The organism is Bradyrhizobium centrolobii, assembly GCF_001641635.1.
Taxonomy (GTDB): Bacteria; Pseudomonadota; Alphaproteobacteria; order Rhizobiales; family Xanthobacteraceae; genus Bradyrhizobium; species Bradyrhizobium centrolobii.
This window is the reverse complement of sequence record NZ_LUUB01000038.1, coordinates 170,805-218,948: the sequence shown is the minus strand read 5'-3', so window position 1 is coordinate 218,948 and position 48,144 is coordinate 170,805. Positions and strand designations below refer to the sequence as shown.

Genomic DNA, 48,144 nt, shown 5'->3' with positions numbered 1-48,144 from the left:
GGCCCAGGCCGTGTGAAAATCACGCAACTTGGGGCGCGCCGGCGCATTCGCGGCCGCCGAGCTTCCAATTCGGTGGGATCGCCCCCGGTCATCTCAGTGGCAGCCAGGAGCTTCATGTAGGCGCCGATTTGGTCGCGCAGGGGCCAGCCTCACGCCCGCATCGCCTCCAGCAATCCGGCTACGCCCACGATCATCATCACGCGCTTCATGTTGTAGGCGAGCACGTTGAGCGCCATCTCGGTGGCCACCTTTGGCAGCTTTTTCGTGAGAAAGTGCGTAGCTCCCATCCAACACTTCAACGTGCCGAACGGGTGCTCCGCTGTCTGACGGCGGACACCCATTGCATTGGGGTTGTGGTCGAGCCGATCCTGAACTTTCTCCAGAACGGCCTCGTGCTCCCAGCGTGAGATGCGGCGCTCAGTGCCTGTCGTGCACTGAGCTTTTAGCGCGCAGGTTTTGCAGGTGCCTGTCCAATAGCGGCGCAGTATCTTTCCATCCTCTACGTTCGTATAGTGATCAGTTAGCCGCTCGCCGGCGGGACAGCGATAAACATCGTCGGCGGCGACATAGACGAAGTCCTGTTTGCCGAACCGGCCAGCAGCTTTGGCGCCCGAAGTCATCGGCTTCGGCAACGTCACTGTGATGTCGGCTTCCTCGCAGGCCCGGATCTCCTCTCCATCGTAATAGCCGCGGTCTGCCACGGCTTCGAGCGTCTCGACAGCCATCTCGTCGCGCGCCTGCCTGGCCATGTTGGCGAGTTGGTGGCGATCGGTACCCACGTTCGTCACCTCGTGAGCCACGATGAGATGATGCTGGGTATCAACTGCAATCTGCACGTTATAGCCAACGATCCCGGTGTCCTTGCCACTTGTCGCCATCGACCGCGCGTCAGGATCAGTCAGCGAGATCTGCTTGTCCTCGCTCTTCATCATCTCCGTATTGATCGCGGTGAGCCGGACGATCTCCTCCTTGAGCTTCTCGATCTTGCCCTTCAACCGCTCAACCTTCGCCGCAGGCACCGCATCGCCGTGCCGATCGGCGGTCTCGAGCTGCGACAGATACCGGGCGATGCTCTCGTCGATCCGCTCCAGGCGCCGCTTCATCTTCGCCTCGGTGAAGTTCTTGTCCCGCGCATTGACGGCCTTGAACTTCGATCCATCGATGGCGACGCTCGCTGCAGCAAGCAGATCAAGCTTGCGGCACAGTGCGACGAACTCGCGGCAGACCTCACGAATGGCCTTGCCATTGTCCTTGCGGAAATCCGCGATGGTCTTGAAGTCCGGCGCCAACTGCCCGGTCAGCCAGATCATCTCGATATTGCGTTGGCATTCCCGTTCCAGGCGTCGGCTCGACGGCACGCGATTGAGGTAGCCGTAGATATAGAGCTTGAGCATCATGCCGGGATGGTAGCCGGGTCGCCCCGTCTCGAATGGCTGGACGCCAACGAAGCCGAGCTTATCCAGATCGAGCCCGTCGACGAACACATCGACCGCACGCACCGGATTGTCCTCGGTCACGTAGTCGTCGAGCAGCGCGGGGAACAACGTGCTCTGACCGCGATCAACCCCTTCCACGAATCCCGCCATCGCTCGTCCCACCGATTCATTGGAGAACAATAGCAGAGGCGGAGTTTTCACACGACCTGGGCCACAACCCGACATGCGCTCGATTCAAGTCGCGATATGCTTCCAGCCGCAGCAGCCTCGATTCACTGGTGGAATTTATAGACGTCGCTTGTCCTGGTCAGAGTACGCAGATCATTTTCCGGCTTTCCTTACTCGTTCAGTGAGTAAGACGCGATCCGTTGGGTAGGAAGCGCCGAGATTGGCCCCGCAGCTTGCGATGGTCGCGATCCCGGGAGGGATTGATCTGATCATATGGAGGACCGTACGCGCAGCCGGTGTCTGGCTAGGTCAAGCCATCATAGAGACCCGAGTGGACGCGCTCCTCGGAACAGCCAGTACGCAAGAGGAGTAAGCGAACATCGCCGCAAGACCACGCGAACGGAGTGGTGACATCTTCCTTCAGTTATGGGACGACATTCCGGTCCGTAGGTAGGCGCCGCGACGCACAACCCACGACTTGCGGTCGCACTCGTCTCAGCTGACCGCCGGGCAGCCAGATCTATCGGGGCGCCTTTGACTGCTCCACCTTCAGCCTTCGAAAGGCTCGCTTCCCGCGATCTCGATCCCGAATCCCGAGAGGCCCTTATACTCGTGGACGGATGAGGAAAGGTTGCAGATCGAAGAGACACCGAGATCACGCAGAATTTGCGCGCCGACGCCGACCTCTCGCCATTGCCTGTTCCGGTCGGCGTCCACCGAACTCTGGTCTGCCAAGGGCTCAACCGGCACACCGGCAGCACCGTCTCGAAGATAAACCAGCACACCGGACTTACGCTTCTTGAAATGATCCAGAGCTTTCACGACCTTCAGCGGACCACCGAACAAATCCTTGACGATGTTGGGCTTGTGAAACCGGGTCAGCACGTTCTTGCCGTCGCCTATGTTCCCGTACACCAGGGCAAGATGATAGATGGAATCGAACGGCGAACGATAGGCATGGCCCTCGAGCGGGCCGATGGGGCTGTCCACCACAAAGGACGACACCCTCTCGATGAGCTTTTCTCGGGCCTGGCGATAGGCAATCAGCTCTGCAATGGTTAGCTGTTTGAGATTGTGCTTCTGCGCAAAGGCGGCGACCTGCGCGCCCTTCATCACGGTGCCGTCGTCATTCATCAGCTCGCTGAGAACGCCTACGAGCGGCAGGCCCGACAACCTGCAAAGATCGATCGCCGCCTCAGTATGACCAGAACGCAGGAGGACGCCACCATCGCGGGCAATGAGCGGGAAGATATGGCCCGGACGGGCGAGATCATTGGGTCCCACATTCGAATTGACCAGCGCGCGACATGTGGCGGTACGCTCCTCCGCCGAGATGCCCGTGGTCATGCCCGGCTTGTAGTCGATCGAGACCGTGAACGCCGTCGAGTAGTTCGAGTCGTTGTGCGCGACCATTGGATCGAGACGGAGCCGACGCGCATCCTCGCTTGTGACGGGCGCGCATACGATCCCCGAGGTGTGCCGGACGATGAAGGCCATCTTTTCGGGGGTACAAAGGGAAGCAGCGACGATCAAATCGCCTTCGCCCTCGCGATCGTCGTCATCGGTCACGACCACGATTTCGCCGGCGGCAAAGGCTTTCAACACGTCGGGAATAGAATGCGCCATCGTCCGTACTGCCATAAGAGTTCCATGTAAATAGCGGTATGAACCAGAACGCTGGAGGGCGCAATGCTGCCGTGATAGCGCTCAAATCGGCCTAATTTCTCGGTTTACCGTTACGATTTGCGCGTTCGAACCCGAACCGCCTGCCAGGGCTTGCCATGCAAGCGAACACCGAATGCCGCCTCGGGTCCGGCATTGTGCACGACACCGAGATGACCACGCAGCGGCGGCGAGACCGGAAGCGGTGCCTTCTCGAGAGGCGTGATCGTCATCTCCCAGGTGTCGATCAGGTCGATGTCGTAATCTCCATCTTCCATCGGCAGCCCGACCGCCCACTCACGCGGCTGATGCTCGCCGAAATAGAGATACCGCACGTCACCGTCGTGAGCGCCGGAGATGCGATTGAACTCGCCCCGAGAATTGGCCGGCGTATAAGGCGTGAGCCCTCGCTTCACATCCTGCTCGAGAAGGTCCCGCAGGAACGCGATCCGTTTCCAGCTTTCGCCGCGAAGCACGCCTCCCTTTGCCCACCACAGCAGATCCTGTGGATGCATGAACGTCTCGCCGTGACCGGCGTAGCCGCCGCGCATCACCGTGATCCAGAAGCGGTTGACCAGCTCCTGGGCGGAAATGTTTCCCCAAGGGCGCGGAATGTTGCCTTCGTATTCGGGCTCGTCGTTGATGACCGGCTTGCCCCAGGTGTCACGCCAGGTCGCGGTGCGCTTCACGTCCCAATTCTGGATGCAAACGTGATCGACCCACGGCTTCCGATGGTCGAAGTTCATATTGGGATTGCCGTTGTGGATCGACTTGATGTGCCGGTTGGGATCGCACTCCTCCACGACATGGAAAAGACGGTCCCAGTACTCGACCGGCTTGACGTCGATGAGGAAGTCGTACTCGTTCGCGAGCGACCACCAGACATTGGAATAGGCGGACAGACGCGCAACGATATAGCGAAGGTAGTGCGTGTCCCGGTCCTCACCCATCAGGCAATAACCCCAGCGATCGTAGGGATGAAACAGGATAATGTCCGCCTCTACGCCCATCTCGCGGAGTTTTGAAACCTGCGCATCGAGGTGACGGAAAGCTGCGGCATTGGGGCGGTCGAAATCCTCCTTGCCGTCGGCCCCGACCTCGAACATCGGCATCAGTGGCTCATTATTGTTGTAGATGTAGTGCTTCGGGAAGACGCACATGCGGATCTTGTTGAACCGCGCGGCGCGAAGGGTCTCGAGGGTTTGCTCCTGCATCGCTAGCGGCTGATGCGTCCAGGCGTAGCAGGTCGTCCCGAACGGGAAATACGGCGTGCCATCGGCATGGGCGAAGTGAAACTGGTTTCTGACGCGCACAGGTCCATGTAAGCCTGGTCGCGCGGGGCTGCAGATGAAGGAGCCTTCGCGACCGTTCAGTTCGGGCCGGTTCGACTCCGTGGTGAAGCGCCATTCGCCTTCGGTGTCGGGCATGAAGCGGATCCGCCACGTGCTGTCACCGTCGTAAAATCCTTTCGCAACCACCTGCCTGTTTCCAAACGAAAATACCGCGCTCAGCGAGGCGTCGGAAAACGGATTGGCGAGGTCCGCCCCCTTCAGCTCAACCTCGAAAACATCCCACAATGCGACTTGCTGCTTCACGGCTCACCCCTTGACTGCGCCTGCGGTCAACCCGCCGACGAAATAACGTTGGAAGATAAGATAAACGACGACGGCCGGAACGACCGTCGTGACGATGGCCGCGTTGAGCGGCCCGTAGTCGCTGCCGAACTCGCCCTGAAATCCCATGAGCGCGAGCGGCAACGTCCAGTTCCTGTTATTGAGCAGGATCACGAGAGCCATCGCAAACTCGTTCCAAGTCGCCACGAAATCCAGGATGAACAAGGCAGCAAGAACCGGCAGCGAAATGGGCAAAAACACCTGTCGAAAGATGGTGAAATGCGAGGCGCCGTCGACGATGGCCGCCTCGCTCAGCTCCTCCGGGACCTCCTTGAAGAAGCCGTGGAGGATGAACACCTGATACGGCACGCCGAAGGCGATATAGGGCAGCCAAAGACCAATGAAGGTGTTAATGGCCCCGATGCCGTTCACGACGGAGAACAGCGGCGCGAGCATGACCTGGAACGGCAGCATGGTGCCGAAAACGAACAGGGCGAGGAAGCCCTTCCCGTAAGGCAACTTGATCCGCGACAGCGCGTAGGCGGCCATCGCCGAGAACGCCAAGCCGATCGGCACCTTCACAAAGGTGACGATGACGCTGTTGAGGAACGTCGTGCTGAACCGGCCTCGCTCCCAGGCCGATGCATAGTTCTGCCAGTAGACCTTCGTGGGCGGGGCGAATGCACCTCCGCCCATCACGTCCTGCGTTGACTTCAGTGAGGTTGACACGATGAACACGGCCGGCGCGATCCAGATCAACGCCAGAACGATCAGCACGATCCATAGAACGACCAGAAGCGGGTCGATACGATCAGATCCCATCTGCCGGAACGGAGCCGTCGCCGCGCTCATGCGCTTCGCCCCTGCGCCTTGTCGTTTCTCGCTCGCCACAGGAGATAGGGAATGATGACAGCGATGGTCATCAGTAGCAGCACGACCGCCACGGCTGCCCCCCTGCCGAAATCATGGATCTGCATCGACTGCGTAAATGCCCATAGCGCCAGCATCTGGGTCGACTGCGCCGGGCCGCCGAGCGTCATGCCGTATACGATGTCGAATGCCCGCAAGGACTGGATCAGCGAGAGGACGACCACCACGGTCGTCGTCGTGCGCAGCGCCGGAAGAATCACATATCTGAGCACCTGGAACCGGCTCGCGCCGTCCATGCGAGCCGCCTCGACCAGGGAATCCGAGACACCCTGAAGGCCTGCCAGGAACAGCACCATCGAAAATCCCGCATGCTGCCAGACGTAGCCGGCGAAGATCGAGTAGAGCGCAATCCTTCTGTTGCCCAGCCAATCCGGGATGAATGACTGAAATCCGATATCGGTCAGCAGGGTACTGAACAATCCGAAGAATGGATCGTACATCCATTTCCACATCGTCGCGACCGCGATCGGCGCGATGACCACGGGCAGATAAAACACTGCGCGCAGGGCATTGCGGCCAGGCAGCGCCTGGTTCAACGCCAGCGCGAGAAGGAAGCCCAGGATCGGCGGGATGACGATGGCGAGTGCTGTCCAGATCACGGTATTGCCGAGCGCCATCCAGAAGACGGGATCGTCCCTGAAGATGAAGATGTAGTTGGCGAAGCCCACGAATTCGCGCGCTGGCGAAAGCCCGTTCCATTTTTGGAAGCTGAGCACGAAGACTTCGATCATCGGATACAGGGCGAACCCGGCATAGATAGCGAGCGCAGGCGCGAGCAGGATCCAACCCTGCGCCTGCGCAGACGTTAGGCCGTCCCGCCAGCTACGTCGGGGAAGAACGATCGTGTCCGACGGGACGACCACCATTGTCACCCTCGCTTGTCGATGAAGGCCTGCAAGGCCGCCGCCGCCTTGCCGGACTCCATCGTGTCCGTCGCAACTGCATTGATGATGCGCCAGTATTCCGTGGTGACATCGAGCGGGAAGCCCTGGTCGCCGTTGACAAAGCTCGCCTTGTATTGGTCGAACAGGCCGAACCACGCCTTGTCGAAGACATCCGGATTCTTCGGAGCGACGTTCTTGTTTACGCCGAGGGGACCGAATGCGCCCAAATTCTCCTGCTGGACCTTGTCGGACACGAAGTAGTCCAGGAACTTGGCGGCCAGATCCTTCTTGCCGTTTGGATTGATGTAGAAGTTCACGCCGAAGCCGTAGAGCCGATCGGTCCCCGTCGGAAACGCGAACACGCCGAACTCCTGAGGCGTCTTGGTCTCCGTACGCAGCTGGTTCGCCATCCAGTCGCCCTCGAGCATCATGGCCGCACGATTGGCTTCGAACAGCTTGCGGGACTGGGTCTGGTCGTAGCTCATGAATGGCTTGAGCGTGTATTCGCTCGTCCACTTGTGGAACTCATTGAACGCATCGGTCGCGCACGTCGTCTCGCTCCACTTGACCGTCATGGCGATCAGCGCATCATGAGCCTTCGCGCCGCACTTCGTCTCCAACAGGACGTCCATCAAGCGCATGACGTGCCAATTCACGCTGCCACCAAACGTGATGGCGGGGATGCCTGCCTGCTTGAGCTTGGCGGCGGCGGCCACCAGTTCGTCATAAGACTGCGGCGGCTGAGCAATGCCGGCCTTCTTGAACAGCTCTTTGTTGTAGTAGATCGCCTCACCGTTTAGCTGATACGGCACGCCATGCCGGTTCGGCGGATAGAGCGTGGTGTAAGCATCCGCCAGTGGACGCAGTCTCTCGTTCCACTTGTATTTCGCATAGTACTCGTCGACCGGCGCACTCATTCCAGCCTTTACGAATTCGCCGCCGAGCCCGAGGCCCGCCCACATGTAGTAGAGGTCCGGGCCGGCCTTCGACGCCGCAGCGATGCGAAGCGCGGACTTGTGTTCGTCGACCGACCGCGTCTCCATCTTGATGGTAACGCCTGGATTGGCGGCCTCGAACTCCGAAAAGATCTGCTTCAGGGCCTTGTCTTCGGCGGGGCCGTTGGTGCGGCTCCAGATGACTAGCTCGTCGGCGCGTACATTCGCAGTCGTCAGGGCCGCAAGCGCACCGGCAATTGCTATCGTGTATCTCAATATTTTCATACTTTCCTCCCGTTGATTCAAATTAACCCGAGGTCGGCAAGTCGACCTTCGATCGCACCTCTTCCAAAGACCGTCATCCCAGTTGCGCCTCGAGGGCGAAGCGCCGATACATCCGGCGCTGCATCTGATCGAGGACAACGGCGGCTATGATGACGATGCCCTTGATGACCATCTGCCAGAACGAGCTGACGCCGAGCATCACGAGACCGTCCGACAACACGCCGATCACAAAGGCGCCGATCAGCGTCCCTGCGATCGTGCCGCGGCCTCCCGAGAGGGATGTTCCCCCAAGGACGGCAGCAGCAATCGCATTGAGCTCGAAGGTCTCGCCCGACGCCGGATGGGCCGCGACCAGTTCGGAGGCGATGACCAGGCCCGCGAACGCTGCGCAAAAGCCTGAGATCATGTAGGCGCACACCTTGATTCGGTTGACGCGCACGCCCGAGAGGGCCGCCGCACGCTCGTTTCCGCCGACTGCATAGACCTGCCGCCCGAACGGCGTCCGCCCCGCGACATAGGCAGCGACCGCGGCGAAGATCACGAGCGCGACGATCGAAACCGGAACGCCCAGCAGTGTGCCGGAGCCCAGGAACGGAAAGCCTGTATTGCCGAGATTGGGATCACCGACCAGATTCGAAAAGGTCGCGCCGTCTGAAATCAGCAACGCCGCGCCGCGGGCGACATACAGTGTTCCGAGGGTCGCGATGAACGGCGCCACGTTGAGCCCGGTGATCAGCAATCCGTTGATCAAGCCGACGCCGGCGCCGACCCCGAGCGAGATCGCAATGGTCTCGATGACGTTCGGAAAGATCGTGACGTCTAACACATCCAGCGGAATTCCGCGCGTCAGGAGCGCCCCGGCGATCATTCCGGAGATACCGACGATGGAGCCCACCGACAGATCGATGCCGGCGGTCAGGATCACGAACGTCATGCCGATGGCGAGGATCGCATTAACGGCCACATGCTTGGCTACGATGATCAGCGTCGGAACGTCGAGGAAGTTCGGGGTCGTAACGCCAAAGAAGACGAATACCACGATCAGCGCGATGAAGGTCCGGAAGCTCATCAGCAGCAGGGCAAGCGGCCGTCTGCGCTTCGATGGATCGGACTTGACCGTCGGGAGCGCTTCGCTGCTCATGACACCAGCCTTTCCTGAGCCGGGAACGCCGCCGTCGAGGCTTCGACCAGGGCCGCTTCGGTCGCTTCGTCACGGGAGTATTCCGCCGCAATCTGGCCGCGGGACATCACGACGATCCGATCGGCATAGCCGAGGGCCTCCTTCAGATCGGAGGTCGAGAAGATGACCGCCAATCCCGCATCGGACAGCTGGCGCATCACCCTGAAGATCTCGGCCTTGGCGCCGACATCGACGCCGCGAGACGGCTCGTCCAGAAGAACGACGGAGGGGCCCGTCATCAGGCCTTTGCCGATGACTACCTTCTGCTGGTTGCCACCGCTCAGGGCCGTGACCTCGACCTCGGGCGATGAGACCTTGATCGTCATGCGCTTGATCATGTCGCGCGCTTCCGATTTCTCGCTCGCTGCATCGAGCGAGAAAAACCGAGTAAAACGGCGCAAACTTGCCAGCGAAAGATTGGCGCGAACCGACAGCGTCTGGACGAGACCGTCGCGCTGCCGATCCTCAGGCACCAAGACCAGACCGCGCTTGATCCGGTCCGAGATGGATAGGCCTGAGAGATCTCTGCCACCAATCTCGATCCGCCCGACGGCTTGCGGCTGCAGACCCATCAGGCATTCGAACAACTCGGACCGTCCAGCGCCGAGCAATCCATAGAAACAAACGATCTCGCCTGCCTGGACGGAAAAGTCGACGTGATCGACGAGGAAGCCACCGGCCGCGCGCGGCAGCGAGAGGCCCTGCACCGTCAGCGCGTTCCCGCCAAGCCGGCTGGCTTTCTCTTGCAGGGCCAATTTGGTCGAACCCACCATCCGCTCGATGATCCAGTCGACCGAGATATCCTCGACCAGCGCGTCCGCCTGACGGCGGCCGTCACGCAGCACGGTGATGTAGTCGCCGATGCGCATGATCTCTTCGAGACGATGCGAGATATAGATAATTGCGACGCCATGCGCCTTGAGGTCGCGAATGACCTTGAAGAGGATATCGACCTCGGCGGCGCTCAGCGCGGAGGTCGGCTCATCCATGATCAGCACGTCGACGTCGGCCGCGAGCGCCTTTGCAATCTCGACAATCTGTTGCTGACCGATTCGCAAGTCGTCGACCAGCCTGCTCGGGTCGATCGGATGCTCCAGTCTGGCGAGCAAGGCCTTCGCCTTTTCCACCTGCCGGGTACGGTCAATATCGAAACCAAAACGCGTCGGCGGATCGATCAGGCCGAGGTTCTCCGCCACGCTCAGATTGGGGCAGAGGTTGAGCTCCTGATAGATGATGCCGATGCCCTGCCGCGCCGCATCGCGCACGGACTGGAAGCTGACCTGTTGCCCACGGAGCAGGAGCCGTCCGGTGGTCGGCTCGGTTGCGCCGGCCAGGATCTTCATCAGGGTGGATTTGCCGGCGCCGTTCTCGCCGACCAGCACGTTGACGGCGCCACGGCGGACTTCGAAGTCCACCTCTTGCAGCGCAATGGTTCCCGGAAAGACCTTTCCGACGCCTTCGGCCTTCAAAATGATGTCGTTGTCAGGGCCGACGGAGGCACTCATGTCTTGCCTCCCTTCGCCGGCTCGACGATGACCGGTGTCGCGGTGATGGTGTCGCTGCCCAGGACCGCCGCCGCGTAGAAGACAACGGACTTGCCCATCGCATCGGCGGGATCGAACGACTCTCGGACGCTCTTGCTGGCCCGATCGTTCAGCGCACGCGAAACCTGCGCGTATTGGATCTGATTAACGAAGTCGCCGAACTTGATGAAAGGCAGTGCGTCGCGCAGCATGGTGCCAAACACGACCGGGCCGATCTGAAGATCGACCTTTCGTGGCCCCGATGCTGTCTGCGATTCGACCGAAACGATGGCGTGACGCGAGGCTGTGTCGACGGCCACCACCTTGCCCTCGCCTTTGACCTCATAAGTCCAGGGATTGCCATCGCCCTCGCGATGGCCATGAACCTGTCCGGCCTTGTCCGGATCCTTCGCCACATCGGTCAGGAGCGTATCGAGCTCCATCGCCCGTCCCTTGAAATCCGGCAGAACCTTCGACGCCCAGATCTTGTCGACATACCCGTTCGCATCGAACTCATCGGCCGACTTCGATTTTGCAGCCTTGAGATCCGCATTGGCCACGACCTTGCAGCCGCCAAGGGCAGCCGCAACCATGAGGACCAGAGTGTTTCGTCGCGTGAAAGCCATCGATCTATTTCGGCGCGAAGGACATCTCAATCAGATCTTCGGCGGCGTCGCGTACGGCGCCGCTGACAATTGCGTGGCAAAGAGCCTTCACCCGACGGCTACTTGGCCAGCGTGAAGTTGTTCAACTTACCCGCATTGTCCTTGGCGATCAGAACGCAATCGATCGACTGCTTCTCCGGCTTTCCGGTCGATCCCTTGGCCAGATAGGCGTCGGCCTGCTCGACAGCGAGCTGAGCGATTTGGAAAGCGGGCTGCAGAACGGTTGCGGCGATCTTGCCCGCCTTAACCTGGTCGCGCACGTCGTTCGATCCGTCGAAGCCGACCACGATCACATCGTCCCGGTGTGCAGCCTGCAGCGCTGCGGCGGCGCCCATCGCCATGGTATCGTTGCCGGAGATCACGCCTTTGATCTCGGGGTGCGCCTGCAGCATCGACTCCATCTTCGAATAGGCTTCCGTCTGGCTCCAGTTGGCACTCTGCTTGGCCACAAGCTTCAGGTCAGAGAACTGATCGAGCACGTCGTGGTAGCCCTTGGAACGGATGCCCGCGTTGGTATCCGACTCCTTGCCGACAAGCTCCGCATAGGGTCCTTTTTCGCCCATCTTCTTCGCGAACTCCTGACCACCGAGGCTGGCCCCCTGGTAGTTGTTCGACACGATCTGGGCGACCGCAATTCCGGTTTTGTTGATCTCGCGGTCGATGAGGAAGCTCGGGATGCCGGCGGTCTTCGCTTTCTGCACGGCCTCGATCGACGCATCGGCGCCGGCATTGTCGAGAATGATCGCCGCCGCCTTGCGGGCGATGGCCGTGTCGATCAACTGGTTCTGCTTGTTGGCGTCATCGTCATGCGACAGCACAAGCGTGTCGTAGCCGAGTTCCTTAGCCTTGGCTTCCGCACCATTCGCTTCGGTCGCAAAGAACGGATTGTTGTGCGGCGGCGTAATGATCACGATCAGCTTGCCGTTGCCGGCAGCGAGCGCATTCGCGCCGGTCAGCGCGGCAAGCACGAATGTCGCGCAGCCGATGGTCTTCAGCCATTTCATTTCGTTTCCTCCTCTTCTCTTACTCGAGCGCCTGTGGCGGCGCTTTCCCAACCCCTCCAGCGGAGGGGAAGCTCCTCACGCATCATCTCCTCGTCCCGGCGATGGCCTGGTCGATCGCAGATCGCCACCCCGCAACCAGCCGATCGCGCGAGCTTTCGCCCGCCGTCGGTGCAAAAACATCAGCCTCTGTGATCAAGCCCGAGAGCGCATGCTCCTCGCTCCATAGGCCCGCACGGATTCCAGCCATGATTCCGGCGCCGATCGCGCTGAGTTCCGCGACGCGGCTCCGGCGCACCGGCTTTTGCAGGACATCGGACTGGATCTGCATCAGGAGATCGTTCCGTGACGCACCGCCGTCGGCCGACAAAGCCGAAAGCTGCATTCCGCGATCGGCCTGCATCGCCACGAAGACGTCGTAGATCTGCAGCGCGATGGCCTCGAGCGTTGCCCGCGCGAAGTGCGCGGGCCGCGTCGAAAGCGACATGCCGGTGAAGAGGCCGCGGACGTCGGCTCGCCAATGCGGGGCTCCGAGCCCAGCCAAGGCCGGCACGAAGAACACACCGTCGCTGGACTCGACCGATTGCGCCAGCCGCGCAAGCGCGGCTTCGTCGGGCAGCCCGAGCAACGAGGTCGCGAAGGCCGCGGCTTGCCCTGAAACGGAGATGTTGCCCTCGAGCGCATAGGCGACATTGCCGCCGACACCCCACGCGATCGTCGACGAAAGTCCGTTGCGCGACAGGACGGGACGCTCGGTGAGCGTCATGAGCGAAGAGCCGGTGCCATAGGTCGCTTTCACGGCGCCCGGCGCGCGAATTCCGTGGCCATAGAGCGCGGCATGCGAGTCGCCCATCATCGCGCCGACAGTGAGCCCTTGGGGGATGGCCCCCTGGGCCACTGTCACGCCGAACACGCTGTCCGAGGGCAGCGCCTGCGGCAGCAACGCGATCTGCGCATCGAAGAGACGGGCGAGCTCGTCGTCCCAGCAAAGCCGGTGAATGTCGAAGAGCTGCGTGCGGGACGCATTGCTGAAATCGGTTGCGTGTACCTTGCCGCCGGTCAGCTTCGACAACAGCCAGGAATCGACGGTACCCGCACAGACGGTTCCGGCTTTCGCCGCAGCGCGCGCCCCGGCGACATTGTCGAGCAGCCAGCCTATTTTTGCGGCTGGAAACAGCGGGTCGAGGCCGAGCCCCGTCTTGCCGGCGACAAGCGTCTCAACCTCGGGACGGCGCAGCGGCGCAAGCCGTTCGGTGGACCGCCTGCATTGCCAGGTCACGCACGGACCAAGCGCATCTCCGGTCGCGCGATCCCAGAGCAGCACGGACTCACGCTGGTTCGAGATGCCGATCGAGGCGAGCTTGACGTCGGAACGAACCCGCAAGCACTCGTCGACCGCAGCCTGAACCGACTGCCAGATCGCCTCCCCCGATTGTTCGGCCCAGCCGGGCTGGGGATGGGTCACCGCCACCGGAACAGATGCGCGCGCGACGATGATGCCCGAGGCGTCGATCAAGAGCGCCTTGGTGTTCGTCGTGCCCTGGTCGATGGCGAGAACGCCGGAAGTCATGCCGCCTTTCTCGCTTCGATGGTTTGACGAACCGCATCAGCGATGCCGCTTGCGGTCAGGCCGTAGCGTTCGAGCAGGAATTCAGGTGAGCCGGTCGGCAGGAACCCGGGGAAGCCCAGGATGCGAAGACGGCACGGACACGAGGTCGCAACCACCTCGGCGACCGCGCCGCCCAATCCGCCTCTCACCGAATGCTCTTCCGCCGTGACGATCGCACCGGTCTCGGCCGCAGACCGGATCGCCTCGATGTCAAGCGGCGCAATCGACGCCATATTGACCACGCGAACGTTCATCCCCGAGGCAGCGAGCTGATCTGCTGCTTCAATGGCCCGCGAGACCATGACACCATTCGCGATGATCGTCGCGTCGCGCCCCTGCCTCAAGGTTTCAGCCTTGCCGATCTGGAACATCGCGTCGGAGGGACGCACGAGATCGGGCACCGCCATACGGCTGATGCGCAGGAAGAACGGACCTTCGGTGGCCGCGGCCGCCTTGACCGCCTGCTCGGTTTCCCAGCGATCAGACGGGGCGGTGATCGTCAGGTTCGGAAGCAACCTCAGCCAGGCAAAATCCTCGATCGAGTGGTGCGTCGGCCCGAGTTCGCCGTAGGCAACGCCACTCGACATGCCGCAGAGCTTGACGTTGGTATTGGTGTAGGCGACATCGGCCTTGATCTGCTCGAGCGCACGCGCGGTCAGGAAGCAGGACGCGCCGGAGACAAACGGCACCTTGCCGCCATTGGCGAGGCCGGCGCCAACGCCGACCATGGCCTGCTCGGCGATGCCGACATTGATCAGCCTGTTCGGAAACCGCTTCTGGAAACCAACCAGCTTGCTGGACCCGACGCTATCGTTGACGACCGCAACGATGCGCTCGTCCTTCTCGGCGAGGGCCTCGATCGTCTTGGCAAAGGCCTCCCGGCAATCATAGCGACCGGCGGCGTTAATCTCTGCGCTCATTGGCCGATCTCCTGCAATGCGAGCTCGTATTGCGCCTGATTGGGAACGCCGTGATGCCAGGACACCTGATCGCGCATGAAGGAAATTCCCTGCCCCTTGTGCGTTCGAGCGAGCACGCAAAGAGGTTTCGTTCGCCCCGCCGTGGGCGCGGTGAAGATCGACAGCAGCGCATCATGGTCGTGCCCGTCGACCTCGACGACGTCCCAGCCGAAGGCACGCCACTTGTCGGCAAGGGGCTCGAGCGCAGCGGTGTCCTCGGTGCGCGCCCCCTGTTGCAGACCATTGCGATCGATGATGAGCGTGAGGTTGGCGAGCTTGCGATGGCCGGCCGTCAGGGCCGCCTCCCAATTGCTCCCCTCCTGCAACTCACCATCGCCGACCACGACGAAGACGCGGTAGTCCGCCTGGTCGATCTGGCCCGCAATTGCCGCACCGACGGCGACGGGCATGCCGTGACCGAGCGGCCCGGTGTTGGTCTCGACGCCCGGCGTGTAGTTGCGATTGGGATGGCCGTTCAGCTTCGACAATGGCTGCATGTAGGTATCGAGCTGATCGAGCGGAAAGAAGCCCTTCTCGGCCAACGTTGCGTAGAACGCGCCGGTGCAATGTCCCTTGCTCAGGATGAAGCGGTCGCGCTTGGGGTCGTTGGGATTAGCGGGATCGACACGAAGGGCGCCGAAATAGAGCGTCGCCAGGATGTCGGTCACCGACATGTCACCGCCCGGGTGTCCCTGCTTGGCCCGATACACCATTCCGAGCGCGAGCCGTCGAATTTGACGCGCCTTTGCGACCGTCAACTCGGCGCGTGGATGAGAAGTAGACACGTGAAGTCTCCGAAGGATTGCAACGCGCTCAGCGCACCAGAACCGGTATCGCCGGCTCCGGCCGCTCATGGCGATAAAGCGGCCAATCGAGATAGTTGACGATCGCCTCCTCGACGATGGCGGCGTGCTTGCCACGGACCATCGCGACGTGATGCTCGAAGCCGTTGCGGGAAATGAAACTCAACAGGCCACGCAGGTTGGGCACGGTGGTGACGGCGATGCCGCCGTCCATCGGGAACGGATCGTCCGTGAAGGCCCCTTCCCCGACATAGGCCTTGATGATGCCATGGCGATCATCCGTGGAAAGCCGGAAGAACGTCATCGGCCCGGCCTTCACCTTGCCCTTGACCGCACCGAAGCATTTCTCGCGCCCGATCACCTCGCCGAGCACGTCGAGATTGGAAATCTCCGGCGTGTCGCCGATGAAGCTCTTGGGAAAGTTGCCGCAGTGTGTGCAAACACATTTGTCGCGCTCGCTGCCGTAATTGTTGTTCCAGTCGAGAATGGCTGGCGGCGCCTTGGATGCCAGAGCGAGGGCGTACATCGAGATCGCGCCCATCACGTCCACCTCGCAGGCGCTCGGCATCAGCTTCTCGCCCATCATGCTCATGGAGAGGCAGGATGCACAGCCGAAGTTGTCCTGGATACTGCGCCAGCACTGGATCGACGACGCATCGCAGTCGTTTTCCTCGATCCAACGGTCGACCGCGATCGAGAAGCAGGCCTGCTTGGCGATGTTCTCGCGCTTGATCGTCTTGGGGATCGAGCCGTAGGCGAAGATCTCGTCGAGCTTCGCCCTGACGTCGCGATCCGCCTCAGAAAGCGAGGATGCAGACGCAATGATTTCCGAAAGGTCGACGGTGACCACCGTGATGCCCGAGGCCTGCAGCAACTTCTCGCTGTAGCGCATCGTGTGGAACGGAGGCGTGCGCGCGCCGATCGCGCCGATCCGCGCATTCTTCAATCCCCGGACCGTACGGCAGACCGCGGCGAAGCGACTGAGATCATCACCAAACGTTTCACCATCGACATCGACCGTGTGAAGCGACGTATCGGTGAAGCGGATGCCGTACTGATAGAGATTGTTGGTGACCGAGATCTTGCCGCAGAAGGCATCGCGGCGGTGATGGACATCGACCTTGTCGACCTCGTCATTGCTCGCCTGCAACAGGATCGGGACATTGAGCGCGGCGCGGGAAACGCATTCGGCAACCGCCACCTCGTCTCCGAAATTCGGCAGCAGGATCGCAAGACCATCGATGTCGTCCCGCTGCGAACGAAAGAAATCCGCATAAAGGGCAGCATCCTTACGCGACTGAACAGCACCGTTCTCGGTCGCGTCTGCTGGCAAGGTTTTGACTTTTATGCCTAGTTTCTCGAATTGTGCCAGGGCCTGCTCGCGAGCCGCAAGCGCGGGGGCGCCATTGAAGAACAGCCTGCTACCGACCAGCAGGCCCAGAGTGACCGGCCTCCTAAAAGCTCGCATCGAGCTCCTCCCTCGCAGACGGCAATCATGCCGCTGACGGTTTCGTATTTTAACGAACGGAAGCACGATTTCTTACATTTGGTCAATATTAGGTTTCGATTTTTTTCGATTTCGTTCGTTTACCATTGGATTGTCCTTGGCCGCGCGTCGCAACCGGGCTATCTCTAAAGGGATCCTCGTCGCCTTCGAATCGGCTCTCCTGGCCCAACCCGGACAGGAACTTTCCGATGGCGTGCGCGGACATGGACGCCGGCAACAGCCGCTAAACCTTCCTTTCGTGGGAAAAACGAGCGATGGCGGGTAGGACCAAATTGTCTGCGAACAGGCGGCCGTCGCCGAAGTCGGTGCGGCGAACTGCTGTTAGCGATGCGGCTGAACCGCGCAGCGCTTTATTGGCAGAGCCCCGTCGAGCGAAGATTCTCGAATGGCTTCAGGAAGAAGGCAGCGCCAGGGTGCGAGACTTGAGTACGGCCTTCGGTGTTTCCGAGGTTACCGTGCGTCAGGACCTCGAACGGCTGGAGCAGGATGGGTTCATCACCCGCGATCACGGGGGAGCCTACCTGAAATCTGTGCCACTGCAGGTGCAAACCCTGTCGCTCCAGCACCTCGCCAACATGGATCGGAAGCGAAAGATCGGTAAGGTCGCGGCCGGCCTGGTCCAGGATCATGAGACAATCATCTTGGATGCCGGGTCGACGACGACAGAGGTCGCCAATCACCTCTTCGAGCGGCAAGGCCTGACGGTGATTACTAACGCGCTCAACATTGCTCTGACGCTTGGTGCAATTCCTTCCTTCGAAGTCCATATGCCGGGAGGGCATTTCAAAGCACCGACGCTCTCACTCAGTGGTGAAAAGTCGGGCCAGTACTTTGAGAACATATTCGCATCGAAGCTCTTCCTCGCGACGGCAGGCGTTTCCGTCGAAGCGGGCTTGACCTATCCCAGTTTCGCTGATCTCCCGATCAAGCAGGCGATGATCAAGGCAGCGCGAGAGGTCTATCTCGTCGCGGATTCCACCAAGGTGAACCGAAACTCCTTTACGCGACTTGGCGGACTTGACTTGATCCATGCCTTCATCACCGACGACGGCCTTGCAGACGCTGACGCAAGCGCGATCGAGCGAATGGGCATCAGAATTATCATCGCTTAGATTGCGCGCCTTTCCTGCTGAAGCCGATCTATTACTTCCAGCACAAGCTTGCGGATGCCGGGCGGGTAACTTTCTTGTCTCGCGATGAGTGGCGGCGTAGCCGCCAGGGGAAGAAAGTTGAACGCCGGCATTGCGGCTAGGGTGTCCGGCCAGGTCAAGCCATCATAGAGACCCGAATGGACGCGCTCGTCGGAACAGCCACACGCAAGGAGAAGTGAGCGAACACCATCACGAAGCGGCTCCGATGGAGCTCAGCGGCCTCGCTGCCACAAGTGATCCCGCCGGGCGTGTATATCCTGCGGGTGATCCAAGAATGCGGGCCTCAGGCTTGCTCCGGCCCGAGAACCCGCAGTGAACGGTACAGCGAACGATACGTGTCATCAGGTCGCGGCCTAACCTTTTGACGGCGTCGGTTCTCCGGCTCCTGCATGATCCGCTGGCGTAGTCGATCGCATTGATCCGACTGTGCCGCCGGCTGCTGGCCGATGCCAAACGTGTACGACGTTTGTACCAGTCCTTCGCGATCGCCTCGCAATCAGGTCCCCAGTCGCTCTTTTCTCAACGGCAGCTTTTCTCCTGCCTGCGCAACGCTCTCAACCACATCGACCCAGGCGGGATAGGCGGCGTACAGTCGATCGAGCACCGTCGGATCGCGCTCGATCTGACCGAGGGCCTGCGCGATCCATTGATCGTTGTAGCTGATGCTCATGAGCGCCAGGCGCTCCACTACGGAGCTGTCCGGCGGCTCCTTTTCCAGATAGGCCGTGACGATACCGCACCATTGCTGCAACAACAGCCACGGATCTGTAGCGGTGCGCTTCTCCAACCGATCGCCAAGCAAGCCGAAGAGATAGAGGAAGCGGGTCGGCCCCCCTCGCTCTGCATGGTCGCGACGATCCTATCAACTTTCCGCTGCAAGCTTGCCGATATTTGTACAGCGAATCCATTGGCCGGCCGAATTCGTTAGGCGGCTGCGCACAATCGACCCTGCGATGTTTTGATTGCAGCTGTGTTACCTGGACTCCATAACAAAGACCGACAAGGGCTCAAAGGTGCGCTCGCCTTGTCGTTTGGCGTTGTGATTTCAACGGGACCGGGTCGTTCGTCACGCTGTGGTAATGTTCAGCGGATGCCCTCTAGTCCTCTCGCGCGGAATCGCATCCTCGATCCGCGCGGCGCCGTTGCTGAAGCGGTTTCGTCCGGCCATTCTCAATGACAGGTTCATCTCGCATGCGAAACGATTTGCGATCTGCGCGCGCCTCCATCTCATGGCTTGCGCTCATAGTTGTACTGCTCTTTGCTGATGACGCGGGGGCCGCGACAAAAGTCGGTCCCTTTGGGGTCTGGCTTACGCGCGCCGGCGATGCAAGGGTGCATCTCAGCCAATGCGGATCTGGAATCTGCGGCAAGATTGTTTGGCTGAAGCAACCGATCGACAGTGCCACTGGCCAACCTCAAACCGATGACAAGAACTCAGATCCGTCGCTCAAGAAACGTCCCATTATTGGACTTCCGCTTTTCGTCGGTATGCAACCGTCGGCATCGAACGCTTGGTCCGGTCAGATTTACAACGCGGACGATGGACGGCACTATAGCAGCACGATAACGCAAATTGATCCAGCGCAGTTGGAAGTGCGTGGATGCGCAGGCGCTCTGTGCGGGAGCGAAATTTGGACCCGTGCCCCTCGATAAGATCGCTGCGGACCGCTCCAGCTGCCGGTTCGTTGGCCAACTTTTAATCGCCGATCCTGGTGCACCAATCCACGTCCTCTGTAGTGATCGATCCGTACCCTCGGCAGTGCGAGTGGTGCGATCAGTTTGAGGTCTTTGTCGCTGGGGCCACGATGCTGACGCTCAATCGAGGATCCGGGCTCTCGGATCTCCTCGCTTCCGAGTCAAAGGCCGGTCTCAGGAGGGTCTAAGGCACCAGTGGGGAAATGAAGCAGGTTCTGACGATCGGAAGCGTGAGTGTTTTCCTGAGCGGGTCTCCGCTTCTGGCCGCCGAGCAGGCTCTGAAAACGCCGCCGGCCAAGGCGCCGTCCGATTGGACGGGGTTGTATGTCGGCGGGCACTTTGGCTACGGTGAGGCGAACTTTGGGCCCGGTACCCATCCACTGCCTGAGCAGAGCGTCCTGCGGCCTCACAGCGCGACCGGACTGACCGGTGGCTACCAGGTTGGTTACAACCGTCAGTTCGCAAACCGTCTGGTGCTCGGTATCGAGGCGGATGCCACTTTCACAAGCCCACTGGATGCCCCCGCGCTGACGCGGGCGCGATCGGCCTTTAACACGACGATCGACTATTTCGGCGCTGTGCGCGGCCTTATCGGTTAAGCATTTGGGCGATTGATGCCCTACGCCACCGGCGGCTTCGCCTGGGGATATACCCATATCAACGTCAATAACGCGATCGGCGAGGCTCAGTTTCCGGTCGGCCACTACCAGACCGGCTGGGCCGCTGGACTCGGCCTCGAATTCGCAGTCAGTGGCAATTGGACCGCAAAGGCCGAGTACGAGTATGTCGATCTAGCACGTCAGACGTACGATCTAAGCGGTTTTGGCCTCGCCAATGTCAACGTCGATCCGCGTATCCACCTGTTCAAGCTCGGCCTGAACTACCAGTTCGGCGATAGGCCGTGGATGAAGCGAGGGAGCGGTAAGATGGCGCTGCCTGAATCCAACGATTGGAATGTCCACGCGCAAACGACGTTCCTGCCCCAGGTTATGGGCCGATCCACTCGCCCTATTCAAGCCCGGCCAGCCTTCCCGCAGCCGGCCAGTTGCAGGCCACCTGGACGACAACGACATTTCTGGGCGCACGGCTTTGGGAGGGCGGCGAGTTCTATTTCAGTCCGGAGCTTGCGCAAGGTTTCGGCCTGAACGGAACGCTCGGCCTTGCCGGCTTCTCCAACGGTGAAGCGCAGAAGGCAGGCGCCCCCTTCCTGAAGATTCGAGCGCAGCGTTACTATCTCAAGCAGACGTTCGGACTCGGCGGAGAATTGGAGGACGTCGCCGACACGCCAAACCAACTTGCTGGCACGCGACATCGATCGCCTTACCGTCATCGTCGGCCGCTTTGCGGTCGGCGACTTCTTCGACGGCAACGCTTATGCAAAAGACCCGCGCGCGGACTTCATGAACTGGGCGATATGGTCGTCAGCAGCCTACGACTTCCCCGCTGACCTGCCTGGCTATACGCGTGGCGCCGTTGTCGATCTCAACCGCAAGGATTGGGCGGTGCGCGTCGGACTGTTCCAAGCGCCATCGGCGCCCAACAGCGACGTGCTCACCTTCAAGACTGGTGGCACCGTGGTCGAATTCGAGGAACGGCACAACATCGCCGATCAGCCCGGTAAGCTGCGCCTTGGTGCGTTCTACAACTGCGGCAATACCGCAAGCTACCGTGAGGTGCTCGCGATCGCGGCCGCCAATCCCGCGTTCAGCATCAACGACATCACCGCAGCCAATCAGCGCGACCGCGGGAAGTACGGCTTCTACGCTAACCTCGAACAGCAGATCGTCAAGGACGTCGGGCTGTTTGCCCGCGCGAGTTGGAACGACGGCCAGAACCAGATCCTGTCGTTTACGGATATCGACCGCAGCCTATCCGGCGGCCTATCGATCAAAGGCAGCTATTGGGGACGCTCCGACGATACGATCGGCATCGGTGGCGCCTTCAACGGACTTTCCGCCGTGCACCGGGATTTCCTTATCGCCGGCGGCACAGGCCTGCTGATGGGTGACGGGCGGTTCAACTACAGCCCAGAGCGAATCCTCGAGGCCTACTACGCCTGGAAGCTCAACAACTGGACGACGTTGACATTCGATTACCAATTGCGCGCGAACCCCGCCTACAACGCCGATCGCGGACCGGTTTCGATCGTTTCGGGACGCTTGCACGGCGAATTCTGATCAGCGCACCGGAGCGGCCGCAAAAATTCGTAAAGCGGCAATCCGGGAGGCCTGCGCCTCCGATGGTGTGGCCGTGACCCTGGTGATCGGAGGCATCGTGCTGATTGGTCTACAGCGGAAAGTAGAGGATTGCGCAGTTCAAATCAGCAAGAGCGACGGATCAGGGGTCGACGCGCTCCGACTATTGAACGCAAGCGCATAGTGAACTGATCCAACCACGTTTCCGTTGCGGTCCGCATGTCGTCAACACTTTCTGCGATCATGTACGGATCGTCAGGCAGCGACCGATCGTGTCGTGCGACCACGCGAATCGACGTTGGTGCTAAAAGCATGGCCGCAGGCGTCACAGCGCCAGCAGAGGTTGATGCAAACCCCGTCGAAGAACTGTGCGCCCTCTGCAGCAAACAGGCACTCCTTGCAGTTTGGGCATTGCCGGAAGCCCATGAAGCGCATCATCTTCAGATGGCGGTTCAGATAAGATCGCGACATCCTGTGTCCCTCATTTTGGACAAACGCATCCGCTTTGGAGATGAAGACAGGATGACGTATCCGGAGTCGTTCTTGATTTCATTGCGGCGCGATTTTGATCAAATGGTGACGCCGCGTCAGCACCGTTGAACCATCGATATACACCGCACAGCGAGCGCGACGTCGCACTTATCGCGTCATATATCTGGGCGGGCGAACATCCTCGGCCTGCACAAGCTCCCGCTCGTGGAAAGCGCCGCAACCTGGCGCGGCTTCGCGCCACGTCGTTCGTAGAGAGCCGACCGGGACGCAAGCAGGGCTAGGAGACCCGTCGGCTTCGGCGGCAACAATCTCTTGAACGAGGGCATCCGCAACTCCGTTTCGTACACGAACGACGAAGTGTTGCTGCCGCGCATTAACGTGCGACCATTGCCAAGAAATTTTTGATGGATCTCGCACAGAAAACCAACGACTTTGCATTGAACGGGTTCATCAGGGTTGTGCCCGTAATCTGTCGGTAATGTGGACGAAGGGTCGCTACCGGCAAGAACTTTGCGTGAAGAAGTTGGCGTCCATTTGATTCAGCGCCAAGTTGCTCGGGCTGCGCCGCAAACCTGCTCACGGCGCTTGCCCGATGAGCAGGCCGTTCGGGGAACGCCACCAGCGCGGTTTACCTCGGACGGCCTGCAGCGATGTATTTGTGTGACGTGCGCTGGCGCCTAGAATGTGTCGGTTACCTGTGCGGCCGACGCGCATAGCGGCGCTCACGCGCCGCTCTTGCCGAGTTTCCAGACCGGGATGCCGAGCCGGCGCGCCTTGTCAGCGAGATTGGCCTGGATACCGGAGCCTGGCGCGACCAGAACACCGATCGGCAGCGCATGGCGTCGTTGCGCTTGAAGGGAGCAGCCTTCGCGTGCTTCGCCCAGTCGGGATCGAAAGCGATCTCCGGCACCTTGCGATGATGAGCCCAGCGGGCGGCGTCTAGAGCATTTTCGGTTCTGGTTGAACCGGAGCCAAAGCTCTGGGCTCTTGTCTTAACGCGTTTTCTTTACGCGAACCGGCATCGACTTTGCTCGAAAACGCGATAGCTGATATGGTTCACGTCCAGGACGGGCCGGCCATACAGCTGTCGCTGGAGCAGCGGCGCGCTCGCGCAAGGCGGTGCAACTCCAGCGAAGGCCTCCGCGCGCGGGTGTCTGGTCCGAGCTCTTCCATATGGAAGTGAGACAGATCGCTCCTTAGCGCGCCTGGTCGATGAGCTAAACCTGCTGCTATCCTGGAACCGCACGCTCCAGCCTTCGTGCGTCCGAACTAGCCGCGTGACTGCGAGACGGCTCGCGCGCAGAACCCGTGAGCACACCTTCAAAATACGCGATCGTGCGTGCGAGACCTTGCCGAAGCGAAACCTGCGGCGCCCACCCAAGCAGCGCATTGGCGTGTGAAATGTCAGGCTGGCGTTGTCGCGGGTCATCCTGCGGAAGCGGGCGATGAACGACGTTCGAGCGAGAACCGGTCAATTCGATAGTCAGTTCCGCGAGTTCGCGCATCGTGACTTCATTGGGATTGCCTAAATTCAAGGGGCCGGTGACGTCGTCAGATGACTGCATCAGGCGCATCAGGCCATCGATCAGATCGTCTACGTAGCAGAACGCCCGGCTCTGCAAACCGTCGCCGTAAATCGTAATGTCGTGCCCACGGAGCGCCTGAACGATGAAATTCGAGATCACGCGCCCGTCGTTGGGATGCATGCGCGGGCCATAAGTGTTGAAAATGCGCGCGACTTTAATGGCTAGCCGATGTTGGCGTCGATAATCGAAGAACAGAGTTTCAGCGCAGCGTTTGCCTTCATCGTAGCAAGAGCGGGGCCCGATTGGGTTAACATTGCCCCAATAATCCTCAGTTTGAGGGTGTACTGTGGGATCACCATAAACTTCGGAGGTTGATGCCTGCAGGATGCTCACTTTGAGCCGCTTGGCCAGTCCGAGCATGTTGATCGCGCCGATCACGCTGGTCTTGGTCGTCTGAACCGGGTCGTGCTGATAATGCACGGGCGAGGCCGGGCAGGCGAGATTGTATATCTGATCGACCTCAACGTAGAGCGGGAATGTTACATCATGGCGCAGGAGTTCGAAGCGGTGATGGTCGAGAAGATGTTCGACATTACCTCGCGTGCCGGTGAAGAAATTGTCCACGCAAAGGACTTCCGCACCGTTTGCCAGCAGGCGCTCGCAGAGGTGTGAGCCAAGGAACCCAGAGCCACCAGTCACCAAGATTCGTTGTGCCAAATTGTAAGGCATGATCTTCCTGTCAAAAGCCATCTCTGCAACGAGCACATCAGTTCCCCAATGATGCGATGAACATGTCAAAGTTAAGGTTTGTTCGTTCTCTGAACGCCGCCCACATTCGGCGGATCGTGGTGTTGGAAAAGCCAGTTTCCGCAGCCATCGAGCGGATCGATCAATGCGTCGCGTCGGCTGGCGTCGTCCGCAACGTTCGTTCGATCACCGCGGCAACCTGATCGTCGTTGATGGTGCGAGGGCGGCCAGGGCGGGCCTCGTCAAACAGACCATCGCAGCGATCCTTCAAAATCGTCGGCGCCATTTGCCAACGGTGTGTTCATGGAGGCCAAGTTCGGCAGCCACGGACTTGCTTGGCAGGCCATCCACACACCGCAGGATCGCGCGGCACCGCTCAGATAGCGACCGGGCAACACGAGGACGACGAACTTGCCTCTCCAATTAGGTCCGCTCCGGCTGACTCAGCACCAACGGCGCGATCGGCCGTCCTCTCACACCTGCATTTGCCACGAGCGCTCTCCTTCAGAGGTCCCAGCGCTCCATTTGTGTGATGGAACTTGCATTCCAGATGACTACTTAGTTAGGTTGTAAACCCATAAGCTTGCGTGGGCTGAGCTGATGGAGCTGGTGCTCTCAGCCATGCCGGGAGGTAAGACTTGGCGAGGGGATCAGCTGGGGCTCCGAGAGGAGCAAAGGGGTTTCTCCCGCCCTCCCAGCACCAGCATCATTTTCAACAGCGGCATGAGCCGATACGATCCGACAGACTTCGAGTGGCGCGTGGTCGAGCCGCTGCTGTCTACGGCCTCAGTCGTTCCAATGGAGCAGCGGCGTTCCGTACGCCCTTCTCCAGACGGAAAGGAAGCGCGGAAACCAGGAGTGAGCCACGGCGCCCTTATAGGCCCACGTGCGATATTTCAGGCCTTCTTCCGACAGCAGCTCCTGGTATCCGCCGTGGACCTCGGTCGCAGTACGAATGTCTTTCAGTATCCCTTGGGCGTAGGAGCGGTAGATATCGCGGCCTGAAAATTCATCGTAGTCCAGCATGCGATCGGCAAATTCGACGTTGAACGTCGGCCAGGAGGAACGCCCCTGGTAGGCGGGAGCCGCAATCTTGTGGATCACCTTGTTCCGCGGATTATCCGCCGACACCAGGAAGTGGAATGTCCCGGGTATGCGAAACCGCGGTTCGGCGATGATCAGATCCGTCGTGGCCGCGAACAGCGCGCGTTCGCTCGCCTCGCTCAGATCCCAAAACCCGTGGTGCACATTGACGAAATCCAGGGCGACGGAAGATGCCGGCGAACCTGGCGGGCCATCCAGGGAATGCCTGACGTAGCCGCCCTTGCCGAACAGGCGGAGAAGGTCCTGCTTGTACTGTGAGAGTTCGCGCCCGAGCAGCGGCTTCAGCTCGTATCTGTCGATGACTCCGAGTTGCACGCCCCACACAAACGTCGTGTAGACGCACGCGTTGGTCACAAAACGCCTTCGTTCGGCGCGGGTGTCCGTTGCCGCAGAGCGAGGTGCGGTGACGTCACAAAGCAGATACCTGGCTCCGTCATCATCGAATGGCTGCAGCTCACTTGCGAGCTGCAATATCGCCCGTTTCAGGTCGACACCGTATTCCGCCAGCAACAGACGGCCGGCATGGGCGCATTGCGACATAGCCAGATAGGACGACGCTCTCTGGTCGGCACCTATCATCTGTTGTAGACTGGCAAGAATGCCCAGCAGCGTATCCGAGGGTCGCGAGAAATAGTTCACGCCAAGATAGCGAGCACGTCCTGCCGGGACGATCGTCGTCGTGACGACGTTGGCGCGAACCGCCTCCAGCATCAGGCGGACACTCTTTTCGAGCAAGCGAACGCGCCGGATCGCATCCTGCGAATCCATGATGGTTTCGGGATCGAGAACGTCGGGATAGAACCAGGCGAAGTCGCGCGGGTAATATGCGGATGCGTGCGGCGCCCCCGTGACGAGAAAGGACTCGGTCAGGGAAAAGGCTTTGTCCATCGAGGACCGGTAAAGGTCGTCGATTGCTGACGACAAATGATACGGCTTTCTCAGAAATCGATCACCGAGAAAATTGACCGCCTGAATGGCGTTGGCGACCCAGGTCGCAGCCACACCGTGGTAAAATCGGTTTCCGCTATCTGATGGAAAGGAAATATCGCTGTTCATATGCGTGATCGAATGATGTCGCGTGATTTCGAAGGCTGGCCGTCAGTACCCTAAACAGGCTTGATTCGTCTCTCTACCCGGTATCTTGCGGGATCGTGACCTGCGGCCATTGTCAACCCGCGCCGGCATGCCCTTCCCGCGGCCGGAAGTTCTCGATCACCCTGAGCAGCACGCGGGCACCGGCATCGGCGTCGGCCAGCTCGACGTGCTCGTCGGGATGATGGCTGATGCCGCCGCGGCAGCGGACGAAGATCATGGCGACATCGGCGATATCGATCATGGCCATTCCGTCGTGGCCGGCGCCGCTTGGCAGCTCGAAGACGCGGTAGCCTTCGGCTCCGATCGCCTCGGCGATCTGCGCCTTCAGCCACGGCGCGCAAGGCGCAGTGCGGTTCTCGTGGGTGACGTCGAGCTGCAACGCGAGTTGCCGGCGCTTTGCGATCGCCTCGATCTGCCTGACGACATCGGCGACCGCAAGCTTGCGGTGCATGTCGGTCGGCGCGCGCATGTCGATGGTGAACGACACCTCGCCCGGAATGACATTGGTCGCGCCCGGCCTCGCCTGGATGTAGCCGACGGTGCCGACCAGCCCGCCCTCATCGGTGCGACAGAACTGCTCGATCGCGCCGATGCACTCGGCTGCGCCCGCCAGCGCGTCGCGCCGCAGCGCCATCGGCACCGTTCCGGCGTGACCGGCCATGCCCGTCAGCCGTGCGGCCAGCCGCGTCGCCCCCGCAATCGCGGTGACCACGCCGACAGGCAGGTGCTGCGCTTCCAGCACCGGGCCCTGCTCGATGTGCAGCTCGAGATAGGCTAGCAGCTCGCGCCGCGTCCGCGCAGCCGCGCCGATATGATCCGGATCGAGGCCGAACTGCACGAGCGCATCCCGCATCGAGACGCCGTCACGGTCGCGCGCGCTCAGAACGCTGTCATCAAAAGTGCCGGCCACCGCGCGGCTGCCCAGCAGCGTCGAGGCGAAGCGCACGCCCTCTTCGTCGGCAAAGCCGATCACCTCGATCGCGAACGGCAGCCGCTTGCCGCGACGGTTGAGGTCGGCGACGCAGGAGATCGCGGTGATCACGCCCAGCGGACCGTCCCATTTGCCGGCGTCGCGCACAGTGTCGTAGTGCGAGCCCAGCATCAGGCATGGCGCGCCCGGCCGCGCGCCCTCGTAGCGGCCGCAGACGTTGCCGATCGCGTCGAGATGCGCGCTCATGCTGGCCTCGCGCATCCAGGTCAGGATGAGGTCTGCGGCCGCGCGCAGCTCCTTGCTGAGATAGATGCGGGTGAGCTTGTCGGCGTCTTCCGAGATCGCACCCAGCTCGTTGATGCGGCGCGCGATCTCCTCGCCGAGTGATGCATCCTGAACGGCGGTACCAGCACCCATCACGGTCGAGCTTTCCATCCTAGGGGACCGCGCGCCTAGGAGCAGTCCCAATGACAATCGATACAAGTTCGGTGCCAGCGAAGAGGGGCCGGCGCCCGACCAGTCGGGGACTGGTTAGCATGGTTGGCGCGGTAGGGAGACCGTCCAGCTAACGTGATGCACACGCACAAACCGGCCAAAGCTGCCCAACTCACTGCATACAATTAAACGATACTGCTCAAAAATTAAACAAGCATTCATCTGCCCAAGATTCGGACGAAGGATATTTTCTTGTAATATCATCAATTTAATTACGACTGCTCGCGAAATGGCCTCTGGCACGAAGCTTGCGACATCTTGGTCTTGGCTCCGCCAGACCGGCGCAGCCGTCAGAGATTAGGCGGTTCATCCGCCAAGGGAGCAACCAATGGATTTTGGCAGGATTTCACGACGGCATTTGTTGCAGGGCGGCGCGGCCCTCACCCTCGGCGCGGCGGCCGGCGCCCGCCCGGCCTTCGCAGCCGAGACGACCATCGGCTTCATCTATGTCGGTTCACGCGACGACTACGGCTACAACCAGGCGCATGCGCAGGGCGCGGCAGCACTGAAGAAGATTCCAGGCCTGAAGGTCATCGAGGAAGAGAAGGTGCCGGAGACCGATGCGGTCGAGAAGACGATCGAGTCCATGATCAATCTCGACGGCGCCACCCTGCTCTTCCCGACCTCGTTCGGCTACTACAATCCGCACATGGTCAAGATGGCCAACAAATACCCGAAGCTGCACTTCGAGCACTGCGGCGGCCTCTGGACCGACAAGGACCCGAAGAACGCCGGCAGCTACTTTGGCTATATAGACGAAGCCCAGTACATCTCCGGTATCGTCGCGGGCTATACCTCGAAGAGCGGCAAGCTCGGCTTCGTCGCGGCGAAACCGATCCCGCAGGTGCTGCGCAACATCAACGCCTTCACGCTCGGTGCCAAGCTCGCCAATCCAAAGGCCACGACGCAAGTGATCTTCACCGGCGACTGGTCGATGCCGGTCAAGGAAGCCGAGGCCACCAACAGCCTGATCGACCAGGGCGTCGACGTGCTGACCTGCCATGTCGACGGTCCGAAGACCATGGTCGAGAACGCGGCGCGACGCGGCGCGTTCGTGTGCGGCTATCACACCAACCAGTCGCCGCTCGCGCCGAAGGCGTATCTCACTGGTGCGGAGTGGAATTGGGAAGCGCTCTATCCAAAATTCGTCAAGATGGTCGCTGCCGGCGAGAGCATCCCGAACTTCTATCGCGGCGGTCTCAAGGAAGAGATCATCAAGACCTCGCCCTATGGCGAGGCGGTCTCCGCCGAGGCACGCAAGCATGCCGACGACGTCAAGGCCAAGTTCCTGGGCGGCGACGGTTACGCCATCTTCAAGGGACCGCTGCTCGACAACAAAGGCAAGACAGTCATCGCAGCCGGCACGGATCGCGGCCAGAAGGATCCCGAACTCGAGAAGATGGACTATCTCGTCGAAGGCGTGCTCGGAGCGACTTCGTGACGACGGAAACGGCGGATTCTGCCGCGGCGGTCGGGACAGTTGCCCCGGCCGCCGACCCCGGCTTTCTCCAGCGCCACGGCAGTACGATCGAATACGTCCTGATCCCGGGCGCGGCGGTCGTCGGCGCGCTCGCAGTCTTCGGCGTTTTTGTCATGCTGTTCGGCAAGAACCCGCTCGATCTCTACTTCTACATGTACCAGGGCGCCTTCGGCACCTGGTTCTCCTGGCAGAACACGCTAACGCGCGCAGCGCCCCTGATCCTCACCGCGCTCTGCACGGCGCTGCCGGCGCAGCTCGGCATGGTCATCATCGGCGGCGAAGGCGCGCTGCTGATGGGCGCGCTGTCGGCGACCAGCGCCGCGCTCGCGCTTCAGGGCCTGCCACCACTCGTGATCCAGATCGCCATGGTCTGCGCCGGCGTGATCGGCGGCGGCTTGTGGATCATGCTGTCCGGCGCGCTGCGCCAGTATCGCGGCGTCAACGAGACCATCTCGAGCCTGCTTCTGGTCTATATCGCGCTCGCGATCCTCAACCATCTCGTCGAAGGCGCGATGCGCGACCCCGCGAGCCTCAACAAGCCGTCGACGCGCGAGATCGGCGCCGCCAACATGATCGGCACGATCCCCGGCACCGATGTGCATTGGGGCCTCGTCTTCGGCCTGATCGCCGCCATCGCCGCCTATATCCTGATCTATCACACCGTGTTCGGCTTCGCCGCGCGGGTTGCCGGCGGCAACATCCGCGCCGCGAAGATCGTCGGCCTCGGCGTCACCAAGCTCATTCTCACCATCTGCTTCCTCGCCGGCGGCGCCGCGGGCCTCGCCGGCATGGTCGAGGTCGCGGCCGTGCAGGGGCGCACCAACGCCAACCTCGCCGCGGGCTATGGCTTCACCGGCATCCTCGTCGCCTTCCTGGCGCGGCAAAATCCACTCGCGATCATCCCGGTCGCGATCCTGCTCGGCGGCATCAGCGCCAGCGGCGGCCTCTTACAGCGTCGCCTTGGCTTGCCCGATGCGTCCGTGCTGGTGCTCCAAGGCATCATCTTCGTCTTCGTGCTGGCCAGCGATGCGCTCTACGGCCGCATCGGATTCCTCAAAGGAAAATCCTGAGATGGCAGACGGATCGATCGGACTCTGGACCGTGCCGCTCGCCGTGCTCGGCGGCGCCATTCGCGTCTCCACACCGTTCCTGTTCGTGAGCCTAGGGGAATGCATCACCGAGCGTTCGGGGCGCATCAATCTCGGTCTCGAGGGCACGCTGGTGATGGGCGCGATGAGCGCCTATGGCATCTCCTATCTCTCGGGCTCACCGTGGCTCGGCGTGCTCGCGGCCGGCATCACCGGCGCGCTGTTGGGGGCGCTGCATGCCGGCATCTGCTCGCTGCCGCGCGTCAATGACGTCGCGGTCGGCATCGCCCTGATGCTGTTCGGCACCGGGCTTGCCTTCTATCTCGGCAAACCGCTGATCGAGCCCACCGCGCCGCGCCTGCCGGCGATCGATTTCGGCTGGTGGAGTGATATCCCGCAGGTGCGCGCGGCACTCCGCGTCAACGTCCTCTTCCTGATCGGCGTCGCCCTCGCACCAGTTCTCTACTGGGCCTTCCGCACCACGCGCTGGGGCCTCCTGATCCGCACGGCCGGCGAGAGCTCCGATGCCGCGCGCGCGATGGGCCACTCCGTCCTGCTGATCCGCCTGCGCGCGACCATGGTCGGCGGCTTCCTCGCCGGCATCGGTGGCTCCTTCCTGTCGCTGTTCTATCCCGGAAGCTGGAACGAGGGCCTGTCGTCGGGCCAGGGCATCACGGCCGTGGCCCTGGTGATCTTCGCGCGCTGGGATCCGCTGCTCTGCCTGTGGGCCTCGCTCGCCTTCGGCGGCGCCGCGGCGCTGGGCCCGGCGCTGCAGTCGGTCGGCGTCACCTCCGGCTATCACCTCTTCAACGCCGCGCCCTACATCCTGACGCTGGCGATCATGATCATCACTTGCTCGCCGAAGCGGACGCTGACCGGTGCCCCCGCTGAACTCTCGATCACACGGTAATCCTGCGCATCAACGAGGTCGTCCATGCCCGAGCGCTACGTCAAGTCCGAGCCCTACGCCTGGCCCTACAACGGCGACCTCTGCCCTGCGAACACCGCACTCGTCATCATCGACATGCAGACCGATTTCTGCGGCGTCGGCGGCTATGTCGACAAGATGGGCTATGATCTCTCGCTGACGCGGGCGCCGATCGAGCCTATCAAGAAACTGCTCGCCGTGATGCGCAAGCAGGGTTTCCACATCATCCATACCCGCGAAGGCCACCGCCCCGATCTCTCCGACCTGCCCGCCAACAAGCGCTGGCGCTCGCGCCAGATCGGCGCCGGCATCGGCGATCCCGGCCCCTGCGGCCGCATCCTGGTGCGCGGCGAGCCCGGCTGGGAGATCATCCCGGAGCTGGCGCCGCTGCCGGGCGAGCCCGTCATCGACAAGCCCGGCAAGGGCTCGTTCTGCGCCACCGACCTGGAGCTGATCCTGCGCGTGCGCGGCATCGAGAACGTCGTGCTCGCGGGCATCACCACCGACGTCTGCGTCCACACCACCATGCGCGAGGCCAATGATCGCGGCTTTGAATGCGTGCTGCTGCACGACTGCTGCGGCGCGACCGACAAGAGCAACCACGATCACGCGCTCAAGATGATCAAGATGCAGGGCGGCGTGTTCGGCGCGGTGTCGACCTCCGATGCCCTGATCGGAGCGATCTCGTGATCATCGGCGAGACGCCCCCGCCATCGGGCGCCTTCGGCGTCGACGCCATCGCCATGACCATGCGCTTCGGCGACTTCCTGGCGCTGGACAATGTCGAGCTGAAGGTGCGCCCGGGCTCCTTCCACGCGCTGCTTGGCGAGAACGGCGCCGGCAAGTCGACACTCGTCAAATGCATCATGGGCTACTACCATGCGACCGAGGGCGACATCCTCGTCGGCGGCCGCGAGCAGGCGATCAGCAATCCGAAGGATGCCCACGCGCTCGGCCTCGGCATGGTCTACCAGCATTTCACGCTAGTGCCGGCCATGACAGTCGCCGAAAATCTCGTGCTGGCGCGCGACGATGTGCCGGCCGTGGTGAACTGGCCCAAGGAAATGAAGGAGCTCGAGGTGTTCCTGGCCCGCATGCCCTTCAAGGTGCCGCTTGGCGCAAGGGTCTCCGACATCTCCGCCGGCGAACGTCAGAAATGCGAGATACTCAAGCAGCTCTACCTGAAGCGCCGCTTCCTGATTCTGGACGAGCCGACCTCGGTGCTGACACCCGCGGAGGCCGACGAGGTGCTCGGCATGCTCCGCGACATGGTGGTCAAGGGCGAGCTGACCATTTTGATGATCACGCATAAATTCCGCGAGGTCATGGCCTTCGCTGACGACGTCACCATCCTGCGCCGCGGCAAGCTCGCCGGAGCCGGCAAGGTTTCCGAGCTGACGCCGGATGCGATGGCGCGCACCATGATCGGCGCCGAGGAGCTGACGGTGCAGCCGCCGCGCACCGGCGAAGCCGGGAAGGCGCGGCTCGAGCTGGCGAAGATCCGCGCCCTCGACGATGCCGGCGCCATCGCCGTGCATGACGTCTCACTCACGGTGCGTGCCGGCGAGATCGTCGGCATCGCCGGCGTCTCCGGCAACGGCCAGCGCCAGCTCGTCGAGGTCCTCGCTGGTCAGCGCGAGGCCGAGAGCGGCGAGATCCGCGTTGCCGGCGATCCCTATCACGCCAGCCGCGAGGAGATGCGCCGACACAGGATGTCGCTCCTGCCCGAGGAGCCGCTAAAAAACGCCTGCGTCGGCGGCATGAGCGTCGCCGACAACATCGCCTTCCGCGAATTCGACCGTCAGCCCTTCGCCAGCGCCGGCTGGTGGCTCAACCGCAGCGCCTTCCGCGACGACGCGAAGAAGAAGATCGGCCAGTACAAGATCAAGACCCGCACGCCGGAGATGCCGATCTCGGCGCTGTCGGGCGGCAACGTGCAGCGCGCCGTGCTCGCCCGCGAGCTCGCCGGCGACGTCGAGGTGCTGATCGCCGCCAATCCCTGCTTCGGCCTGGACTTCGCGGCGGTGGCGCAGATCCACGCCGAGATCATGGCCGCGCGCAATCGCGGCGCCGCCGTGCTGCTGGTCAGCGAGGACCTCGACGAACTGCTCGAGCTGTCCGACCGATTGGTGGTCATGTTCCACGGCGAATTCGTGTATGAAGCACGAACCAGCGAAGCCGATCTGACGGTGGTCGGCCGTCACATGGCGGGACATTGACCGCGGAGCATCGATGAGCGGCGCCTCGGAACGCGACCAGCACTTCTTGCGTTTGTCCTTCGCGGTCGCCCGCCGCTCCCTCACCCATGGCAACCATCCGTTTGGCTGCGTCGTGGTCGATGCGGACGGCAACGTGCTGATCGAGACCGAGAACGGCTACATGCCCGAGCACGACGGCACTGCGCATGCCGAACGCCTGGCGGCCACGCAGGCCTGCCGCACGCTCAGCCGCGAGGTGCTGGCGAAAGCCACGCTCTATTCTTCCGCCGAGCCCTGCGCCATGTGCGCCGGCGCGATCTACTGGGCCGGCATCGGCCGCGTCGTCTACGGCCTCGGCGAGCACCGCCTGCGCGGCCTCACCGGCAACCATCCCGAAAATCCCACGCTCGACCTGCCGTGCCGCGAAGTCTTTACCAGCGGCCAGCGACCGACGGAGGTTGTCGGCCCGCTGCTCGAAGACGAGGCCGAAGCGCTGCACGAGGGCGTGTGGACGAAATAGGCCGCCATGCAAGGTACGTTCCGTCGCCCCGCTCTTGCGGGGAGAGGGTTGGGGTGAGGGGCTGCTTCCGCAAACGCGGTGAGAGTTGGACTCGCGGAGACTCCCCTCACCCGAATTCGAGCTTTGCTCGAATTCGACCTCTCCCCGCAAGCGGAGCGAGGTGAAGAAAGCAGGATGGCGCCGCGCATTCCCGCGCGACGCCATCCTTCTGAGCGCCCTTCCGCCGATCAGAACTTTACAGTGATACCACCATAGACCGTCGATTCCGTGCAGCTCTTCGTGCTCTGGCCGGTCGCGGCGACCGTGCAGACGCCAGGCATGGCGTTGTGGTCGAGGCCGAACTTGTTCTGCCAGTAGCGATAGGCAACCCAGAGGTCGACGAAGTGCGAGTACTTGTCACCCCAGGCCGCCTTCGAAGCGTCGAAGGTCAAACGGATCGGCTCGCTGTTCAGCTCGGTCTTTGACGCCGTGGAGAAGCGCCCGACACCCGAGAGCGCAGGTAGGCTGTTCGAATCGCCCTTCGGGCCGTACCAGCCGGCGCGGCCGCTGATCGACCAGAACTGCATGCTCGGCGGCACGAAGCCGAGGTCCATGTAGTAATTGATTTCGACGGCCCAGGTCGGGTTGTAGCTGACATTGCCGTCGGAGTTACAGGTCACGCCCGGCACGCCCGGTCCGAACAGGCCGCACTGAGTGAAGGCGTTGTGGTTCGAGAACTCCCAGTACATCAACGGCGCGACGTTGATGTAGCCCTTGTAGGGAAGGTCGAAGGCGAACTGCAGACCGGCGACGACGTCGCGCTTGGCCGGCGCGAGGAAGGTGTTCTCGCTGTTGCCGTCCATACCGACTTCGAACGAGATGTTGTGCAGCGGCCCCATGGTGAAGGCCTTGGTGTTGAACAGCTCGTTCCAGCCGAAGGTCGAGCGGAACAGGCCGTAGATTTCGGTGGCGCCCGCGCAGTCGCCGGCACCGCCGGTGATGGTCACGCCCGGCGCGGTACAGGGCGACGCGGGGTCGTTGTGGCCCGACTTGAACATCGAGATGGTGAAGAAGTTGGTGCCGTAGGCCCAAAGGTCGAAGTGGGTGAAGGAATAGACCTGCTTGGCGGTGGTGCCGTTGATGCTGCCGTTCGGATTGACGCTCCACATGCCGGGATCGGTGCCCTTCGGCATCCAGGAGAACGTCACGCGGTTGTCGATCACGAGGAAGAACGGAAGATCCGGGGCCTTCTTTGCTGCCTTCACCGGCAGATCCGCCGCCTGAGCCAGGCCGCCATTGGCCAGCGTAGCAATTGTCAGCGCCGTTGCTGCAATTGCCTTGAGACGAAACGACATCCTCAATACCCCCATGTTTTGACAAACCGAAATGAACGCCCTTGCGACACTTGCGCCTATCTCCCGGAGTGAGAAGCCTCATCTTTTTCCATGGCGTGCCGTATGTTTCGGCAGCACGCAGCTCTCCATATTGGATTTTGCGGGGGTCGCGAGCGCAGCCTGCGCGCGCGGAGTGCGCGGTCATTGCCAGACATTCCCGTTTGGTATTGCTGGGCTTTTCTCCGCGTCACACGACGCATCGATCGCGCGATGCGGCGATCGCATTCGCGTCGTGGCGTTGCATACAGGGATCACGGTGCTGCTGCTCAACTTCTCGTCAAGCCTGCACAGCGGGTTCCGATTTGGTTTGAACCGTCACAAATTTGCAACAGGCGCTGTCCTTGCGGCGATCGCGGCAGCCGTCCAGACGACGACTGCGGCGCTTGCCACGCCCTGACATGGACACGACTCACGAACGCCAGTGCCTGCCGAAGCGTTGAGCAAGGGATGACGCTTTTTCACACCTTACGCGGCGGTTCAAACTGGCCCACAATTGAGGCACCTCACTCCATCCAAGCGTGTAGCGCATGTTAGATCCGACGCCCAATGGCCTGCATTCCGGCGAACCACCGCTGCTCGGGACGATCGGGCTCACCAAGCGCTATGGCGATTTCCTCGCCAACGACGCCATCGACATCGATATCTGGCCCCGGGAGATTCACGCGCTGCTCGGCGAGAACGGCGCCGGCAAGTCGACGCTGGTCAAGGCAATCTATGGGCTGATCCAGCCCAGCGCGGGCGAAATCCGCTGGCAGGGGCAGCCGATCGTCCTGTCCGGTCCGTCGGAAGCGCGCAGCCGCGGCATCGGGATGGTGTTCCAGCATTTCTCGCTGTTCGACAATCTCACGGTCGCGGAGAATGTCGCGCTCGGCCTCGACGGCAAGGAATCCTTCAAGGACATGTCGGCGCGGCTGGAGCAGGTGTCGAAGACCTACGGCCTTCCGCTCGATCCCCGGCGCGAGGTCTGGCAATTGTCGGTCGGCGAACGCCAGCGCATCGAGATCGTCCGCGCACTGATGCAGGATCCGAAATTCCTGATCCTGGACGAGCCCACCGCGGTGCTGACGCCGCAGGAAGCCGATCAGCTCTTCACCGTGCTGGAACGGCTCAGGGCCGAAGGCCGCGCCATCCTCTACATCAGCCACAAGCTCGACGAGGTGAAGCGGCTCTGCGACACCGCCACGATCCTGCGTGGCGGCAGGAAGGTTGCAACATGCAACCCTCGGCTCGAGACCGCGGCCTCGCTCGCGCGCATGATGGTGGGCAGCGAGATCAAGGAGGTGAAGGCCGCGGCGGGCCNCAGACCACGGTGCCGCGGCTGGTCGTCAACGACCTCTCGATGGCGCCAGCCGAGGCGCACGGAGTGCGGCTCGACCATATCTCGTTCGAACTGAAGGGCGGTGAAATCCTGGGCATCGCCGGCGTCGCCGGCAACGGTCAGGACGAGATGTTCGCCGCGCTCTCCGGTGAACGACTATCGAAGGACCCGGGCACGGTGGTGATCGAGGGCATCGCCGCCGGCCATCTCTCGATCACCGGGCGGCGCAAGCTGGGCGCGGCGTTCGTGCCCGAGGAGCGGCTCGGCCACGGCACCGCGCCGCGCATGAAATTGTCCGAGAACGCGCTGCTCACCGGTCACGCCGCAAGCGGCATGGTTCGTCACGGCTTCATCGACACCGCAGCGACGCTGGAGACGGTCGACAAAGCGACCGAGACGTTCGACGTGCGCAAGGCCAAGCGTGATCCGGAAGCCGCGAGCCTCTCCGGCGGCAATCTGCAGAAATTCATCGTCGGCCGCGAGATCCTGCGCAACCCGGCGGTGCTGGTGGTGAACCAGCCGACCTGGGGCGTCGACGCCGGTGCCGCCGCGGTCATCCGCCAGGCGCTGCTTGATCTGGCGGCAGCGGGCGCAGCCGTTCTGGTAACCAGCCAGGACCTCGATGAGCTCGTCGAAATCACCGACCGCATCGCGGTGATGTTCCACGGACGCCTGTCGGTGCCGCTGCCCACCCGCGAAGCCACGCGCGAAAAACTCGGCCTGTTGATGGGCGGCAGCAGTCTCGAGCCGAAGGAGGCCGCGCATGCAGCTGGTGCTTGAGAAGCGCGCCGAGCGCTCCAACACGATCGCGCTGATCTCGCCCCTGATTGCGATCGGGCTGACGATCGTGACCATGGTGATCCTGTTCGCGATCCTGGGCAAGAATCCGCTGCTCGCGCTTGATGCCTATTTCATCGCACCGCTGACCGATGGCTATTCACTTCAGGAGATCGCGGTGAAGGCGACGCCGCTGGTGATGATCGCGATCGGGCTGTCACTCTGCTATCTCGCCAATGCCTGGAACATCGGCGCCGAAGGGCAATTCCTCATCGGCGCGGTCGCCGGAAGCTGGATCGCAGTGAAGACGCAAGGCACCGACGCCGGCGCCTGGGTGCTGCCGGCCATGCTGCTGCTCGCTGCAGCCGCGGGCGCGCTCTATGCGCTGATCCCGGCAATCTGCAAGGTGAGGTTCGGCGCCAGCGAAATCCTCACCAGCCTGATGCTGGTCTATGTCGCTGACCTTTTCCTCGACTACCTCGTGCGCGGTCCCTGGCGCGATCCGCACGGCTTCAACTTCCCGACCACGGCGGAATTCGATCCCGTCGCGACGGTCCCGCTCCTGATCGACGGCGGCCGGCTGCATCTCGGTTCGATCATCGCGCTGCTGGTCGTCGCGGCAGCGGCGATCCTGCTCGGGCGCACCATCAAGGGATTCGAGATCCGTATGGTCGGCGCGGCGCCGCGCGCGGCGCGGTTCGGCGGCTTCAATGCCAACCAGCTGGTCATCCTGACCTTCGCGGTCTCAGGCGCGCTGGCGGGCCTCGCCGGCATCATCGAGGTCGCGGGCCCGGTTGGGCATCTCCAGCCCGGCATCTCGCCCGGCTACGGCTTTACCGCGATCATCGTCGCCTTCCTCGGCCGACTGAACCCGATTGGAATATTAATTGCAGGCCTTTTCCTCGCATTGACCTTTATCGGCGGCGAGCAGGCGCAGATCGCAATGAAGATCCCGTTGGATGTCACCAAGGTTTTCCAGGGCATTCTGCTGTTCTACGTACTCGCCTGCGACTCCCTCATTCTCTACCGATTCCGGCTGGTGTTTCCGAACCGTCAGGTGGCCCGTGGAACTGGTTGAAGCCATCATCCTGTCGGTGCTCGCCGCCTCGACGCCGCTCCTGATCGCGGCAACCGGCGAGCTCGTCACCGAGCGCTCCGGCGTCCTCAATCTCGGTGTCGAGGGCATGATGATCATGGGCGCCGCCTGCGGTTTTGCCGGCGCCTGGCTGACGGGCTCGATTCTAATCGGCGCGCTCTGCGGCATCGCCGCGGGCACGCTGATGTCACTGGTCTTTGCGCTGATGGCGCTCGGGCTCGCCGTCAACCAGGTCGCGACGGGCCTTGCGCTGACCATCCTTGGCATCGGCCTCTCCGGATTGATCGGTGCCGGCTTCGTCGGTGAGCGCATCACGCCGGCGGCGCACCTCTACATTCCCGGCCTCACCGACATCCCGCTGATCGGCCACGTGCCGTTCGGCGAAGATGCCTTCGTCTATCTCTCGCTGGCGTTGATCGTAGGCGTCTGGTGGTTCCTGTACCGCACGCGGCCGGGCTTGATCCTGCGCGCCTGCGGCGACAATCACGTCTCCGCGCATGCGCTCGGCTATCCGGTGCTGCGCATCCGCACGCTTGCCGCGATGTTCGGCGGCGCCTGCGCCGGGCTTGCCGGCGCCTATCTGCCGCTCGCCTATACGCCGTTCTTCATTCCCGGCATGACCGCCGGCCGCGGCTGGATCGCGCTGGCGCTGGTCGTGTTCTCGTCCTGGCGTCCGGGTCGGCTCGTCGTCGGTGCTTATCTGTTCGGCGCGGTGACGATTTTGCAGCTGCACGCGCAGGGCTGGGGCGTCGGCATACCCTCGCAATTCATGTCGGCGCTGCCATACCTTGCGACCGTCATCGTTCTGGTCCTGCTCTCCCGCGCGCGCACCGGCGGCTCGACTGCGCCGGCCGCACTCGGCACCGTGTTCGTGCCGGACCGCTGAGCTTTTTTCCGCAGCGTGCGCGATGGGGCGCGCATGTTGCGGATCGTGGCTTTCCCCGACTGTTTGGAGATTGATGATGAGGAAAACACTTCTTGCGCTGGCTGCCGGGCTTCTGCTTGCCGGTAGCGTCGGTGCAGCCTCCGCCGCCGACAAGCTGAAGGTCGGTTTCATTTATCTCGGTCCGATCGGCGATCTCGGCTGGACCTATCAGCACGAGCTGGCGCGCCAGGCGCTGGTGAAGGAACTCGGCGACAAGATCGAGACGACCTATCTCGAGAACGTTCCCGAAGGTCCCGACGCCGAGCGCGCCATCGAGCAGCTCGCCCGCGCCGGCAACAAGCTGATCTTCACCACCTCGTTCGGCTACATGGATCCGACGCTGAAGGTCGCGAAGAGATATCCGAACGTGCATTTCGAGCACGCCACCGGCTACAAGCGCGACAAGAACATGTCGACCTACTCGGCCAAGTGGTACCAGGGCCGCTACATCCAGGGCCTGATCGCGGCCAAGATGTCGAAGTCCGGCGTGCTCGGCTATATCGGCTCGTTCCCGATTCCGGAGGTCGTCTCCGGCATCAACGCGACGATGCTGGCGGCGCAAACCATCAACCCGAACATCAAGGTCAAGATCATCTGGGCCAACACCTGGTTCGATCCCGGCAAGGAAGCCGACGCTGCCAAGGCGCTGATCGACCAGGGCGCCGACATCATCATGCAGCACACGGATTCGCCCGCGGCGATGCAGATCGCCAGCGAGCGCGGCAAGCTCGCCTTTGGTCAGGATTCCGAAATGATCAAGTTCGGACCGAAGACGCAGCTGACCTCGATCCTCGACACCTGGGGCCCCTACTACATCGCCCGCGTCAAGGCCGAGCTCGACGGCACCTGGAAGTCCGAGGACAGCTGGGGCGGGCTCGACAGCCACATGTTCGCGATGGCGCCGTACACCAACATGCCTGACGACGTGAAGAAGATGGCGGAGGATGCCCAGGCCGCGATCACCGCCGGCAAGCTGCATCCGTTCAAGTGCCCGGTCGTTGGGCAGGACGGCAAGGCGGTCGAGTGCAAGGGCGGCGATCACCTCGACGACGGCCAGATCCTCGGCATGAATTTCTACGTCAAGGGCATCGACGACAAGCTTCCGGGCAAGTAGCACGCTTCTTGCTTTAGGAAATTTACCTGCTCCTCCCGGAGGAGGTTCGGAGGGGGTAGCCACAAGCACCCGGCACTTGTGGTTGCCCCCTCTTTCTATCCGGCCTGCATGGCCCGCGCCGCGGCACTGTGGCGGCGGATGAGATCCGCAACATCCAGTCCCGGTATCGCGCCGTCGACAACCGCCCATTTGCCCGAGACCATCACCCGGTCGGCCCGGTGCGCGCCACACAGCACGAGCGCGGCCAGCGGATCGCCGTGGCCAGAGAAGCGCAACTCGTCGAGCTTGAATAGCGCAAGGTCGGCCGCCTTGCCGACGGCGATGTCGCCGAGCTCGGGGCGGCCGACGCAGGCCGCCGAGCCCCTGGTCGCCCAGCGCAGCGCATCCTTGTGGCTGACTTTCATCACGCCGTAGCGCGCCCGTTGCAGCAGGAACGCCGCCCGCACCTCCTGCATCAGGTTGGACGCATCGTTCGACGCGGAACCATCGACACCGAGTCCGATCTCGACGCCGGCCTCCTCCATCTCGCACACCGGGCAGCAGCCGGATGCCAGAAGCTGGTTGCTGCAGGCGCAATGGCTGATGGTGGTCTTCGCTTTGCCGAGCCGCTTCATCTCGTCGGCGTTGAAGAAGATACCGTGCGCGAGCCAGGTCCGTGCGTTGAGCCAGCCGCACTGCTCGAGATAGTCGAGCGGACGGCAGCCATGCATTTGCTGACAGAACTTGTTCTCGTCCTCGGTCTCGGCGAGATGAGTGTGGAGGCGGACGTCGAGCTTGTCGGCGAGATCAGCGGTCGCGCGCATCAGCGACGTCGTCACCGAGAAGGGCGAGCATGGCGCCAGCGCGATCTGCACCATCGCATCCGCACCGCGCTGGTGATGTTTTGCCACCACACGCGCGCTATCTGCGAGAATCGTGTCCTCGTCCTGCACGACGCTGTCCGGCGGCAGGCCGCCATCGCGCTGCGACAGGTTCATCGAGCCGCGCGTGAGCAGCACCCGCACGCCCAGCCGTTTCGCCACTGCAACCTCGATGTCGACGGCATCTTCGAGGCCGGCCGGAAATACGTAGTGATGATCCGTCGTGGTGGTGCAGCCCGAGAGCAGGAGCTCCGACATCGCCACGGTGACGCCGAGCTCCAGCGATTCCGGCGTCAGCTTGGCCCAGACCGGATAGAGCGCCTGGAGCCAGGGAAACAGCTCCCGATCCATCGCCGCTGGCAGCGCCCGCGTCAGCGTCTGGTAAAAATGGTGATGCGTGTTGATGAGGCCGGGCAGAACGACGTGCTCGCCCGCGTCGAACACAGCGACATCCGCGGTCGCAGGCATGCCGCCCGCCGGCACGAGTTCGATGATCCGGCCATCCCTGATCACGATCCCGCGCTCGGCGCCGTCGGCGAGGATGGCCAGGGGATCCCTGATCCAGATCGGCTTTGCGTCGGTCATGATCCGTTTCTCCTCGCGTCCGCTGACGACGGGCCTGCAAGGCAGGGGCCAGCCAGAGCTGCGTCGATGTTGCTACTTGTTGTTGCGACTTGGCGCTGGTCTTGCAAGACTTTCCCGTAGGTAATGCATCCGGTCGAGGCTGGCGTAGCCATGGACTTGAATACCATCACGACTGTGGCCCATCCCGGGAGCCGCGCCCAGCTGCCCGTTTGGACGGCAGGCGATGCTTGGCTCGCGGGCGGCACATGGCTGTTCTCGGAACCGCAGACGCATTTGACGCGACTGATAGATCTCACCGATCTGAAATGGCCGGCACTGACGATCACCGATACACACCTCACGATATCGGCCACATGCACCATCGCACAGCTCGATGCTCTCGTCTGCCCGCCCGGCTGGATCGCGGCGCCGCTGATCAACCAGTGCTGCCGCGCCTTCCTCGCCTCCTTCAAGATCTGGAAGACGGCGACCGTGGGCGGCAATCTCTGCATGTCGCTGCCGGCGGGACCGATGATCTCGCTCACCAGCGCGCTCGACGGTGTCTGCACTATCTGGAAGGCGGGCGGCGGCGAACAGAAGATTCCCGTCGTCGAGTTCGTCACCGGCAACCAGCACAACCGCCTGACGCCCGGCGACCTGCTGCGGCAGATCGATATCCCGCTTGCCGCGCTGAAGCGCCGCTCGGCCTTTCGCCAGATCTCGCTGACGCCCGTCGGCCGTTCGGCGGCGCTTCTGATCGGCAGCCGCGACGCCGACGGCACGCTGACGCTGACGGTGACCGCATCGACGGTGCGTCCGATCCAACTCTCGTTCGCAAAACCGCCCGATCCGAGCGCGCTCCACGCTGCGATCGAGCAGCAGATTACCGAGGAGCTGTACCACGCCGACATCCACGGCAAGCCGTTCTGGCGCAAGCACATGACGCTGCGCCTCGCCGAAGAAATCCGTGGCGAATTGCTTGATATGGCGCGGCCATGAGCTTCGAGATCAACGGCAACCCGTTCTCGCAAACGCCCCGTGCCGGCCAATGCCTGCGCACGTTCCTCCGCGAGCTCGGCCATTTCGGCGCGAAGAAGGGCTGCGATGCCGGTGATTGCGGCGCCTGCACCGTACTGCTCGACGGCGAGCCGGTGCATAGCTGCCTGATCCCGGCCTTCCGCGCCGACGGGCGTGTCGTCACCACGATCGAAGGACTTGGCGGGGAAGCCGGCATGCATCCGATGCAGCAGGCTTTCATCGACGCGCAGGGATTCCAGTGCGGCTTCTGCACCGCCGGCATGATCCTCACATGCGCCTCGCTGAACCAGGCGCAACGCACCGATCTCGGCGCCGCACTGAAGGGCAACATCTGCCGCTGCACGGGCTATCGCTCGATCGAAGACGCACTCGACGGCAGGAACAACATCGACGAGACCGTCGAGCCCGGCGCCGCATTCGGCCGCAGCCTGCCGGCGCCCGCCGGCCCGGACGTCGTGCGCGGCGCGGCGCACTATACCTTCGACACCACGATCGACGGCCTCTTGCACATCAAGCTGCTCCGCTCGCCGCATGCGCACGCCAAAATCGTCGCGATCGACAAATCTGAGGCGCTGAACGTTCCCGGCGTGCATGCGGTGCTGACGCATGAGGACGCGCCGTCGGCGCTGTTCTCGACGGCGCGGCATGAGAAGGACTGGATGGACCCGGATGACACGCGCATCCTCGACGACGTTGTCCGCTTCATCGGGCAGAAGGTCGCCGCGGTCGTCGCCGAGACGGAAGCCGCCGCGGAAGAAGCGTGCCGCCGGCTGAAGGTCGCGTATGACATCCTGCCCGCTGTGATCGATCCTGAGCAGGCGATGGCACCGGGCGCGCCGATCGTCCATCCTGACCGGACAACCGAGAATCGCGTCGCCAACGCCCGGCGCAACATCGTCGCGGAGACGCACGGCGAATTCGGCGACGTCGCCGCCGCCCTGGCCGCCTCCGCCGTCACCTATGAGGACACATTCACGACCCAGCGCGTGCAGCATGCGGCGCTGGAGACCCATGGCGGCCTCGCCTGGTTGGACGAGGTCGGCGTGCTCAACGTCCGCTCCTCGACACAGGTGCCGTTCCTGACCCGGCGCGCGCTGTCGGACATATTTGGCCTTCCCGCCGACAAGGTCCGGGTGTTCTGCGAGCGCGTCGGCGGCGGTTTTGGCGGCAAGCAGGAGATGTTCGTCGAGGACATTTTGGCGCTCGCCGCCCTGAAGACGACGCGCCCCGTCAAGCTCGAGCTCACCCGCGAGGAGCAGTTCATCGCGACCTCGACGCGGCATCCGATGCGGGTTCACATCAAGGCCGGCGCGGACGCGAACGGCAAGCTGACCGCGCTGCAGCTCGACGTGCTCTCCAACACCGGCGCCTACGGCAATCATGCAGGTCCCGTGCTATTCCACGCGGCGGCGGAAAGCATCAGCGTCTACAACTGCCCGAACAAGAAGGTCGACGGCGTCGCCGTGTACACCAACACGGTGCCGGCAGGCGCGTTTCGCGGCTATGGCCTGCCGCAGGCGCTGCTTGCGGTGGAAGCCGCGATCGACGAGCTGGCCATGCAGCTCGGCATCAGCCCTTACGACATGCGCCGCCGGAACATCGTCAAGCCCGGCGATCCCATGCTGTCGCCGACGCCATCCGAATATCACGACGTGTTCTACGGCTCCTACGGGCTCGATCAGTGCCTCGATCTCGTCGAGCGCGCGATGCAGGCGGATAGCCAGCAAACGGACCTGCCGCCGGAGTGGCTGATCGGCGAAGGCATCGCGCTGACCATGATCGACACGGTGCCGCCGGCCGGCCACATCGCTGACGCCATGATCGCGCTGCGCGATGACGGCGGCTTCGACCTCACCGTCGGCACCGCCGAGTTCGGCAACGGTACCAGCACCGTGCATCGTCAGATCGCCGCGACTGCGCTCGCAACCACTGTCGAGGGAATTCGCCTGCGCCAGTCCGATACCGCCCATGGCGGCCACGACACCGGCGCCTATGGCAGTGCCGGCACGTTCGTCGCCGGCAAGGCGACGCACGCCGCCGCCATGCAGCTTGCGGCCGAGCTGAAGACCGCCGCTGCCGGCGCCTGGCTCTGCGATGCAAGGGCTTGCGTACTCGAGGACGGCTGTGTCGTCAGCGGCGTCCGGCGAATGCCGTTCGCGGAGCTGGCGGCGATTGCGCGCGAGCGCGGCCACCCTCTCGCCGCCACCGGCAATTCCAGCGGCACGCCGCGCTCCGTTGCGTTCAATGTGCAGGGGTTTCGCGTGGCCGTGAACAAGGCCACAGGCGAGCTCAGGATTCTGCGCAGCGTGCAGGCGGCGGATGCGGGCCGCGTCGCCAACCCCATACAGTGCCGCGGCCAGGTCGAGGGCGGCGTGGCACAGGCGCTCGGCGCGGCACTCTACGAGGAGATGGTGATCGACGCGGACGGCCGCGTCACCAACCCGAGATTTCGCGACTACCACCTGCCCTCGCTCGCCGACGTCCCGCGCACCGAGGTGCTCTTCGCCGACACGTCCGACTCGATCGGGCCGATGGGTGCGAAGTCGATGAGCGAGAGCCCCTACAACCCCGTCGCGCCGGCGCTCGGCAATGCGATCGCGGACGCGACGGGCATCCGCGTCACCTCGACGCCGTTCAAGCCGGACCGGCTGTTCCCGGCGCTCCACGGGAAGTTTGGATCCTAGCTCCCGCGATAGGTCGCGTAGCTCCAGGGCGTGACCAGCAGCGGCACGTGATAGTGGCCTTCGGGTTCGCTGATCGCAAAGCGCAACGGAATCTCGTCGAGGAACGGCGGATCGGACATCGGCACGCTGCGCTCGGCGTAATACTGGCCCACGCTGAAGCGCAGTTCGTAGCGGCCGATCGGCAGCGGGCGGCCGCCGATCAGCGGCTGGTCGGTGCGGCCATCCGCGTTGGTAACGGCGCGCGCGATGACGCGGCTCTCGCCGAGGCTCGCGAGCTCGACCAGCTCAACCGCAATGCCGGACGCAGGCTTGCCAGCGTGATTGTCGAGCACATGGGTCGAGAGCCGGCCGTGCACCTTGAGCTTGTCATCGGCGGTGACGAGCTGATCCAGCCGCAACGCGGAGATACGGCCGATCTCCTCGATCGCGCGTCGGATCTCGGTTTTGACAATGTTGGGCAACCGCGTTTCGAAGTCGCGCAGGACGGAATCCTTGGTGTGGCGCCGCACGCAGACGATATAGGGAAAGCCAAATTTCGCGCGATAGGCGTTGTTGACCCGCTCGAACGCCGCATATTCGGCGTCCGACAGCCTGTCGAGGCCTGCGCTGTTCTGCTCGGCATTCGACTCGGCGGTGAGCCCCGCCGCGCGCTGGGTCTTGTTGGCGAGGTCGGGATGCGCGCGGATCAGCGCCAACTGGACGTCGGGCTCGGCGCTCTGGATCGCCGCCATCAGCGCGGCGTGCAACTGATTGATACCGGCGAACGGCCGCCGTTCGGCAAGCTGCTCGGCGATCCACGGCGAATATTCGACGACGTTGGCGAGCGCGGCGACAAAGTCCGCCTTGCTTGCGTCATTGAGATCAGCGAGCGAGATTTGCGACATTGCGTCCTCACCCGATCTCGAATGCGTCGGCAGCAAGATGCGCGTGCTTGTCGTGCCAATGCTGCGCGATCTGGAGCCGCGTCGGCACCCAGACGCGCTCGTGCTTGCCGATATAATCGAGAAAACGGATCAGGCCCGCGGCACGGCCCGGACGGCCGGCGAGACGGCAGTGCAGGCCGACCGACATCATCTTCGGTGCGGTCTCGCCTTCGGCGTAGAGCACGTCGAAGGCATCCTTCAGGTAGGTGAAGAACTGCTCGCCTTCGGCAAATCCTTGCGCGTTGATGAAGCGCATATCGTTGGCATCGAGCGTGTAGGGAATGATGAGCTGCTTGCCGCTCGCGCCCTTCACCCAATAGGGCAGATCATCGGCATAGGAGTCGCAGAGATAGAGGAAGCCGCCTTCTTCCATCAGGAGCCGGTTGGTGTTGATCGAGGAACGGCCGGTGTACCAGCCGAGCGGGCGCGAACCGGTGGCTTCGGTGTGGACGCGGATCGCTTCCGCGATCTCGGCCCGCTCCTGCGCGTCGGTCATGTCCTTGTGCTCGATCCATTTGAGGCTGTGGCTGGCGATATCCCAGTCTGCCTCCTTCATGGCGGCGACGATTTCCGGATTGCGCTTCAGCGCGGTGGCAACGCCGAACACGGTCGTTGGCCACTTCCGTTCGTTGAACATCCGCCACAGCCGCCAGAAGCCGGCGCGCGA

The 48,144-nt window shown here is 62.6% G+C and carries 41 protein-coding genes and 3 pseudogenes; 20 read left to right on the top strand and 24 right to left on the bottom strand.

The genetic code is table 11. The features are described 5' to 3' along the window. Nucleotides 1-149 precede the first annotated feature (149 nt). The 14 genes from AYJ54_RS09800 to AYJ54_RS09735 all read right to left on the bottom strand — a co-directional run bounded on the left by AYJ54_RS09800 (nucleotide 150) and on the right by AYJ54_RS09735 (nucleotide 17,121). Nucleotides 150-1,586 (bottom strand): IS1182 family transposase, encoded by a 1,437-nt coding sequence (locus AYJ54_RS09800; RefSeq protein WP_063696054.1) that lies wholly within the window; start codon nucleotides 1,584-1,586, stop codon nucleotides 150-152. A 567-nt stretch (nucleotides 1,587-2,153) separates the two neighbouring features. Next, complete coding sequence (gene ribB, locus AYJ54_RS09795; protein ID WP_063698702.1) at nucleotides 2,154-3,230, bottom strand: 3,4-dihydroxy-2-butanone-4-phosphate synthase; 1,077 nt, start codon at nucleotides 3,228-3,230, stop codon at nucleotides 2,154-2,156. Nucleotides 3,231-3,340: 110 nt separating this feature from the next. Further along, the gene (locus AYJ54_RS09790) at nucleotides 3,341-4,861 is read right to left on the bottom strand and encodes a DUF5060 domain-containing protein (RefSeq protein ID WP_063698700.1); all 1,521 of its coding nucleotides are present in this window, start codon (nucleotides 4,859-4,861) and stop codon (nucleotides 3,341-3,343) included. A gap of 3 nt (nucleotides 4,862-4,864) precedes the next feature. Continuing rightward, entirely contained in the window at nucleotides 4,865-5,731 is an 867-nt protein-coding gene (locus tag AYJ54_RS09785) for a carbohydrate ABC transporter permease (RefSeq protein ID WP_063698698.1), read from the bottom strand. Continuing rightward, complete coding sequence (locus tag AYJ54_RS09780; RefSeq protein WP_082905573.1) at nucleotides 5,728-6,675, bottom strand: carbohydrate ABC transporter permease; 948 nt, start codon at nucleotides 6,673-6,675, stop codon at nucleotides 5,728-5,730. The genes AYJ54_RS09785 and AYJ54_RS09780 overlap by 4 nt, the downstream gene beginning before the upstream one ends. Before the next feature lie 2 nt (nucleotides 6,676-6,677). Then, nucleotides 6,678-7,913, bottom strand: coding sequence for an ABC transporter substrate-binding protein (locus AYJ54_RS09775; RefSeq protein WP_063698696.1), 1,236 nt, complete (start codon nucleotides 7,911-7,913; stop codon nucleotides 6,678-6,680). 73 nt (nucleotides 7,914-7,986) lie between these two features. Further along, nucleotides 7,987-9,054 carry an ABC transporter permease gene (locus AYJ54_RS09770; RefSeq protein WP_082905572.1) on the bottom strand — a complete coding sequence of 356 codons (1,068 nt, stop codon included), beginning with the start codon at nucleotides 9,052-9,054 and terminating at the stop codon, nucleotides 7,987-7,989. Continuing rightward, entirely contained in the window at nucleotides 9,051-10,598 is a 1,548-nt protein-coding gene (locus AYJ54_RS09765; RefSeq protein ID WP_063698694.1) for a sugar ABC transporter ATP-binding protein, read from the bottom strand. Before AYJ54_RS09765 ends, AYJ54_RS09770 begins: the two co-directional genes overlap by 4 nt. Continuing rightward, on the bottom strand, nucleotides 10,595-11,242 hold the full coding sequence (locus tag AYJ54_RS09760) for a DUF2291 family protein (RefSeq protein ID WP_082905571.1): 648 nt from the start codon (nucleotides 11,240-11,242) through the stop codon (nucleotides 10,595-10,597). The genes AYJ54_RS09765 and AYJ54_RS09760 overlap by 4 nt, the downstream gene beginning before the upstream one ends. Nucleotides 11,243-11,340: 98 nt before the next feature. Beyond that, on the bottom strand, nucleotides 11,341-12,285 hold the full coding sequence (locus tag AYJ54_RS09755) for a D-ribose ABC transporter substrate-binding protein (protein ID WP_063698691.1): 945 nt from the start codon (nucleotides 12,283-12,285) through the stop codon (nucleotides 11,341-11,343). Nucleotides 12,286-12,367: 82 nt separating this feature from the next. Next, complete coding sequence (locus tag AYJ54_RS09750; RefSeq protein WP_063698690.1) at nucleotides 12,368-13,852, bottom strand: FGGY family carbohydrate kinase; 1,485 nt, start codon at nucleotides 13,850-13,852, stop codon at nucleotides 12,368-12,370. Next, the gene (locus AYJ54_RS09745; protein WP_063698688.1) at nucleotides 13,849-14,811 is read right to left on the bottom strand and encodes a transketolase family protein; all 963 of its coding nucleotides are present in this window, start codon (nucleotides 14,809-14,811) and stop codon (nucleotides 13,849-13,851) included. The genes AYJ54_RS09750 and AYJ54_RS09745 overlap by 4 nt, the downstream gene beginning before the upstream one ends. Continuing rightward, a complete protein-coding gene (locus tag AYJ54_RS09740) occupies nucleotides 14,808-15,563 on the bottom strand; it encodes a transketolase (RefSeq protein WP_245328965.1) in 756 nt (251 codons plus the stop codon). The genes AYJ54_RS09745 and AYJ54_RS09740 overlap by 4 nt, the downstream gene beginning before the upstream one ends. Nucleotides 15,564-15,663: 100 nt before the next feature. After that, nucleotides 15,664-17,121 (bottom strand): L-fucose/L-arabinose isomerase family protein, encoded by a 1,458-nt coding sequence (locus AYJ54_RS09735; RefSeq protein WP_063698684.1) that lies wholly within the window; start codon nucleotides 17,119-17,121, stop codon nucleotides 15,664-15,666. A 293-nt stretch (nucleotides 17,122-17,414) separates the two neighbouring features. Here AYJ54_RS09735 and AYJ54_RS09730 point away from each other — a divergent pair, with 293 nt between their 5' ends. Then, nucleotides 17,415-18,272 carry a DeoR/GlpR family DNA-binding transcription regulator gene (locus tag AYJ54_RS09730; RefSeq protein WP_082905569.1) on the top strand — a complete coding sequence of 286 codons (858 nt, stop codon included), beginning with the start codon at nucleotides 17,415-17,417 and terminating at the stop codon, nucleotides 18,270-18,272. Nucleotides 18,273-18,807: 535 nt separating this feature from the next. Here the strand turns inward: AYJ54_RS09730 and AYJ54_RS09725 are convergent. Then, nucleotides 18,808-19,098: a hypothetical protein gene (locus AYJ54_RS09725; RefSeq protein ID WP_245328958.1), complete on the bottom strand. Its 291-nt coding sequence runs from the start codon at nucleotides 19,096-19,098 to the stop codon at nucleotides 18,808-18,810. Between the two features lie 386 nt (nucleotides 19,099-19,484). Between AYJ54_RS09725 and AYJ54_RS46975 the strand changes: the two genes are divergently transcribed. From AYJ54_RS46975 to AYJ54_RS49125, 5 genes are all read left to right on the top strand, one after another. Continuing rightward, nucleotides 19,485-19,964 (top strand): DUF2147 domain-containing protein, encoded by a 480-nt coding sequence (locus AYJ54_RS46975; protein ID WP_430641420.1) that lies wholly within the window; start codon nucleotides 19,485-19,487, stop codon nucleotides 19,962-19,964. Nucleotides 19,965-20,209: 245 nt separating this feature from the next. Beyond that, nucleotides 20,210-20,605: a hypothetical protein gene (locus tag AYJ54_RS52185; protein ID WP_245328957.1), complete on the top strand. Its 396-nt coding sequence runs from the start codon at nucleotides 20,210-20,212 to the stop codon at nucleotides 20,603-20,605. A 15-nt stretch (nucleotides 20,606-20,620) separates the two neighbouring features. Next, complete coding sequence (locus AYJ54_RS53950) at nucleotides 20,621-21,151, top strand: outer membrane protein (protein ID WP_245328956.1); 531 nt, start codon at nucleotides 20,621-20,623, stop codon at nucleotides 21,149-21,151. A gap of 150 nt (nucleotides 21,152-21,301) precedes the next feature. Next, nucleotides 21,302-22,183: a carbohydrate porin gene (locus AYJ54_RS52170; RefSeq protein WP_283808644.1), complete on the top strand. Its 882-nt coding sequence runs from the start codon at nucleotides 21,302-21,304 to the stop codon at nucleotides 22,181-22,183. Between the two features lie 330 nt (nucleotides 22,184-22,513). Then, nucleotides 22,514-22,801, top strand: a complete 288-nt coding sequence (locus AYJ54_RS49125) for a hypothetical protein (protein WP_136623574.1) — start codon at nucleotides 22,514-22,516, stop codon at nucleotides 22,799-22,801. A gap of 614 nt (nucleotides 22,802-23,415) precedes the next feature. Here the strand turns inward: AYJ54_RS49125 and AYJ54_RS52165 are convergent. The 5 genes and pseudogenes from AYJ54_RS52165 to AYJ54_RS09690 form a co-directional block, all read right to left on the bottom strand. Then, nucleotides 23,416-23,636 (bottom strand): annotated as a pseudogene (locus AYJ54_RS52165) (hypothetical protein); the annotation flags it as partial. Nucleotides 23,637-23,922: 286 nt separating this feature from the next. Further along, nucleotides 23,923-24,948, bottom strand: coding sequence for a UDP-glucuronic acid decarboxylase family protein (locus AYJ54_RS09705; RefSeq protein ID WP_082905577.1), 1,026 nt, complete (start codon nucleotides 24,946-24,948; stop codon nucleotides 23,923-23,925). A gap of 91 nt (nucleotides 24,949-25,039) precedes the next feature. Next, nucleotides 25,040-25,389 (bottom strand): annotated as a pseudogene (locus AYJ54_RS09700) (helix-turn-helix domain-containing protein); the annotation flags it as partial. A gap of 363 nt (nucleotides 25,390-25,752) precedes the next feature. Further along, on the bottom strand, nucleotides 25,753-27,126 hold the full coding sequence (locus AYJ54_RS09695; RefSeq protein WP_063698677.1) for a hypothetical protein: 1,374 nt from the start codon (nucleotides 27,124-27,126) through the stop codon (nucleotides 25,753-25,755). 112 nt (nucleotides 27,127-27,238) lie between these two features. Then, nucleotides 27,239-28,513: an allantoate amidohydrolase gene (locus AYJ54_RS09690; RefSeq protein ID WP_063698728.1), complete on the bottom strand. Its 1,275-nt coding sequence runs from the start codon at nucleotides 28,511-28,513 to the stop codon at nucleotides 27,239-27,241. 406 nt (nucleotides 28,514-28,919) lie between these two features. Between AYJ54_RS09690 and AYJ54_RS09685 the strand changes: the two genes are divergently transcribed. Genes AYJ54_RS09685 through AYJ54_RS09660 form a run of 6 tightly spaced genes read left to right on the top strand, consistent with a single transcriptional unit; the run spans nucleotide 28,920 to nucleotide 34,805 of the window. Beyond that, the gene (locus AYJ54_RS09685; RefSeq protein WP_063698675.1) at nucleotides 28,920-30,032 is read left to right on the top strand and encodes a BMP family ABC transporter substrate-binding protein; all 1,113 of its coding nucleotides are present in this window, start codon (nucleotides 28,920-28,922) and stop codon (nucleotides 30,030-30,032) included. Next, entirely contained in the window at nucleotides 30,029-31,141 is a 1,113-nt protein-coding gene (locus tag AYJ54_RS09680; protein ID WP_063698673.1) for an ABC transporter permease, read from the top strand. The genes AYJ54_RS09685 and AYJ54_RS09680 overlap by 4 nt, the downstream gene beginning before the upstream one ends. Nucleotide 31,142: 1 nt before the next feature. After that, on the top strand, nucleotides 31,143-32,069 hold the full coding sequence (locus AYJ54_RS09675; RefSeq protein WP_063698671.1) for an ABC transporter permease: 927 nt from the start codon (nucleotides 31,143-31,145) through the stop codon (nucleotides 32,067-32,069). Nucleotides 32,070-32,093: 24 nt separating this feature from the next. Further along, entirely contained in the window at nucleotides 32,094-32,777 is a 684-nt protein-coding gene (gene biuH / locus AYJ54_RS09670; protein ID WP_063698670.1) for a biuret amidohydrolase, read from the top strand. Then, entirely contained in the window at nucleotides 32,774-34,306 is a 1,533-nt protein-coding gene (locus AYJ54_RS09665) for an ABC transporter ATP-binding protein (protein ID WP_063698668.1), read from the top strand. The genes biuH and AYJ54_RS09665 overlap by 4 nt, the downstream gene beginning before the upstream one ends. A gap of 13 nt (nucleotides 34,307-34,319) precedes the next feature. Next, on the top strand, nucleotides 34,320-34,805 hold the full coding sequence (locus AYJ54_RS09660; protein ID WP_063698666.1) for a nucleoside deaminase: 486 nt from the start codon (nucleotides 34,320-34,322) through the stop codon (nucleotides 34,803-34,805). Nucleotides 34,806-35,032: 227 nt separating this feature from the next. Here AYJ54_RS09660 and AYJ54_RS09655 read toward each other — a convergent pair whose 3' ends face one another. Beyond that, nucleotides 35,033-36,139, bottom strand: coding sequence for a hypothetical protein (locus tag AYJ54_RS09655; protein ID WP_063698664.1), 1,107 nt, complete (start codon nucleotides 36,137-36,139; stop codon nucleotides 35,033-35,035). Between the two features lie 31 nt (nucleotides 36,140-36,170). Here AYJ54_RS09655 and AYJ54_RS09650 point away from each other — a divergent pair, with 31 nt between their 5' ends. The 6 genes and pseudogenes from AYJ54_RS09650 (at nucleotide 36,171) to AYJ54_RS09630 (ending at nucleotide 41,408) form a co-directional block, all read left to right on the top strand. Next, nucleotides 36,171-36,575, top strand: coding sequence for a hypothetical protein (locus AYJ54_RS09650; RefSeq protein WP_136623572.1), 405 nt, complete (start codon nucleotides 36,171-36,173; stop codon nucleotides 36,573-36,575). Between the two features lie 130 nt (nucleotides 36,576-36,705). Beyond that, nucleotides 36,706-37,477: pseudogene (locus tag AYJ54_RS52160) on the top strand (ATP-binding cassette domain-containing protein); the annotation flags it as partial. A 1-nt stretch (nucleotide 37,478) separates the two neighbouring features. Then, a partial coding sequence (locus AYJ54_RS52155; protein ID WP_245328954.1) for an ATP-binding cassette domain-containing protein occupies nucleotides 37,479-38,276 on the top strand: 798 nt, incomplete at its 5' end. Beyond that, on the top strand, nucleotides 38,260-39,351 hold the full coding sequence (locus AYJ54_RS09640; protein WP_063698660.1) for an ABC transporter permease: 1,092 nt from the start codon (nucleotides 38,260-38,262) through the stop codon (nucleotides 39,349-39,351). The genes AYJ54_RS52155 and AYJ54_RS09640, both read left to right, overlap by 17 nt. Further along, nucleotides 39,338-40,255, top strand: a complete 918-nt coding sequence (locus tag AYJ54_RS09635) for an ABC transporter permease (protein WP_063698658.1) — start codon at nucleotides 39,338-39,340, stop codon at nucleotides 40,253-40,255. Before AYJ54_RS09640 ends, AYJ54_RS09635 begins: the two co-directional genes overlap by 14 nt. Before the next feature lie 76 nt (nucleotides 40,256-40,331). Next, nucleotides 40,332-41,408, top strand: coding sequence for a BMP family ABC transporter substrate-binding protein (locus AYJ54_RS09630; RefSeq protein ID WP_063698656.1), 1,077 nt, complete (start codon nucleotides 40,332-40,334; stop codon nucleotides 41,406-41,408). Between the two features lie 95 nt (nucleotides 41,409-41,503). Here the strand turns inward: AYJ54_RS09630 and AYJ54_RS09625 are convergent, their stop codons facing one another. Beyond that, nucleotides 41,504-42,853, bottom strand: coding sequence for an 8-oxoguanine deaminase (locus tag AYJ54_RS09625; protein WP_063698654.1), 1,350 nt, complete (start codon nucleotides 42,851-42,853; stop codon nucleotides 41,504-41,506). A gap of 150 nt (nucleotides 42,854-43,003) precedes the next feature. On the opposite strand from AYJ54_RS09625, the gene AYJ54_RS09620 reads away from it, so the two are divergent. Together AYJ54_RS09620 and AYJ54_RS09615 are read left to right on the top strand one after the other, a co-directional pair. Then, nucleotides 43,004-43,831: an FAD binding domain-containing protein gene (locus AYJ54_RS09620; RefSeq protein ID WP_063698727.1), complete on the top strand. Its 828-nt coding sequence runs from the start codon at nucleotides 43,004-43,006 to the stop codon at nucleotides 43,829-43,831. Further along, the gene (locus tag AYJ54_RS09615) at nucleotides 43,828-46,554 is read left to right on the top strand and encodes a molybdopterin-dependent oxidoreductase (protein ID WP_063698652.1); all 2,727 of its coding nucleotides are present in this window, start codon (nucleotides 43,828-43,830) and stop codon (nucleotides 46,552-46,554) included. Before AYJ54_RS09620 ends, AYJ54_RS09615 begins: the two co-directional genes overlap by 4 nt. On the opposite strand, the gene uraD is transcribed toward AYJ54_RS09615, so the two are convergent. Together uraD and AYJ54_RS09605 are read right to left on the bottom strand one after the other, a co-directional pair. Further along, nucleotides 46,551-47,438, bottom strand: a complete 888-nt coding sequence (uraD, locus tag AYJ54_RS09610; RefSeq protein ID WP_063698651.1) for a 2-oxo-4-hydroxy-4-carboxy-5-ureidoimidazoline decarboxylase — start codon at nucleotides 47,436-47,438, stop codon at nucleotides 46,551-46,553. The genes AYJ54_RS09615 and uraD overlap by 4 nt on opposite strands. 7 nt (nucleotides 47,439-47,445) lie before the next feature. After that, the coding region (locus AYJ54_RS09605) for a polysaccharide deacetylase family protein (protein WP_063698649.1) at nucleotides 47,446-48,144 on the bottom strand (699 nt) is incomplete at its 5' end.

Bases quoted from the DNA above. Each gene is read 5' to 3' on its own strand.
- AYJ54_RS49125 (WP_136623574.1), top strand. From the start codon at position 22,514: ATGGCCGCAGGCGTCACAGCGCCAGCAGAGGTTGATGCAAACCCCGTC.
- AYJ54_RS09760 (WP_082905571.1), bottom strand. From the start codon at position 11,242: ATGGCTTTCACGCGACGAAACACTCTGGTCCTCATGGTTGCGGCTGCC.
- AYJ54_RS09735 (WP_063698684.1), bottom strand. From the start codon at position 17,121: ATGCGAGCTTTTAGGAGGCCGGTCACTCTGGGCCTGCTGGTCGGTAGC.
- AYJ54_RS09765 (WP_063698694.1), bottom strand. From the start codon at position 10,598: ATGAGTGCCTCCGTCGGCCCTGACAACGACATCATTTTGAAGGCCGAA.
- AYJ54_RS09750 (WP_063698690.1), bottom strand. From the start codon at position 13,852: ATGACTTCCGGCGTTCTCGCCATCGACCAGGGCACGACGAACACCAAG.
- AYJ54_RS09755 (WP_063698691.1), bottom strand. From the start codon at position 12,285: ATGAAATGGCTGAAGACCATCGGCTGCGCGACATTCGTGCTTGCCGCG.
- AYJ54_RS09650 (WP_136623572.1), top strand. From the start codon at position 36,171: ATGAACGCCCTTGCGACACTTGCGCCTATCTCCCGGAGTGAGAAGCCT.
- AYJ54_RS09690 (WP_063698728.1), bottom strand. From the start codon at position 28,513: ATGGGTGCTGGTACCGCCGTTCAGGATGCATCACTCGGCGAGGAGATC.
- AYJ54_RS09780 (WP_082905573.1), bottom strand. From the start codon at position 6,675: ATGGTGGTCGTCCCGTCGGACACGATCGTTCTTCCCCGACGTAGCTGG.
- AYJ54_RS09660 (WP_063698666.1), top strand. From the start codon at position 34,320: ATGAGCGGCGCCTCGGAACGCGACCAGCACTTCTTGCGTTTGTCCTTC.
- AYJ54_RS53950 (WP_245328956.1), top strand. From the start codon at position 20,621: ATGCCCTACGCCACCGGCGGCTTCGCCTGGGGATATACCCATATCAAC.
- AYJ54_RS09705 (WP_082905577.1), bottom strand. From the start codon at position 24,948: ATGCCTTACAATTTGGCACAACGAATCTTGGTGACTGGTGGCTCTGGG.
- AYJ54_RS09620 (WP_063698727.1), top strand. From the start codon at position 43,004: ATGGACTTGAATACCATCACGACTGTGGCCCATCCCGGGAGCCGCGCC.
- AYJ54_RS09695 (WP_063698677.1), bottom strand. From the start codon at position 27,126: ATGAACAGCGATATTTCCTTTCCATCAGATAGCGGAAACCGATTTTAC.
- uraD (WP_063698651.1), bottom strand. From the start codon at position 47,438: ATGTCGCAAATCTCGCTCGCTGATCTCAATGACGCAAGCAAGGCGGAC.
- AYJ54_RS09770 (WP_082905572.1), bottom strand. From the start codon at position 9,054: ATGAGCAGCGAAGCGCTCCCGACGGTCAAGTCCGATCCATCGAAGCGC.
- AYJ54_RS09625 (WP_063698654.1), bottom strand. From the start codon at position 42,853: ATGACCGACGCAAAGCCGATCTGGATCAGGGATCCCCTGGCCATCCTC.
- AYJ54_RS09675 (WP_063698671.1), top strand. From the start codon at position 31,143: ATGGCAGACGGATCGATCGGACTCTGGACCGTGCCGCTCGCCGTGCTC.
- AYJ54_RS09800 (WP_063696054.1), bottom strand. From the start codon at position 1,586: ATGGCGGGATTCGTGGAAGGGGTTGATCGCGGTCAGAGCACGTTGTTC.
- AYJ54_RS09745 (WP_063698688.1), bottom strand. From the start codon at position 14,811: ATGAGCGCAGAGATTAACGCCGCCGGTCGCTATGATTGCCGGGAGGCC.
- AYJ54_RS09775 (WP_063698696.1), bottom strand. From the start codon at position 7,913: ATGAAAATATTGAGATACACGATAGCAATTGCCGGTGCGCTTGCGGCC.
- AYJ54_RS09730 (WP_082905569.1), top strand. From the start codon at position 17,415: ATGGCGGGTAGGACCAAATTGTCTGCGAACAGGCGGCCGTCGCCGAAG.
- AYJ54_RS09630 (WP_063698656.1), top strand. From the start codon at position 40,332: ATGAGGAAAACACTTCTTGCGCTGGCTGCCGGGCTTCTGCTTGCCGGT.
- AYJ54_RS52185 (WP_245328957.1), top strand. From the start codon at position 20,210: ATGAAGCAGGTTCTGACGATCGGAAGCGTGAGTGTTTTCCTGAGCGGG.
- AYJ54_RS09640 (WP_063698660.1), top strand. From the start codon at position 38,260: ATGCAGCTGGTGCTTGAGAAGCGCGCCGAGCGCTCCAACACGATCGCG.
- AYJ54_RS09785 (WP_063698698.1), bottom strand. From the start codon at position 5,731: ATGAGCGCGGCGACGGCTCCGTTCCGGCAGATGGGATCTGATCGTATC.
- AYJ54_RS09685 (WP_063698675.1), top strand. From the start codon at position 28,920: ATGGATTTTGGCAGGATTTCACGACGGCATTTGTTGCAGGGCGGCGCG.
- AYJ54_RS09740 (WP_245328965.1), bottom strand. From the start codon at position 15,563: ATGGTGTATCGGGCCAAGCAGGGACACCCGGGCGGTGACATGTCGGTG.
- ribB (WP_063698702.1), bottom strand. From the start codon at position 3,230: ATGGCGCATTCTATTCCCGACGTGTTGAAAGCCTTTGCCGCCGGCGAA.
- AYJ54_RS09655 (WP_063698664.1), bottom strand. From the start codon at position 36,139: ATGTCGTTTCGTCTCAAGGCAATTGCAGCAACGGCGCTGACAATTGCT.
- AYJ54_RS46975 (WP_430641420.1), top strand. From the start codon at position 19,485: ATGACAGGTTCATCTCGCATGCGAAACGATTTGCGATCTGCGCGCGCC.
- AYJ54_RS09615 (WP_063698652.1), top strand. From the start codon at position 43,828: ATGAGCTTCGAGATCAACGGCAACCCGTTCTCGCAAACGCCCCGTGCC.
- biuH (WP_063698670.1), top strand. From the start codon at position 32,094: ATGCCCGAGCGCTACGTCAAGTCCGAGCCCTACGCCTGGCCCTACAAC.